This window comes from Microbacterium sp. 2216-1, assembly GCF_046507855.1.
Taxonomy (GTDB): Bacteria; Actinomycetota; Actinomycetes; order Actinomycetales; family Microbacteriaceae; genus Microbacterium; species Microbacterium esteraromaticum_C.
Genome location: NZ_JBKFTM010000002.1, coordinates 115,344 through 173,014 on the forward strand (window position 1 = coordinate 115,344; position 57,671 = coordinate 173,014).

The 57,671-nt window shown below is 67.6% G+C and carries 48 protein-coding genes (2 of these 48 cut by a window edge); 17 read left to right on the forward strand and 31 right to left on the reverse strand.

Annotated elements, in window-relative coordinates:
- Together ACLD0U_RS08450 and ACLD0U_RS08455 are read left to right on the forward strand one after the other, a co-directional pair.
- Positions 1–280, forward strand: the 3' portion of a protein-coding gene (locus ACLD0U_RS08450) for a Gfo/Idh/MocA family protein (RefSeq protein ID WP_410340350.1). It extends 923 nt beyond the left edge of the window; only the last 280 of its 1,203 coding nucleotides appear in the window; its start codon lies off the left edge, out of view; it ends in the stop codon at positions 278–280.
- Entirely contained in the window at positions 273–1,277 is a 1,005-nt protein-coding gene (locus ACLD0U_RS08455; protein ID WP_410340351.1) for a LacI family DNA-binding transcriptional regulator, read from the forward strand. Before ACLD0U_RS08450 ends, ACLD0U_RS08455 begins: the two co-directional genes overlap by 8 nt.
- A 22-nt stretch (positions 1,278–1,299) precedes the next feature.
- Here the strand turns inward: ACLD0U_RS08455 and ACLD0U_RS08460 are convergent, their stop codons facing one another.
- The 14 genes from ACLD0U_RS08460 to ACLD0U_RS08525 form a co-directional block, all read right to left on the reverse strand.
- Entirely contained in the window at positions 1,300–2,013 is a 714-nt protein-coding gene (locus ACLD0U_RS08460; RefSeq protein ID WP_410340352.1) for a DNA-3-methyladenine glycosylase, read from the reverse strand.
- On the reverse strand, positions 2,007–3,746 hold the full coding sequence (locus ACLD0U_RS08465; RefSeq protein WP_410340353.1) for a hypothetical protein: 1,740 nt from the start codon (positions 3,744–3,746) through the stop codon (positions 2,007–2,009). Before ACLD0U_RS08465 ends, ACLD0U_RS08460 begins: the two co-directional genes overlap by 7 nt.
- The gene (locus ACLD0U_RS08470; RefSeq protein ID WP_410340354.1) at positions 3,736–4,533 is read right to left on the reverse strand and encodes a TIGR03943 family putative permease subunit; all 798 of its coding nucleotides are present in this window, start codon (positions 4,531–4,533) and stop codon (positions 3,736–3,738) included. The genes ACLD0U_RS08465 and ACLD0U_RS08470 overlap by 11 nt, the downstream gene beginning before the upstream one ends.
- Positions 4,526–5,503: a permease gene (locus ACLD0U_RS08475; RefSeq protein ID WP_410340543.1), complete on the reverse strand. Its 978-nt coding sequence runs from the start codon at positions 5,501–5,503 to the stop codon at positions 4,526–4,528. The genes ACLD0U_RS08470 and ACLD0U_RS08475 overlap by 8 nt, the downstream gene beginning before the upstream one ends.
- 65 nt (positions 5,504–5,568) lie before the next feature.
- Entirely contained in the window at positions 5,569–5,979 is a 411-nt protein-coding gene (locus tag ACLD0U_RS08480) for a Fur family transcriptional regulator (RefSeq protein WP_179409665.1), read from the reverse strand.
- A gap of 38 nt (positions 5,980–6,017) precedes the next feature.
- Positions 6,018–7,427: a DivIVA domain-containing protein gene (locus tag ACLD0U_RS08485; protein ID WP_410340355.1), complete on the reverse strand. Its 1,410-nt coding sequence runs from the start codon at positions 7,425–7,427 to the stop codon at positions 6,018–6,020.
- A 45-nt stretch (positions 7,428–7,472) separates the two neighbouring features.
- Positions 7,473–8,336 (reverse strand): metal ABC transporter permease, encoded by an 864-nt coding sequence (locus ACLD0U_RS08490; protein WP_374222191.1) that lies wholly within the window; start codon positions 8,334–8,336, stop codon positions 7,473–7,475.
- Entirely contained in the window at positions 8,333–9,175 is an 843-nt protein-coding gene (locus ACLD0U_RS08495; protein WP_206822526.1) for a metal ABC transporter ATP-binding protein, read from the reverse strand. Before ACLD0U_RS08495 ends, ACLD0U_RS08490 begins: the two co-directional genes overlap by 4 nt.
- A complete protein-coding gene (locus ACLD0U_RS08500; RefSeq protein ID WP_410340356.1) occupies positions 9,172–10,197 on the reverse strand; it encodes a metal ABC transporter solute-binding protein, Zn/Mn family in 1,026 nt (341 codons plus the stop codon). The genes ACLD0U_RS08495 and ACLD0U_RS08500 overlap by 4 nt, the downstream gene beginning before the upstream one ends.
- A 141-nt stretch (positions 10,198–10,338) precedes the next feature.
- Positions 10,339–19,119 carry a metallophosphoesterase gene (locus ACLD0U_RS08505; RefSeq protein WP_410340357.1) on the reverse strand — a complete coding sequence of 2,927 codons (8,781 nt, stop codon included), beginning with the start codon at positions 19,117–19,119 and terminating at the stop codon, positions 10,339–10,341.
- Positions 19,120–19,383: 264 nt separating this feature from the next.
- Positions 19,384–20,718, reverse strand: coding sequence for a dihydrolipoamide acetyltransferase family protein (locus ACLD0U_RS08510; RefSeq protein ID WP_410340358.1), 1,335 nt, complete (start codon positions 20,716–20,718; stop codon positions 19,384–19,386).
- A 174-nt stretch (positions 20,719–20,892) separates the two neighbouring features.
- Complete coding sequence (locus tag ACLD0U_RS08515; RefSeq protein WP_179409648.1) at positions 20,893–21,873, reverse strand: alpha-ketoacid dehydrogenase subunit beta; 981 nt, start codon at positions 21,871–21,873, stop codon at positions 20,893–20,895.
- Complete coding sequence (locus ACLD0U_RS08520) at positions 21,873–23,000, reverse strand: thiamine pyrophosphate-dependent dehydrogenase E1 component subunit alpha (protein WP_206550938.1); 1,128 nt, start codon at positions 22,998–23,000, stop codon at positions 21,873–21,875. The genes ACLD0U_RS08515 and ACLD0U_RS08520 overlap by 1 nt, the downstream gene beginning before the upstream one ends.
- Before the next feature lie 93 nt (positions 23,001–23,093).
- Entirely contained in the window at positions 23,094–24,161 is a 1,068-nt protein-coding gene (locus ACLD0U_RS08525) for a histidinol-phosphate transaminase (protein ID WP_410340359.1), read from the reverse strand.
- A gap of 208 nt (positions 24,162–24,369) precedes the next feature.
- Here ACLD0U_RS08525 and ACLD0U_RS08530 point away from each other — a divergent pair, with 208 nt between their 5' ends.
- Positions 24,370–24,765 (forward strand): phage holin family protein, encoded by a 396-nt coding sequence (locus ACLD0U_RS08530; RefSeq protein WP_206550936.1) that lies wholly within the window; start codon positions 24,370–24,372, stop codon positions 24,763–24,765.
- An 18-nt stretch (positions 24,766–24,783) separates the two neighbouring features.
- On the opposite strand, the gene ACLD0U_RS08535 is transcribed toward ACLD0U_RS08530, so the two are convergent.
- Together ACLD0U_RS08535 and ACLD0U_RS08540 are read right to left on the reverse strand one after the other, a co-directional pair.
- Positions 24,784–26,103: a hypothetical protein gene (locus tag ACLD0U_RS08535; RefSeq protein ID WP_410340360.1), complete on the reverse strand. Its 1,320-nt coding sequence runs from the start codon at positions 26,101–26,103 to the stop codon at positions 24,784–24,786.
- Positions 26,103–26,369 carry a hypothetical protein gene (locus tag ACLD0U_RS08540; protein ID WP_206550934.1) on the reverse strand — a complete coding sequence of 89 codons (267 nt, stop codon included), beginning with the start codon at positions 26,367–26,369 and terminating at the stop codon, positions 26,103–26,105. The genes ACLD0U_RS08535 and ACLD0U_RS08540 overlap by 1 nt, the downstream gene beginning before the upstream one ends.
- A 114-nt stretch (positions 26,370–26,483) precedes the next feature.
- Here ACLD0U_RS08540 and ACLD0U_RS08545 point away from each other — a divergent pair, with 114 nt between their 5' ends.
- The 3 genes from ACLD0U_RS08545 (at position 26,484) to ACLD0U_RS08555 (ending at position 29,635) form a co-directional block, all read left to right on the forward strand.
- Positions 26,484–27,029, forward strand: coding sequence for a low molecular weight protein-tyrosine-phosphatase (locus ACLD0U_RS08545; protein WP_179409635.1), 546 nt, complete (start codon positions 26,484–26,486; stop codon positions 27,027–27,029).
- A 5-nt stretch (positions 27,030–27,034) separates the two neighbouring features.
- Positions 27,035–28,408, forward strand: coding sequence for an adenylosuccinate lyase (purB, locus tag ACLD0U_RS08550; RefSeq protein ID WP_410340544.1), 1,374 nt, complete (start codon positions 27,035–27,037; stop codon positions 28,406–28,408).
- A 162-nt stretch (positions 28,409–28,570) separates the two neighbouring features.
- Positions 28,571–29,635, forward strand: a complete 1,065-nt coding sequence (locus ACLD0U_RS08555; protein ID WP_410340361.1) for a PQQ-dependent sugar dehydrogenase — start codon at positions 28,571–28,573, stop codon at positions 29,633–29,635.
- A gap of 189 nt (positions 29,636–29,824) precedes the next feature.
- Here ACLD0U_RS08555 and ACLD0U_RS08560 read toward each other — a convergent pair whose 3' ends face one another.
- Both ACLD0U_RS08560 and ACLD0U_RS08565 read right to left on the reverse strand, forming a co-directional pair.
- Positions 29,825–30,220 (reverse strand): hypothetical protein, encoded by a 396-nt coding sequence (locus ACLD0U_RS08560; protein WP_241263506.1) that lies wholly within the window; start codon positions 30,218–30,220, stop codon positions 29,825–29,827.
- A complete protein-coding gene (locus tag ACLD0U_RS08565) occupies positions 30,217–30,849 on the reverse strand; it encodes an acyl-CoA synthetase (RefSeq protein ID WP_410340362.1) in 633 nt (210 codons plus the stop codon). The genes ACLD0U_RS08560 and ACLD0U_RS08565 overlap by 4 nt, the downstream gene beginning before the upstream one ends.
- Before the next feature lie 220 nt (positions 30,850–31,069).
- Here ACLD0U_RS08565 and ACLD0U_RS08570 point away from each other — a divergent pair, with 220 nt between their 5' ends.
- Positions 31,070–31,960 carry a hypothetical protein gene (locus ACLD0U_RS08570; RefSeq protein WP_410340363.1) on the forward strand — a complete coding sequence of 297 codons (891 nt, stop codon included), beginning with the start codon at positions 31,070–31,072 and terminating at the stop codon, positions 31,958–31,960.
- A gap of 25 nt (positions 31,961–31,985) precedes the next feature.
- Here ACLD0U_RS08570 and ACLD0U_RS08575 read toward each other — a convergent pair whose 3' ends face one another.
- Positions 31,986–32,387, reverse strand: coding sequence for a hypothetical protein (locus ACLD0U_RS08575; protein ID WP_274367915.1), 402 nt, complete (start codon positions 32,385–32,387; stop codon positions 31,986–31,988).
- A 180-nt stretch (positions 32,388–32,567) separates the two neighbouring features.
- Positions 32,568–34,082, reverse strand: coding sequence for an MATE family efflux transporter (locus ACLD0U_RS08580; RefSeq protein ID WP_410340364.1), 1,515 nt, complete (start codon positions 34,080–34,082; stop codon positions 32,568–32,570).
- A 195-nt stretch (positions 34,083–34,277) separates the two neighbouring features.
- Between ACLD0U_RS08580 and ACLD0U_RS08585 the strand changes: the two genes are divergently transcribed.
- A complete protein-coding gene (locus ACLD0U_RS08585; protein ID WP_224818184.1) occupies positions 34,278–35,078 on the forward strand; it encodes an alpha/beta fold hydrolase in 801 nt (266 codons plus the stop codon).
- A 7-nt stretch (positions 35,079–35,085) separates the two neighbouring features.
- On the opposite strand, the gene ACLD0U_RS08590 is transcribed toward ACLD0U_RS08585, so the two are convergent.
- Both ACLD0U_RS08590 and ACLD0U_RS08595 read right to left on the reverse strand, forming a co-directional pair.
- Positions 35,086–35,265 carry a hypothetical protein gene (locus ACLD0U_RS08590; RefSeq protein WP_206550928.1) on the reverse strand — a complete coding sequence of 60 codons (180 nt, stop codon included), beginning with the start codon at positions 35,263–35,265 and terminating at the stop codon, positions 35,086–35,088.
- 77 nt (positions 35,266–35,342) lie between these two features.
- Positions 35,343–35,918, reverse strand: coding sequence for an NADPH-dependent F420 reductase (locus tag ACLD0U_RS08595; RefSeq protein ID WP_410340365.1), 576 nt, complete (start codon positions 35,916–35,918; stop codon positions 35,343–35,345).
- Positions 35,919–36,008: 90 nt separating this feature from the next.
- Here ACLD0U_RS08595 and ACLD0U_RS08600 point away from each other — a divergent pair, with 90 nt between their 5' ends.
- Positions 36,009–36,503, forward strand: a complete 495-nt coding sequence (locus tag ACLD0U_RS08600; protein ID WP_410340366.1) for a MarR family winged helix-turn-helix transcriptional regulator — start codon at positions 36,009–36,011, stop codon at positions 36,501–36,503.
- 34 nt (positions 36,504–36,537) lie between these two features.
- On the opposite strand, the gene ACLD0U_RS08605 is transcribed toward ACLD0U_RS08600, so the two are convergent.
- Complete coding sequence (locus ACLD0U_RS08605; protein WP_410340367.1) at positions 36,538–37,464, reverse strand: VOC family protein; 927 nt, start codon at positions 37,462–37,464, stop codon at positions 36,538–36,540.
- 149 nt (positions 37,465–37,613) lie between these two features.
- Between ACLD0U_RS08605 and ACLD0U_RS08610 the strand changes: the two genes are divergently transcribed.
- The gene (locus tag ACLD0U_RS08610) at positions 37,614–38,015 is read left to right on the forward strand and encodes a cupredoxin domain-containing protein (RefSeq protein WP_410340368.1); all 402 of its coding nucleotides are present in this window, start codon (positions 37,614–37,616) and stop codon (positions 38,013–38,015) included.
- Between the two features lie 88 nt (positions 38,016–38,103).
- Here ACLD0U_RS08610 and adhP read toward each other — a convergent pair whose 3' ends face one another.
- Positions 38,104–39,171 carry an alcohol dehydrogenase AdhP gene (gene adhP / locus ACLD0U_RS08615; RefSeq protein WP_224818392.1) on the reverse strand — a complete coding sequence of 356 codons (1,068 nt, stop codon included), beginning with the start codon at positions 39,169–39,171 and terminating at the stop codon, positions 38,104–38,106.
- A gap of 147 nt (positions 39,172–39,318) precedes the next feature.
- Between adhP and ACLD0U_RS08620 the strand changes: the two genes are divergently transcribed.
- A complete protein-coding gene (locus tag ACLD0U_RS08620; RefSeq protein ID WP_410340369.1) occupies positions 39,319–40,218 on the forward strand; it encodes a J domain-containing protein in 900 nt (299 codons plus the stop codon).
- Between the two features lie 13 nt (positions 40,219–40,231).
- Here ACLD0U_RS08620 and ACLD0U_RS08625 read toward each other — a convergent pair whose 3' ends face one another.
- Complete coding sequence (locus ACLD0U_RS08625; protein ID WP_410340370.1) at positions 40,232–40,921, reverse strand: helix-turn-helix transcriptional regulator; 690 nt, start codon at positions 40,919–40,921, stop codon at positions 40,232–40,234.
- An 81-nt stretch (positions 40,922–41,002) separates the two neighbouring features.
- On the opposite strand from ACLD0U_RS08625, the gene ACLD0U_RS08630 reads away from it, so the two are divergent.
- The 3 genes from ACLD0U_RS08630 (at position 41,003) to ACLD0U_RS08640 (ending at position 43,408) form a co-directional block, all read left to right on the forward strand.
- A complete protein-coding gene (locus ACLD0U_RS08630) occupies positions 41,003–41,722 on the forward strand; it encodes an alpha/beta fold hydrolase (protein WP_410340371.1) in 720 nt (239 codons plus the stop codon).
- Between the two features lie 37 nt (positions 41,723–41,759).
- A complete protein-coding gene (locus ACLD0U_RS08635; RefSeq protein ID WP_410340372.1) occupies positions 41,760–42,839 on the forward strand; it encodes a GNAT family N-acetyltransferase in 1,080 nt (359 codons plus the stop codon).
- Between the two features lie 71 nt (positions 42,840–42,910).
- Positions 42,911–43,408, forward strand: a complete 498-nt coding sequence (locus ACLD0U_RS08640) for a DUF427 domain-containing protein (RefSeq protein ID WP_410340373.1) — start codon at positions 42,911–42,913, stop codon at positions 43,406–43,408.
- Between the two features lie 568 nt (positions 43,409–43,976).
- On the opposite strand, the gene ACLD0U_RS08645 is transcribed toward ACLD0U_RS08640, so the two are convergent.
- From ACLD0U_RS08645 to ACLD0U_RS08670, 6 genes are read right to left on the reverse strand one after another with little or no spacing between them, the layout of a single operon-like run.
- Positions 43,977–44,300: a hypothetical protein gene (locus tag ACLD0U_RS08645; RefSeq protein WP_410340374.1), complete on the reverse strand. Its 324-nt coding sequence runs from the start codon at positions 44,298–44,300 to the stop codon at positions 43,977–43,979.
- A 59-nt stretch (positions 44,301–44,359) separates the two neighbouring features.
- Entirely contained in the window at positions 44,360–45,457 is a 1,098-nt protein-coding gene (locus ACLD0U_RS08650) for a DNA cytosine methyltransferase (RefSeq protein ID WP_410340375.1), read from the reverse strand.
- 53 nt (positions 45,458–45,510) lie between these two features.
- Entirely contained in the window at positions 45,511–47,430 is a 1,920-nt protein-coding gene (gene drmB / locus ACLD0U_RS08655) for a DrmB family protein (RefSeq protein WP_410340376.1), read from the reverse strand.
- A complete protein-coding gene (locus tag ACLD0U_RS08660; RefSeq protein WP_410340377.1) occupies positions 47,327–50,518 on the reverse strand; it encodes a helicase-related protein in 3,192 nt (1,063 codons plus the stop codon). The genes drmB and ACLD0U_RS08660 overlap by 104 nt, the downstream gene beginning before the upstream one ends.
- Positions 50,515–52,131: an NERD domain-containing protein gene (locus ACLD0U_RS08665; RefSeq protein WP_410340378.1), complete on the reverse strand. Its 1,617-nt coding sequence runs from the start codon at positions 52,129–52,131 to the stop codon at positions 50,515–50,517. The genes ACLD0U_RS08660 and ACLD0U_RS08665 overlap by 4 nt, the downstream gene beginning before the upstream one ends.
- Positions 52,029–56,987: a sacsin N-terminal ATP-binding-like domain-containing protein gene (locus ACLD0U_RS08670; RefSeq protein WP_410340379.1), complete on the reverse strand. Its 4,959-nt coding sequence runs from the start codon at positions 56,985–56,987 to the stop codon at positions 52,029–52,031. The genes ACLD0U_RS08665 and ACLD0U_RS08670 overlap by 103 nt, the downstream gene beginning before the upstream one ends.
- Between ACLD0U_RS08670 and ACLD0U_RS08675 the strand changes: the two genes are divergently transcribed.
- From ACLD0U_RS08675 to ACLD0U_RS08685, 3 genes are all read left to right on the forward strand, one after another.
- Positions 56,923–57,330, forward strand: a complete 408-nt coding sequence (locus ACLD0U_RS08675; protein WP_410340380.1) for a very short patch repair endonuclease — start codon at positions 56,923–56,925, stop codon at positions 57,328–57,330. The two genes, ACLD0U_RS08670 and ACLD0U_RS08675, sit on opposite strands and share 65 nt — an antisense overlap.
- A 90-nt stretch (positions 57,331–57,420) precedes the next feature.
- Positions 57,421–57,654, forward strand: coding sequence for a DUF2188 domain-containing protein (locus ACLD0U_RS08680; protein WP_410340381.1), 234 nt, complete (start codon positions 57,421–57,423; stop codon positions 57,652–57,654).
- Between the two features lie 8 nt (positions 57,655–57,662).
- On the forward strand, positions 57,663–57,671 hold the 5' portion of the coding sequence (locus ACLD0U_RS08685) for a hypothetical protein (protein ID WP_410340382.1). Its footprint extends 513 nt past the window's final position; the window shows 9 of its 522 coding nt (coding positions 1–9); it begins with the start codon at positions 57,663–57,665; its stop codon lies off the right edge, out of view.

Consider the following 57,671-nt stretch of genomic DNA (forward strand, 5'->3'; position numbering starts at 1 on the left):
GCCGGCGCTGCGGGAAGCGTTCGTATCGGGCTACGCTGAGATCCATGAAGCGGATCGCGGTCGCATCCCGACCGAGCTGGGATCGCTGCCCAACGGGCACGAGGGAAGCCATCACTTCCTCGTCGACGACTTCGTGCGCGCTGTGAACGAGCAGACCCTGCCACCGGTCAATGCGTGGCAAGCGGCGCGCTTCACGCTTCCCGGTGTCATCGCGCACGAGTCCGCGCGACGCGGCGGTGAGCGGCTCATCATTCCCGACTTCGGCGATCCTCGTGTCTGACGATCCACGCCCCCGCCCGGTCACCCGCGCCGATGTCGCCCGCTATGCCGGCGTGAGCACCGCCGTCGTGAGCTACGTGCTCAACGACGGCCCGAAGGCGGTCGCTCCGCTGACCAAGGAGCGCGTGCTCGACGCGGTGCGCGTACTGGGCTACCGCCCCAACCTCGCGGCACGAGCGCTGTCGAAGGGGCAGGCCGACATGCTTGGTCTGCTCGTCTCCGACAACGGCAATCCGTTCTTCACGGCCCTCTGGCACGCTCTCGACCGGGCCAGCGCCGCACGCTCGCGTCAACTGCTGATCGTCAACAGCGATCGCACGCAGACCTCGACCTCCGATCAGATCCGCGATCTGGCGTCGCGGCAGATCAGCGGCCTGGTCATTGCGAACATCCTCACCGCCGGCGAACAGGCGTTGGTCGAGAACCTGGGCATTCCCAGCGTGATGATCGGTCAGTTCGGTGACATCGACGGCATGTCGGGCATCGGCGTCGACTTCGTCTCGGGTGCGCGTCAGGGCGTCGAGCATCTGATCGGCCATGGCTACCGCGACATCGCCTTCGTCGGCAGTGTGTCACGGCACGATGGCCGCGAACGGGGCTGGCGAGAAGCCCTCACGGCGGCGCAGCTCTCGCCCGGCCCGCTGCTGCACACGACGTTCTCGTACGAAGGCGGGTACGACGCCGGCCAGAAGCTGCTGCGCGACGGCGCGCTCCCGCGCGGAATCCTCGCGGCCTCGGACCAGATCGCGCTCGGCCTGCTGACCGCGATGCGCGAAGCCGGGGTGCGTGTTCCCGAGGACGTCGCGCTCGTCTCCTTCGACGGCACGAGCGCAGTCGACTACGTCTGGCCCCGCATGACGACCGTGGTGCAGCCCCTCGAGGCGATGGCCGACGCGGCGATCGCCGCACTTGTCGAGCCTGACACGACGCCGCGCTTCGTGGAGTTCGGTACCGAGCTGCGGGTGCGCGAATCCTGCGGATGCCCGACGGTTCGCTGACCGATCCGACGAGAGCCCTTGTTCACGGAGCGCCCGGCAGGCCCGCCGAGGCTTCGAAGGCGCCGCGCCCCCAGCGGAACGCCGACACCGTCGGGTCACCGGCAATCCAGAACCGCCACGGGTAGGCCCGGGTGCCACCCAGACCCGCCACGCCGACCCGCGGTCCGGAGGACACCTCGACCGGCGCCTCACCCCAGAACAGCGCGGCACTCGCACCGTTGAGCTCCGCGCCCGTCGCGAAGTCGATCCCGTCGTGCAGCGCGTGACGCAGCCCGACCGCCTGCCCGAGCCGGCCGGGTCCACGCGCCAGATCGCGCCGAGAGCCGGCGGTGCGCGGACCAGTAACACCGCGGCGCCGGGCGGCAGCATCCGCCCCCTCGATCACCTCACCCGCACGCAACAGCACACCGCCCGCGGTGCCCTCCGGCCCACAGACGACGTTGACGCACGAGTGGATGCCGTGGCTCAGGTACACGTAGAGGTGCCCTGGGGGACCCCACATGGTCGCGTTGCGCGCGGTCGGCCCCATCCGGGCGTGCGACCCGGGGTCGGGCACGGGGCCCGTCCCGAGGCCGTGGTACGCCTCGACCTCGGTGATGCGCAGGCGGATGCTGACGCCGTCGACCACGGTGTGCAGCCGCGCGCCCAGCAGGCGGGGCGCGACGTCGACCGGCAGCCCGACGAGGTCGTGCGGTCGTACCGCGCGTTCCGGGGCCGGCGTTGGCGTTCTCACCACTGCGGGGCGGAACGGCACCACGAGATGTCGAAACCGCTGAGCGTCGGCAACTGCTCATCGCCGCGCAGGTCGAGCAACTGCGTGTGCAGGGTCGTCGGCAGCGGCAACAGCATGTCGTCGTAGTCGTTGGTCGGCAGATCGGGCGCGACCACGACCGCGGCGTACTGGCCGCTCGGTGATGCGCAGACCTGCACGATGGCATCCGTTCCGCTGACCTCTGCGACGACGGTTGCGGCTCCATCGTCGTCGACCTTCACGACGGCCTGTCCGGTGGGCATGCCGCTCTCGTCGCGCTGCACGACGTAGCGCAGGGTTCCGCCGGGGAATGTCTCGATCGCCGTGGGAGGGCCGTAGTCGGGGTCGGATTCGGTCAACGGCACCTCGCTGCCGTCGGTGAGGTTGAGCTCGACGATGGAGGCATCGGCGCGTTCGACGATCGCGGTGTAGGTGGTGCGGGTCGTTCCCAGGATGCTGGCGGCGACGCCCAGCGATTGCACGCCCGCGTCGGAGGTGGGGTCTTCCAGGCTCAGCGCCCCGTTGAAATCGATGAACAGCAGCGACGACGAGTCGGGCACGAACTGCCATTCGGCGATGCTCGCGTCGGCGTCATCGATCTGCACGATGCGCGGCTCTCCGCTGCCGCTGAGCGGCTGGGTGACAAGCACGCTGGCGCGTCCGGATGTCTCGGTAAGCTCCAGATCCGAGTAGCTGTAGCCGACCAGGCCGCCGCGGTCCGAGATCTGCACGGACGACACGTACCCGTCGCCGGGCAACTCCAGATCGCGTTGATCGGAGCCGTCGCGGTTCATGGCGATCAGGCGCGAGCCCTCTTGCTCCTCGACGGCGACGACGAGAACGCCCGAGGCGGCCCGATAATCGTCGATGCGCGGGTGCGTGAACACGGGCGTCGCGTCACCGGCGATGTCGGTGGCGAAGATGGTGTCGTCATCGGCCGTGCGCTGCAGCAGGAACAGCTGCGAGGCGGGCGTCGTGAACGTCGTCTCGAGGTCGCTGGACGGACCGCCCCCGATGGCGGTGACGCCCGCCACCGCCACGCGGTACTGGGTGTCGTCATCGAGCGGCACGGCGAAGCGCACTCCGATGCTGCGCCCGTTCGCGTCGACGCTGAACGGTACGGCCGGTTCGACGGTCACCTGCTCGGGGTCGATCGGGTCGAGGCTCTGGTTGGCGGTGAGAATGACACGGCTGCCCGTCGACTCGATCGCCTGCATCGGGTCGACCTGCACCTGGCTGAGACGCGGTCCCTGCGTGACGCTGACGACGCCGAGCCCGGCGACGACGAGAGCGAGGATGCCCAGCACCGACCACAGCGCGAGAAGAAAGCGCCGGTTGCCGGGCGTCGTGGCGCCGCGATGCTCGTTCTCGTGCGCGGGCGCCGGCTCGAGCACGGGGTCGGGGATCGCCGGGATGCTGGGGACCGGACCAGACGGGAACGGAATCTGCGGCGCGGTGCTAGCGGTGATCGGCTCGGACTCGGACTCGGACTCGGTCGCGGGCGCGGGCGCGGGCGCGGGCGCGGGCGCGGGCGCGGGCGCGGCAGCATCCGCCACAGCAGGCTCGGCCACGGGCCGCTGGGCAGCATCCGATGGTGCTGGCGCGACAGCATCCGACGCACTCGACGCGTCTGGTGCGGTGGCGGCCTCCTCGGCGGCGCGCTGCGCGCGCAACTGCGCGCGGGTGAGCGGGACGCCGTCGGATCCGTCAGTACTCATACGGATCCTTCGGCTCATCGATCTTCGTGACCTCGGACGGTTCGATGCGCAGGGTGCCGTCAGCATCGGCGCGCACCGTGCCGCTCACCTCGATCCACTGACCGGTCTCGTACGTCTCGGTCAGGCCGGGGCCGCTGACGGGCACCGAGGCGGGCTGCGCATCGATCACGCAGTGCGAGATCACCATGCGCGTGAGATTCACATCGCCCTCGGAGTTCGGCGTGACGAATCCGACCAGGGTGACGGGGGACCCGTCGTAGTTCTCGGGGCGCGTCGACGTCGCGAACGCCGTCGACCACTCCCCCACGCCGAACGTCGTCGTGTCGGCGATGCCGAGCGTGACGTCGTCGGCGCCGGCGAACAGGGTCGGCGTCTCGCCGGCGCGCGAGACGGCCAGCGCGGCCGAGAGCGACGCCGGCGGCAGCACCAGCGCCGCGACGACGACAGCGGATGCAATCGCTCCGCCGCTCACCACGGCGACGGTCTGCATCGTGCGGCGGCGGGATGCCCGGGCATCCGAGGTTCCGGCCGGAGTCGTGTGGTCGTGGTCATGATCGCCCTCGGCGCCCAGCGGCAGCGTGCACGACCAGACCGCCAGCACCAGCGTCACCACGGCGGCAGCACTGGCGAACCAGACCGTCTCGGGGCTGATGTACAGCGTGAGCCGGCCGGTCACGGCCAGTCCGAGGGTGATCACCGACATCACGCTCGCCAGCCCCGCCCCCAACCACCGGGTGGCCAGGGCGTGCGCCGTCGAAGGGCGGTCGGTGTCGGTGTGCTCAGCCAAAGACGTTCACCCCGATGCCGATCGCGCAGGCGGCGAGGATCACCACGCCGACCACGCCCGCGATCACGCGGGTCGTGTAGGTGGTGCGCAGCAGCGCGATCATCTTCACATCGACCAGCGGGCCGACGATCAGGAACGCGATCAGCGCACCGGCCGAGAACGTCGAGGCGAACGACAGGGCGAAGAACGCGTCGACGTTCGAGCAGATCGCGACCGTCATCGCCAACGCCACCATCGCGAGGATCGACAGCACGGGGTTGGAACCGATCGCCAGCAGCACATCGCGCGGCACCAGCACCTGCACAGCGCCCGCCAGTGCCGAACCGATCACCAGCGCCGGCATGACCGCCCGCAACTCGACCAAGAACTGCACAAGACTGCGGCGCACGGGCGAACCGGGTTCGTGCGCGACCTGCTCGCATGTGTCGACGAATCGCGCGGTCAGCATCGCCTGCGGGTCGCGGTGGCGACTGAAGATCCAGCCGATCAGATTGGCGATCAAGTATCCGCCGACCAGACGCGCCACCAGGATGCCGTCGTCCCACCCGAACGCGGCGTGCGTGGTGAGGATGACGATCGGGTTGACGATCGGCGCGGCGATCAGGAACGTCAACGCCTCGGACGGGGCGAGACCCCGCATCATCAGGCCGCGGGCGAAGGGCACATTGCCGCACTCGCAGACCGGGATGAACATGCCCAGCAGCGACAGCACGGCCCGGCGTGCCCAGGCGTTGCGCGGCAGCCAGCGCTGCAGCACATCGGCCGGCATCCACACCTGCACGACGATCGAGAGCACGACGCCGAGCATCACCCACGGCAGCGCCTCGATCAGCACGCTGATGCTGAGCGTCAGTCCGTCCTGTGCACGATCCGGCAGCGCGGTCGGGAACAGTGCCGGCACGAACACGTCGATGAGCACGAGCGCCGCGACGATGGCCAGACCGATCGCGATGGCCTTGCCGGTGGGCACGCTGCGCCGGTGCGCATGCGTGTGCGCGTGACTGCGCGGCGTGCGCTCGGCAGTCGACGAGGGCGTCACGCGCCTTCCTTGCCGTCGATCCGATTCGCGCACGCCGCGCACAGTCCGAAGATGTCGACGACGTGCTCGGCGTCACGGAAGCCGTGCAGAGCAGCCGTGCGCTTGGCCCACTGCTCGACGTCCTTGGCCTCGATCTCGACCGTCAGCCCGCACGAGCGGCAGATCAGATGGTGATGGTGCTCTTGCGTCTCGCACGCACGGTACAGCGCTTCACCCTCGGGGCTCTGCAGCGAATCCGCCTCGCCCGAGGCCGCGAGCCCCGCCAGAGCGCGGTAGACCGTGGCGAGACCGATACCCGTGTTCGCCTGGCGCAACTCGGCGTGCAGAGTCTGCGCGCTGACGAATCCGCGCGCTTCCGCGAGCGCGTCGCGCACGCGCTCGCGCTGCCAGGTGTTCCGCTGAGCCATGATCCGAGTCTAGGCCGGGCCGGCTGACCGTTTCCGGGTCAGTCGGATGCCGTCAGCTCATCCTCCAGCGGCTCGTCACCGAGGAACTCGTCGGTAGCATCCGAGGCCTCTTCGCCGGCCACCTCGGCGACCGCGACGTCCTCGACGGGCATGTCATCGGCGTCATCGGTCGCGGCGACGGCCGCAGCTGAACCGGTGAGCACGCCCTCGGGGCGCAGCAGTTCGCGCACCTCGGCCATGAAGCTGTTCAGCTGCTGCTGCTGCCAGCGCAGCTGACGCGTGGCGTCTTCGGCGTCGCGCAGCGCGCCGGTGGCGTGACCAGTGACCGAGTCGACGATCTTCTGCGCCTTGGCACGAGCGCGCTCCAGCGTCTCGCGCGCCTTCACGTGAGCCTCGGCCTCGATCGCCTGCGCCTGCGAGCGCATCAGCTTCTCGTAGTCCTCGGCCTTGTTCGAGATGCGCTGCGCGTGCTCCAGCGAGGCCGCGACCTGCTCGTTGGCATCCGAGGTGATGCGCTCGGCGTGGGCGACGGCCTGGTTGTGCAGCACCAGGAACTCCTGCTGCGCGTCGTCCTGGCGGCGGGTCAGGGTCTCTTCGAACTCCAGCACGCGGGCGTTCATCTCGCGCACCTCGCGCTCGGCGTCCGAACGCATGTCCGACGTCTCGCGGGTGACCATCGCGCGCAGCGCGGCGGCGACCTTCTCGGCCTCGGTGCGGACCGTGGCGGCCTCCTGCTCGGCCTGCGACACCTTCTCTGCGGCGTGCGCAGCCTCGCGCTCGAGGCGGGCCTCGTGTGCGGTCAGCTCGGTGTCGATCTTGAGTCGCACCTGGTCGGCGTCCTGCTGCGCCTGCGCGGTGATGCGCGCGACGTCGGCGGCGAGCTCAGCGCGCTTCGCCTCGGTCTCTTCACGCGCCGCTTCGAGCAGGCGCTCGGCCTGCGAGGCCGCGTTGTGGATCAGCACGCTGGCCTGCTCTTCGGCCACACGCAGGACGGCTTCGAACTGCTGACGGCTCTGCGGCTCGTCGGAGCGGCCCTCGCCGTCTTCGCCGTCCGCGTCGCCCTCGGCGCGCGCTGCTGCGGTGAGTTCCTCGGTGAGCGCGGTGATCTGCTCGGCCGAAGCCTCGACCTGCGCGTTGGCCGCCTTGAGCTCCTCTTCGAGCCGGGCCGCGCGTTCGTCGCTCTCGGCGAGTGCACCGGCGATGGACTGCTCGCTATCGCCACGCAAGGTTTCCAGTTCGCCGCGGTGGCGGGCGTCGAGGCCCTCCAGATCGGACGTCAGGCGCTTGACCTGGTCGCGCAGAGTCGCGACGGCGGCGTCGACCTCTGCCTTGTCGTACCCGCGGAACGCCTGCGTGAACGCGGAGTGCTCGCCCTTCGGCGCTGTGGTCAGCAGCTGGTCGAAGAAGTCGCCGTTCTGCTGGCCATCGGAGTCATGCGTGTTGCTCAACGGAACTCGCCTTTCTGAAGATTTCGGCCCCTGATCTCAATGATCTCATCCGTTGGCTGTGCGTCGGGTGCGTCGGCGCACCCGCTGGGTGATCCAGCACCCGACGTAGATCAGGAACGAGATCGTGGTGATGTACGGACTCACCGGCAGAGTTCCGGCCAGAGCCAGCATGATGCCGCCGACGGCCGACACGAAGCCGAACAGGGCCGCCAGCAGCGGGACTGCCACCGGACCTGCGCTCAGGCGCATCGCCGCCGCCGCAGGGGTCACCAGCAGAGCCATCACCAGCAGGGCGCCGATGATGTGCACGCTCACCGCCACGATCAGCCCGAGCAGCACCATGAACGCCAGGTTCACCGCGCGCACCGGAACGCCACGCGCCGCCGCCGACTCGGGATCGAGCGAGTCAAAGCTCAGCGGGTTCCACATCAGCAGCAACCCCGCCAGCACGATGACGCTGATGCCGATCAGCCACCCCAGGTCGGGGGTCGACACCGAGACGATCTGACCGGTCAACAGGCCGAACCGGTTCGCGCTGCGTCCGTCGTAGAGCGAGAGGAAGAGGATGCCGAGGCCGAGACCGAACGGCATCAGCACCCCGACGATCGAGTTGCGGTCGCGGGCGCGCGATCCCAGCACACCGATGAGGATCGCCGCGACCAGGGCTCCGCCGATCGAGCCGGCGACCACGCTCCCGCCGAACAGCAGCGCGGCTGCGGCCCCCGCGAACGACAGTTCGCTGATGCCGTGCACGGCGAAGGCGAGGTTGCGCTGCATCACGAAGACGCCGATGAGGCCACCGACCAGGCCGAGCACCGCGCCGGCGATCAGTGAGTTCGACAGTAGCGCCAGCAGTTCGCCGTAGTCCTGGAACGAGAAGACGTCGCTCCAGTCGATCATCGCCCTCATGCGTGCGCCCCCGCACTGGATTCGTCGTCGCCGTGGTCGTGGTGCGGCTCGGCATCGGGTACGCCGACGACGACGAGCCGGTCGCCCGCACGCAGCACGAACACCGGCGTGCCGTAGAGCTCGGTGAGCACCCGTGTCTGCAGCACCTCGTCGGGGGTGCCCAGCACGAAGCGGCCACCGGCGATGTAGAGGATGCGGTCCACGCGCCCCAGGATCGGGTTGATGTCGTGAGTGACGAACATCACGGCGGCGTCGTTCTCGCGACGCTGCCGGTCGATGATGTCGGTCACGCCGCGCTGATTGGCGAGGTCGAGATTCGACAACGGCTCGTCGCACAGCAACAGCGCAGGACGGTCGGCGAGGGCCTGGCCCACGCGCAGCCGCTGCTGCTCACCACCCGAGAGCAGCCCGACCGGACGGTCGCCGTAGTGGTCGGCGCCGACGTCGCGCAGCAGCTGATCGACGCGTTCACGGTCGCCACGGCGCGGGAGCGGCAGCCCGAACCGGGTGCCGCGCACCCCGAGTGCGACGAGGTCGCGGGCGCGCATGCTGGTGTCGGGCGGTAGCGGGCGCTGCTGCGGAACGTAGCCGATGCGGGGGTTGCCGCGGTGCGCGACGCGTCCACCGACATGGATGGTACCGGCAGAGAGCGGCTGCAGCCCCAGGATGCTGCGCAGCAGCGTCGTCTTGCCCGAACCCGACGGCCCGAGTACGGCGATGAACTCGCCGGGGGCGACATCGAGGTCGAGCCCCGCCCACAACTCACGCGATCCGCGATGCAGGGCCGCGCCGCGGATCCGCAGGGCCGGTGCGGATGCGCCGTCAGCGCCGCCGCTCACTCGTCGAGGGCGGCGGCGAGGTCGGAGATCGCTGCACGCATCCACTCAGCGTACGTCTGATCGGCCTCGAGCAGTTCACTGAATGCGACCACCGGGATACCGGCATCCGTCGCGGCCTGCTCGACGCGATCGGTCTCGGCTCCACCGGTCTGCACGTTGGTGAGCACCGCACCGACAGTTCCGTCCTCGATCACCGCGAGCGCTTCGAGCAGTGTGGCCGGCGCGACGTCGTTGCCCTCTTCGACCGCGGAAGCGAACCCGTCGGGCGCGACGTCGTCGAGACCGGCGGCTGCGGCGAGCAGACCGGGCAGCGGCTCAGTGATGAACACGGTCGTGCCTTCGAGGCGCTCGTGCAGCTCGTCGAGTTCGGTTTCGATCGCCGACAGCTCACCGTTCAGTTCTTCGAGGGCAGCCGTGTAGTCGGCCTCTCCTTCGGGGTCGAGGGCGGTGAGGTCGGCAGCGATCTGCTCGGTGACGTGAGAGATCGTGTGCACGTCGAACCAGACGTGCTCATTGAAGCCCTCGATGTGCGAGTGACCGGCGTGGTCGTCGTGCTCGTCCTCGGCGTGGTCTTCTTCGCTGTGGTCTTCAGCGTGGTCGTGGTCGTCTTCGGCGTGCGCATCGTCGGCGTGGTCGTCCACGATGGCATCCGCGTAGTCGTGCGAGAACTCGGCGGCGGTGATCACGACAGCATCCGACCCCTCTGCCAGCTCCTGCATGAAGGCGTCGTAGCCGCCGCCGTTCTCGATCACGAGGTCGGCCTTCTGCACGGCCAGGCGGTCGCGGGCGGTCGCCTCGTACGAGTGGGGGTCCTTCGCCGCGGAGTCGATCAGGCTGGTGACCTCGACGCGATCGCCGCCGATGGATGCGGCGAGCTGACCGTAGACGTTGGTCGAGGCGACGACCTGCAGCAGCCCCTCTTCGCCGTCGGAGTCCGCCGTTCCGCCGGCGGTCGCCGAGCAGCCCGACAGGACCATGACGGATGCTGCGGCGAGCGCGAGGGCGGAGAGGGACTTCTTCATACCTCCATGGTAACTGCTAATGAGAACCATTATCAACTTGGTGCCCAGGGTCGGCCTCCGGCATCCGCGCTCCCGTCGCAGACAACGCCGCTTTCCGAGCGGGGAAGCGGCGTTTTCTGCGACCTGAACGGCGGGGGCGGTTCAGTCTGCTGAGGCCTGCGAGCCGCGGCGTCGTGCGGCCAGCAGGAAGCCCCCGAACAGCAGCACAAGTGCCAGCAGAACCACCAGCCCCACGGCCATGCTGGAACCGGTCAGCGGGAGGATGCCCGAGGCATCGCCGTCACCGTCGGCATCGCCAGCTCCGCCGTCCGTGCCTGTGTCGGGATCCGTTCCCGTGTCGGGATCCGTGCCCGTGTCGGGATCCGTGCCCGTGTCGGGATCCGTTCCCGTGTCGGGATCCGTGCCCGTGTCGGGATCCGTGCCCGTGTCGGGATCAGTACCCGTGTCGGGGTCGGTACCGGGGTCGACCTCCGCCGTGACGGTGAACGGAGACACTGCACTGCGCGTGACGTTCCCCGCAGCATCCGAGAGCTCGACGTACCACTCGTGCTCGACGTCAGCCGGCACCGTCAGACCGCCCGCGCCGGCCCGGGCGGCGGACTCGACCATCGACACGGTGAGCTGAGCGCTCTCGGTGCCCCACAGCGAGGTCGGCTCACCCACCGCGATCGGCGTCGAGGCAGAGACCGTCAGACCCCCGGCCACGAGAGAACGCCGCTGCTGCCCGCCGAAGTCGAGCTCCAGCACGAAGTTCTCGGAGTCATCACCGTGGAAACCAGGAACCACGTCTTCGGAGATCGGCGAGTGCCAACGCCCGTTCGACGTCCACGCATCAAGCCACGGTGAGTACGTGTTGACGTACAGGAGCCCATTCTCGGCGTCGACGCTGATGTTCTTCAAGAACTCGTGCCCACCCCACGGCCGGGTCTGGTAGTCGGTGAGGATTCCGTACGAACGCGTGCCGTGCGCGCTGTCACGCGCCGCGACATAACTGCCCGAGTTGTGACCCGCGAGCACGAGAGACACATTCGGATAGGGATCGACCAGCAGCTCGTTGATCCGTGGATTGCTGTACGGGTCAGCCGCGTCACGCGCGTGCATGTAGTCGTGCGTGACCAGCACCACGGTGTGATCCGGATGCCCCTCAATGACGGACTGCGCCCAGGCGATACCGGGATCGTCATCGGTGTTGGCCGACCAGTAGCTGAGCGACAGGAACAACAGCTCGGCCCCGTCGATACGAGCCGTGTAGAACGAGTTGTCGATGTCATGGCTGCCACCGAAGGTGAACGGCGTACCCTCCAGGCCGGCCTGCAGCCGGTCCATGGGGAAGTACTTGGGCAGCATCAGCCGGCCGTTGCGCTCCTCGGAGTAGTCGTGGTTGCCCCACGACACCATCAAGGGAATGCCGGCCTCCTCCAGCAACTCGGCCGACGGTTCGGCCGCACGCCACTGGTACTCGTCGTCCAGGTACTCACGGTTGACCCAGTCACCGGCGTGCACCACCAGCTCCGTCTTTCGTGCGGGGGCCGACGCGACGATGTGCTCGAACATGTCGGTCATCATCCACGGTGACGACTCGGTGTACAGCTGCGTGTCGGGCACGTGGTTGAACGCCCAGTCGAAGTCGGCGGCCTCAGGCACCTGCTCGTACACGCGGTCGGCGCCCCACGGCTCGGCAGTCAGACCGCGCCAGATCAGCACCGTAAGGGCCTGGTCTACTCCAATGGCGTTCTCGGACGCCTTCGCATCGATGTCGAGCTGCACGTCACCGCCATCCGGATCGGCGGACGAGTCCTTCAGCACCCACCGGTCCGCGGCATGGTCCCACACCCATGCCGAGATGCGCCGGTCATCCCCCGACCCCGACCACGTCAGGTGCAGATCGGCTGCGGCGGCCTGCTCCTCCGTCAGCGCGACGCGGTAGATCTGGAACGGATTCTCGTCATCGCCGACCGTCGTCGGCAGCAGGTCGGCCGAGGGTGCACCCGACTCGGGCGTCAGCGCGGCAGGTGTGCGATCAGTGGTCGATCCGGTGCGGACGGTCGTGTTCTCTTCGGTCACGTCAACGGAGCGGGCGATGAAGAACTGCGCGTCAACGGGCTCGTGTGCTTCGCCCTGCGCCGCGGCGTTCAGCGTCACTGATCCCGCGGCGGGGGTCTGTGAGGTCACCGGTGCGCTCGGCGCGACGCTGTCACTCACCTGAAGAACCACCTCGTCCGTCGCCGTGCGCTTACCCTGCGCCTGTGCGCGCACGGTGACCGCCTGCGTTCCGAGCGCGTACACCGACGGCCGGATCTCGAACTGACCGGCGTCGACGGACTCGCTGAACACCTCGCGGCCATCGACATCGACGCTCACGGTGGCCCTCTTCGTGAGGGTTCCCGTGATCGCTGTCGGTCCGGCCTCGATCTCCGTGCCCGCGACGGGGCTTCCGAGCGACACCACCAGCGGGTCAGACTCGCGCGACATGCGTTCGCCATAGCTGACCGCTTCGCCGAAGTAGTTCTCAAACCGGAACCGCTCGAACTCGGGCACGAACGGGAAGCCGGCGATCTGGATCTCGTCGATCACGCCTTGGAACGACGAGACCGACTGGCCGGCGTCGCTGTGGAAGTCGCCGACGGTCGTCAGCACTCCGAAGTCCGACTTCGTCGGTCGCTTCTCGGCCATCACCTCGCTCTGCTGCACGCCGTCGACGAACACCGCATAGGTCATGCCGTCGTAGTGCTGCGTCACCAGGTGCGGCTCACCGTCGGCAGGTACCTCGGCGCCGAATGCGGCACTGCCGAGCCGCGCCGAGACGGAGCCGTCCGACGCGCTGACCGCCTGCACGAAAGCCGCGTCATCGTCACCCACTCGGCTCTTGGTGACCACACCGCCGAGTCCGGACATCGCCTGGAGATCCTCCGGCGTGAACGAGTACACACCGCTGACCGAGATGTTCTCGAAACCACCACCGACATCGCCGGTGTAGTCCAGTCGCGACCGCTCGAACCGCGCGGCGCGCGTGCCTACTTCGGTGACCGCTGAAGAGAGCGCACCCGTCGACAGGATGCCCTTCGCGTTGCCCGACGAATCCATGCGCGACTGCCCCGCGTCGAGGTCGCCGGCGAAGTGCTCGACCAGCGCGTAGCCACCGCTCCAGACATCGGTCGGGTCGTTGGTCTCGGATCCCCCACCGAAGTAGGCCCACGTCACCGGTGCACTGTGCGCCCGCAGGTGCGGCAGTCTCACCCACACCGTCGAGGTCGCCCCTGGCTCCCAATGCTCCACCTCATACGAGAGCGGTGCCGCCTGCGCATCGGTGAAGGTGAGCTGATCGGCTGCGACGTCTGGCGTGTCTTCGATCGTCAGCCGCACGGGCACGTCGGTGAAATCGCGCGCCGTGGTGTTGCGCACCGTGATCGCCTGCCGGTGCAGTGCCCGCGTGTCTGCCCATGCCACCTGCGAACCGTCGGTGTTCAGCAGACCCTGCAGTTCGCGCAGCCGGCGCTCCGCGGCCTCCAAGCGCGCCATGTCGAGCGCAGCGCGCTGCGCGCCGGTGAGCGCGTCGACTGCGCGACGCACGTCAGCGATTCGTCCCGCATCCTCCTCGCTCACGTCGCGAGCATCCGGAAGTCCCGCGATCAACGCCGCGACCGGTTCGACCTCGCGGTCGATGCCGAACCCCTCCGCCAGACGCGATCGCCCCTCGGAGTCGATGTGGAACGTGTCGACGGACAGGCGGTTCTCACTCACCTTCACCGCGCTGAACGTCTGTGCGTTCAGTCCCTGACGTGGCGTTCCCAACCGGTCGAACAGCCCCAGGTACGCCTCGAGATCGAACAGCTCCGACTCACTCACCTGCGCGTACCGCTTAGCGCCCGCTTTGTTCGGGGTGAAGTACAGGGTGCCGTCGGGCGAGACGGCGTACTCGATGCGCACGCCATTGACGTTCTCGGTGATCACGGTCGTCTCGACCGGCTTCGCCCCGAGCGCGTCGCCCGGTGCGGACTGCAGTACCTTGCTGCGCGAGAAGTAGTGATCGTGTCCTTGCAGCACCAGGTCGATGTCGAGTTCGTCGACCACGGGAACCAGCTTCTGCCGCAGCGCGTGCACGTCAGCATCCGTGACGTGGCTCGCCGCGGTGTAGACACCCTTGTGCATCACGAGGATCAACCACTCCGCGCCGTTCTCACGGGCCTGACGAACGTCCTGCTTCATCCACTCCAGCTGGGCGTCGGAGATTCCCGCATCCGCGTCCTCGTTCGTGTTCAGAACGGTGAAGTGCGCCTTGTTGTACGAGTACGAGTAGTACGCGCCGGTCGTCGTGTCCTGCCCGTTGGGGTGCTCCAGCGAGAAGTGATCGACGAACGACCGCTGGGTGTCCTCGTGGTTTCCCGCGGCGGGCGCAATCGTGGTCGCCAGCAGGCTGTCCTGCGTCGTGTCGAGCAGATCGATCCAGTCCTGCTCGATGTGTCCGTCCTGCACCACGTCACCGTTGTGCACCACGAACTCGGCATCCGGCACGTGCGCGAGCGCGTTGCGCATAGTGACGGCCGACAGCTCGGCCTCCTGCATGGCCTTCGCCTGCGTGTCGGTGAGATTGATGAAGGTGAACTCGCCGTCGTCGCCGGTCGGGGTGACGAACGTTCCGGTACGACTCCAGAGTCCCGTCTGCGAGTCGCCGACACGGTAGTGGTACGTTTCGCCGGGCGTCAGCCCGGAGGCGACCGCCTGGTACACGGTCTCACCGTGGGCGTTCTCGCGGCTCTCGGCATCGACGGCGATGAGAGTGTCTGCGCCGAATTCGGGATCGGTGGTCAGTATCACCTGGGGAGCATCGGTCTGAGCCAACTGATACCAAGAGAACCCGCGCTGCGTTCGAGGGTCACCGGCGAAGGTCGTGGCGATGCGGTTGGGCATCTGCTCGGGCAGCAGGTGCTTGACGAAGACGCGCTGGTCGATGGTGTCCCAGCGCCACCCATCGAGGAAGTCCCAGACGAGCGTCTCGTAGGTCTGCTTGGTGATGAGCATGGCGAGAGAGGCGTCGCCGCCGTGCCGTCCGCCGACGCCGGGGCCGGAGACCGTCGCGCCGTTGACCGTGACGTCGGCAGCCGCGAGATTGCCCTCGACGTGGCCGTCGGTGCGACCGGCGATACGACCGGCGCTCTCGGACAGGGCCCCGGTTGCCGTCACGGCCCCACTCAACACGACGTTGCGCTCAATAGACGACCCGGTTGCGGTGTCGCCGACCACGAGTGCGGCGCTGCCGTCGACGGCGTCGACGGTTCCCGCGACGAGGTTCTCAGCGACGACCGCTCCCGAACCGGCCGAGCCGACCAGCGCGGCCCCCGTGCGTGCGGTGGTCTCGGCAGTGATGTCATTGGTCGTGATGCGTGCATGGGTAGCCGTACCTGCCAGGCCACCGGCCGCGACCGACCGAGGCGCGTCGATGCGCACTCCGGTCATGGTGGTGCTCTCGATCACAGCCGGGTGGTCGGCGTCGCCGCGCGCGTGCACGATCAGCCCCGCGACCGCTGCCTCGCTCGCCGAGCTCAGCGAAACATTGTGCAGCGTGAGTCCGCGCACGGTGCCGGAGAGCTCTCTGATGAACCCTGCCTCACCGGAGTCTGCCTGAGGCTGATACGCGATGTTCGAGATCTTGTGTCCGTGCCCCTCGAACGTGCCCTCGAACGTGTCGAGGCCGACGAACGGGGCATGACCGGTGAAATCGAGATCTCCTGTGAGAGTGACGTGGATGCTGCCACGCAGCGTGGCATCCCCGCGATTCGTCCCCTCTGCGAGGAACACGAGGTCTTCGACCCCGCGCACCTCGAACGGCGAGCGCTCGGTTCCGGCACCGAACAGGTACGAACGCTCGGGCACCGGATGCTGCAGGATGTCGTCCCAGCGCCAGGCGGTGTCGAAGTCCCACCCCAGCGACTCGTATGTTGCCTTCGCGTTCAGGTCGGCCAGGGGCACGGATGTGCCGTGCATGTTGCTCTCACCGGGTGACGGCGGCACCTCTCCGGCGACCCGGATGCTCTCGTTGGCAAGGTTGTTCTCCATCACGTAGCCGGGGCTGCGGTGAATAGCTGCCACGCGGCCGGGCGCCACGTCGATGCGACCACCGCGATAGGCGACCTCGCCGCCGATCAGCACGTTGCGGCTGAACGTCGACACGGGGCCCTCGGAGTATCCCCCTTGATAGGCCACGACCATGGCGCCGTAGGCGCGAGCGCCGCCGGACTCGACGTGCGCATCGACGAGGTTGTCATGCACTTCGACGCCGAAGCGCGCGTATCCGACGATCGCTGCGGGGTAGCGCGCGCTGTCGAAGGTTCCGGTGATCCAGTTGTTGGTGATGGTCACGCCGTTCTGGGCGTTCTCGACGATGCCGGCGACGTAGGGGTTGCCCGTCTGCAGGTTCGCGTTGACGACGGCGTTGCCGTCGAGCACGGTGCCGTCGCGGGCGTCGAGAGCGATGCCCGCCATGCGCACCGCCGCGGGGTCGCGTACCGACAGACCGTCGATCGTCAGGTTCTGCACCGTGGCTCCGATGAGCGTGCGGAACATCGCCAGCCCCTCTTCTGCCCCGGGCGCCCAGACGACGTTGTAGATCTTGTGGCCCGCGCCGTCGAAGGTGCCACGGAACTCGTCGATGCCCGTGAACCCTGCCCCGGCGAAGTCGATGTTCGCCGTCAAACGGAAGTGACGCTCTGCATAGATCTCGGTCTGCGTGTTGAGCGCGTTCTGGACCTTCCGCAGGTGCTCAGCGGTCGCGATCCGGTAGGGGTCCTTCGCGGTGCCCGCACCGTCAATACCCTCGAGGGGCACGGGCTCGGGTTCCGGCTCGGGGAGCGGAACGATCGGCGGGGTGGTGCTTCCGGACGCGGCCAGAATGGGGTGCGCTGACGCGTCGTCCCACCGCCAGCGCGACGCGAAGTCCCAGCCGAGCGTCTCGTAGCGCTGCTGTTCGGCGAGCTGCTCATACGTGCTGTCGGTACCGTGCATGTTCTGCTCGCCCGGGCCGCTGACCGTCTCGCCGCCGAGCGTCACGGCTTCATTGGCGAGGTTGTTCTCGATGACGAAGCCCGGCGTACGGGGCATCGCTACGACGCGGCCGAGCCTGACCGACGTCTCACCTCGGTCGAACGTGACCTTTCCCGAGTGCACGACGTTGCCGCTGATCACGGTGTCGCCGGCGTCTGCGGCCTTCGCTCCGGCGTACGAGAGCACCATGCCGCCGTGTGCACGGGTTCCCCGCGAGTGCACGATCGCCTCGACGAGATTGCGGGTGATCTGCACGTCGTTGTGGGCGTACCCGACGACGCCACCGGGGTAGCGGGCGCTGGCGAACGTGCCGTGTACGTGGTTGTCGCTGACGATCGAGCCCGACTTCGCGTCAGCGACGATTCCGGCGACGTACTGGTGCCCGGAGAGCAGATCGGCGTTGCGCACGGAGATGCCTTCAATGCGCGCGCCGTTCTGGGCGAGGATGGCGACACCAGCGACCCGCTGAGCCGCCGGGTTGTGTACGACGAGCCCATCGATGGCCAGGTCGCGCACCGTGGCGTCGTCGAGCACGCGGAAAAGGGCCCGCTCGTCGGTCGCACCGGATCCGTAGGTGATGCCGGTCAGAGTGTGTCCGGCCCCGTCGAAGACGCCCGCGAAGCGGTCGATCCCGGTGAAGGTTCCGCCGGCGTAGTCGATGTCGGCGACCATCCGCACGTGCGCAGCGGCGTGAGCGTCGGGGTCGGTGTTGATCGCCTCAGCGATGGTGTCGAGGTCTGCGGCCACTCGCAGTTCGAACGGCCGCGCCTCGGTGCCGTCGCCGGTGATGCCCGGGAGGGGCCCGGTCGGCAACGTCTCGAACGCCGCCGGGATCGGATGCCCCAGAACGGTGTCCCACTGCCACTGTTCGACAAGGTCCCATCCGAGCGACTCGTAGGCGGCGGGGGCGGCGAGCTGCGTCGCCGCTGTCGTGGTGCCGTCCTTGTTGAGCGTTCCCGGCCCTTCGGGCACCTGACCGTTGATCAGCACCGCATCGCTGGCGAGGTTGTTCTCGATCGTGAATCCCGCGTCGCGGGGGCGGGCGACGACGCGCCCCATCTCGATCGTGTCTCCGCCGCTGGTGAAACCGACCGAGCCCGAGAGGATGACGTTCTCGGAGATCCGCGTCGCCGGAGTCAGCTGAGCATTGGAGTTGCCGGCGTAGGCGAGCACCATTCCGCCGAACGCGCCGGTGCCGGTGCTGCGCACAGACGCCTGCACGAGGTTCTTCGTCAGCTCGACGCTCTTGCGGGCGTATCCGACGACGCCTGCCGGATACCGGGCGCTCGTGACCGAGACGTCCACCCGGTTGCCGCTGATCACGGTGTTGGTATCGGCCTTCGCTGCGATGCCGCCGGCATAGTCATGTGTCGTCACCAGCTGCGCACCGGTGACGGCGTTGCCCTCCAGCCGAGCGCCGTTGATCGCGTCGATGGCAATGCCCGCCACCCGCTCTCCTGAGGCGCTGTGCCCCGTTGCCCCGGCGACGCCCAGGCCTCGCACTGCCCCGCCGTTCAGCGAACGGATCAGCGCCCGTTCGTCGCTTCGCGCGCTCGCACCGTAGACGATGTCGGTGATGGTGTGGCCCGCCCCGTCGAGCACACCCGAGAAGGTGTCGAAGCCAACGAACTCGGCGGCGCCGTAGTCGATGTCGGCCGTCAGTCTCAGATTCGCGGTTGCGTAGGCGTCGGCATCCGCGTTGATGGCGGCGGCGAGCGCATCGAGATCCGCAGCGGAGTCGAGAAGGTACGGCGCGCCGGCAGAGCCGTCGCCGTCGATGTGACCGAGGGGGTCTGCGGCGGCTGCGGGAGCGATCGGTGCGAGCGCCAACGCGCCGATCGTCAGGGCGGCCGAGACGGCACGAAGCACAGAGGGTAACGACATGGTGATCCTGAACGGGTATCCGCTCCGATCCCGCGCGGGAGGGCACGCGGAATCAGGGCTAGCTGCGAGGGGTATGTCGTCAGCCAACCAGCGGCGTTTGTCTGGGAGGTGTCACCTCAGTGAACGGTGCGCGTCGCGAGCGTCAGCATCCGGCATCCGCCTTCCCGTCGCAGAAAACGCCGCTTTCCGAGTGGGAAAGCGGCGTTTTCTGCGACCTGAACTGCACCGACCGGCCAAACGCGCGACCGGGCCAGCCGACCGACGTCAGTCGACGAGCAGCGCGGGCTCCTCGAGCACGGCGGCCACGTCGGCGATGAAGCGGCTCATGCCGTCGCCATCGATCACACGGTGGTCGAACGACCCGGCGACCGTGGTCACCCAGCGCGGACGCACCTCGCCGTCGACGACCCACGGCTTCTGGGCGATCGTGCCCATGGCGACGATGCCGGCCTCGCCCGGGTTGATGATCGGGGTTCCGGCATCCATCCCGAATACGCCGATGTTGGTGATCGTGATGGTGCCGCCCTGCTGGTCGGCGGGGCTGGTCTTGCCCTCGCGAGCGGTCACGGTCAGCCGGTTCAGGGCGCGGGCGAGGTCTTTCAGCCCGAGATCCTGGGCGTCCTTGATGTTCGGCACCAGCAGACCGCGCGGCGTCGCCGCCGCGATGCCGAGGTTGACGTAGTGGCGCACGACGATCTCGGCACCGTTGTCGGTGTCGACCCACGCGGCGTTGACCATCGGGGTGCGCCGCGCGGCCCAGATCACGGCGCGCGCCATGATCAGCAGCGGCGACACCCGGATGTCGGTGAAGTCGGGCGACGCCTTCAGACGCTTGACGAGCTCCATCGTGCGGGTCGCGTCGATCTCTTTCCACACGGTCACGTGCGGTGCCGAGTAGGCGCTCTGCACCATCGCCGACGACGTCGCCTTGCGCACACCCTTGACAGGGATCGACTCGCTGCGATCGTCGTCCTGCGCAGCGGGTTGGATGCCGCGGGCCAGGCCCGCCGGGGCGCTCACCGGGGCCGGCAGCTTCTCCTCGCGCACATCTCCCCACTCGGGGGTCTCGATGTTGCGGAACACACTGGCCTGCTGCGCGTGTCCCACGACGTCATCGCGCGTGACTTCGCCGTCTGCACCGGTCGGGGTGACCTCGGTGAGGTCGACGTTCAGGTCACGGGCGAGCTTGCGGATCGGCGGCTTGGCGATCACGCCCACCGAGGCGCGCACGGGTCGCTCGGCCGGCTTGCGGCGACGCGAGACGGCGCCGCCTCCGGTGCCGTAGCCGACCAGCACCGATCCGCCGCCCTCCTCACCGGATTCTGCGGGCGCGGGCGCCGGGGTGGCCGGCGCGACAGCATCCGAGACGAACGAGATGATCGGCGCCCCCACCTCGACAGTGACGCCCTCGGCGACCAGCAGTTCACCGACGGTCCCCGCGTGCGGTGACGGCAGCTCGACCAGCGACTTGGCGGTCTCGATCTCACAGATCACGTCGTTGATCGCCACGGCGTCGCCCGGGGCGACCTTCCAGGCGACGAGCTCGGCCTCGGTGAGCCCCTCGCCGACGTCGGGCAGGGTGAAGGTCTGAGTACTCATGGGGGTGTCCTTTCGGCTACGCGGCGTCCACAACTCCGGAAAACCATGGTCCGGAACGGCAGTACGGGCGGATATGGCCGGAAACGGTGAGATTTTCCGGAGTTGTGCGCAGTAGGCGGGGAAGAGATCAGTGGGGAACGGGTCTGCAGGGGGCCAGCTCCGACAGGCGCCGGGTCAGTAGGCGAGCGAGCGGTCGACGGCTTCGAGGATGCGGTCGGCATCGGGCAGGTACGTGCCCTCGAGCTTGGCCGGCGGGAAGGGCGTGTCGAACCCCGAGACCCGCAGCACGGGCGCTTCGAGGGCGTAGAACGCCCGCTCCATGACGGTCGCGGCGATCTCGCTGCCGAGGCTGGTGAAACCGGGCGCCTCCTGCGCGTAGACCATGCGGCCGGTCGAGCGCACCGAGTCGAGGATCGGGCCGTAGTCGACCGGCGACAGCGAACGCACGTCGACGACCTCGCAGCTCGTGCCCTCACCCTCGGCGATGGCCGCCGCCTGCAGCAGCGTGGTCACCATCGCGCCGTGGCCGACAAGGGTCACGTCGCTGCCGCGGCGCACGACGCGCGACGCGTGCAGCGGGACGGCGGATGCTGACAGATCGACCTCGCCCTTGGGCCAGTACCGACTCTTGGGTTCGAGGAAGATCACCGGGTCGTTGGAGCGGATCGCCTCCTGGATCATCCAGTAGGCGTCATTCGGAGTCGACGGCGACACCACTCGCAGCCCCGGAGTGTGCGTGAAGTACGCCTCGGGGCTCTCCTGGTGGTGCTCGACGGCACCGATGTGCCCGCCGTACGGGATGCGGATCACGATCGGCATCGACAGAGCACCCTCGTGACGGTTGGTCATCTTCGCCAGCTGCGAGGTGATCTGGTCGAAGGCGGGGAACACGAAGCCGTCGAACTGGATCTCGCACACCGGTCGGAATCCGGCCATCGCCAGCCCGATCGCCGTGCCGACGATGCCCGACTCGGCGAGCGGGGTGTCGAGCACGCGCTGGGGTCCGAAGTCGCGGTGCAGGTGCTCGGTGATACGGAAGACGCCACCGAGTGGGCCGATGTCCTCTCCCATCAGCAGCACCCGGGGGTCGTCCTGCATGGCCTTGCGCAGACCGGCGTTGAGCGCCCGCGACATGGGCATCGACTCGATCGTCATCAGCGCGCTCCTTCTTCGAACGAGGCTTCGTAGCCGTCGAGCCACGCCTTCTGCTCTGCCATCACCGGGTGCGGGTCGCTGTACACGTGGTCGAACATCAGCTCGCGTCCCGGCGGGGTGAGCGTGACGGCACGGGAGCGCAGGTCTTCGGCGGCATCCGCCGCTTCGGTCTCGACGTCGTCGAACAGGGATGCCGCAGCTCCGCGCCCCTCCAGGAAGGCGCGCATGCGCGCGATGGGGTCGCGCTGCGCCCACTGCTGCTCCTCGTCGGAGCCGCGGTACTTGGTGGGGTCGTCGCTGGTGGTGTGCGCGCCCATCCGGTAGGTGACGGCCTCGATTGCGCGCGGGCCACCGCCGTTGCGCGCCGCGTCGAGCTGGGCGCGCGAGACGGCGTAGCTGGCGAGTACGTCGTTGCCGTCCACCCGCACCGACGGGATGCCGTAACCGGCGCCGCGGTTGACCAACGGCACCTTCGACTGGGTCTGCACGGGCACCGAGATGGCCCAGTGGTTGTTCTGCAGGAAGAACAGCACGGGGGCGTTGTAGCTGGCGGCGAAGACCATCGCCTCGTGCACATCGCCCTGGCTGGAGGCGCCGTCGCCGTAGTACACGACCACCGCTTCGTCGCGCTCCGGGTCGCCGGTGCCGGTCTTGCCGTCGAGCACCAGGCCCATGCCGAAACCGGCGGCGTGCAGCGTCTGCGATCCGAGCACCAGCGTGTAGATGCGGGTGTTGCCGTTCTTCGGGTCGAGCGGGTTCCATCCGCCGTGCGAGTTGCCCCGCATGACCGTGATGATGTCGAGCGGGTCGACCCCGCGGATGCGGGTGACCGCGTGCTCGCGGTACGACGGGAACAGGGTGTCTTGCCCACGCGCGGCATAGGCCGAGCCGACCTGGGCGGCCTCCTGCCCGCGACTCGGCGGCCACAGGGCGAGCTGCCCTTGCCGCTGCAGGTTGGTGGCCTGCGTATCGATGGCACGGATGACCACCATGTCGCGGTAGAACTGCTCAAGCTGAGCGTCGGAGAGCGCGTCGATGAACGGCAGGTACTGCTCGGCTTCGGCCGTCGGCGCGTAGCTTCCGTCCGTCTGCAGAACGCGAACGAGAGGTGTTTCGGTCGAGGTCACCGTTCCACGCTATCGATCCGGGCATGCCCGGCCGTGCATAACTCGGGCCCCCTACGAAGTGCCGGGAGCCGCGATTTTCGGCCTTCGGTGAGCTCAGCGCAGCGTTGCCGCGACCTGCAGCACCCGGTCGATCGATGCTTCCTCGCCGACCGAGATGCGGATGCCGTCGCCCGTGAACGGGCGGACGATGAGGTCGGCGGCGACGAACGCGGCGGCTGCGTCGTCGGTGCCCGCACCGGTCGGCAGCCACACGAAGTTCGCCTGCGAGTCGGGCACGTCCCAGCCCTGGGCGCGCAGCCCCGCGACCAGGCGCGTGCGACGCGCGACGATCTCGCTGACCCGCTCGCGCAGTTCGCCCTCGGCGTCGAGGCTGGCGATCGCGGCGCGCTCGGCGGCACTGGTCACCGACAGCGGGATGGCCGTGGTGCGTGCGGCGTCGAGCACGCGCGGGTGCCCGATCGCGTAGCCGACCCGCAGCCCCGCAAGACCGAACGCCTTCGAGAAGGTGCGCAGCACGACGACGTTCGGATGCCGCTCGAAAACGCGTTCGGCGAGCCCGTCAACCGCATCCGGGGCGGTGACGAACTCGGCGTAGGCCTCGTCGAGGATGATCAGCACGTCGCTCGGAACACGGTCGACGAACGCCGCGAACTCGGCGCTGGTGACGATCGGGCCGGTCGGGTTGTTGGGTGTGCAGACGATGATCGCGCGGGTGCGGTCGGTGACAGCATCCGCCATCGCGTCGAGATCGTGCCGCGCGCCGTCGGTGAGCGGCACCTGCACGCCGGTCGCGCCGGCGACCAGCGGGAGCCCCGGGTATGCCTCGAACGAACGCCAGGCGTAGATGACCTCATCGCCGACGGATGCTGTCGCCAGGATCAGCTGGTAGAGGATCGACACGCTGCCGGTGCCGATATGCACAGCATCCGATTCGACGCCGTACTTCTCGCCGAGGCGGGCGCGCAGCGCGCCGGCCGTGGCATCCGGGTACCGGTTGATCGGTGTGGTGTCCTGCAGCGCCGCGAGCACCGACGGGAGCGGTTCGAACGGATTCTCGTTGCTGGAGAGCTTGAACGCGTCGGGACCCGCCTGCTTGCCCTGACGGTACGGGGGCAGGGCGGCGATCTCGGGGCGGATGCGGGGCAGTGTCGACTCTGTCACGGGATCAGTCTAAGGAGCGTGGCGTGCCGGAGTCGCCCTCGGAGATCATCCGGATGATCAGAGCGATCATGAGTTCTTTCTCGCTTGGGTCGCTCATGGCGACCAGGAGCGTGATCGCCGCTGCAGTTGTCGCAAATCTTGCGACAACTGCCATGCCGTCCAGCCGCACCCACTGACAAGATGGGCGCCGGCGTGGCACCATCGAAAGATGGGATTCATCGTCCGCGTCGTCGTCAATGCCTTCGCCATCTGGGTGGTCAGCCTGATCACCGTGCTCGAGATCAGCATCCGCCCGTTCTCGCCCGGTGAGCCCCTGCAGGTCGCGCTGACGCTGCTCGCGGTGGGTGCGATCTTCGCCCTGGTCAACACGATCATCGGCACCGTGGTCAAGATCGTCGCGTTGCCGCTCTACATCCTGACCCTCGGCCTGATCTCGTTCATCATCAACGGGTTCCTGCTGTGGCTCACCGCCTGGATCACCAGCGGCTTCAGCTGGGGACTCGACGTCGGGTCGTTCTGGTGGGGTGTGGTCGCCGCCTTCCTGATCTCGATCATCAACGCGATCTTCGGGGCGATCCTGCGCCCGCAGAAGAAGCGCGACTGAGCACATCGGGCCGGCCGGTCACACGTCCGGCCGCTCCGCCAAGTACTCCGTCGTCTCGACCTCGACGGCCTGGCCCAGCTCTTCGAAGAACGACTCGTTCAGGTCGTCTACACGCGGATCACCCGAGGCGTCGACCTGAGCGGCGGTGTCGAGGTATGCCTCGAACCCGTGCGCGGCGATCGGCAGCATTCCTCCGACATCGGCGTGCGCGGTGAAACTACCGGTCGAACCCGTGCCACCCGAGCTGCCCCCGCCGGCCAGATTCGAGACGATATCGCCCTGATGACGCAGCTCGACGAGCGTCTGATCCGGCCCCAGTGACGGCTCAACCGGGTTGCCCGCCGTGATCACGACGTCGACCTTGTACACGCCCTCCATCGCAGTGACGCTCGCAATCCCGGCACCCTGCGAGTAGCCGACGAGGCCGACCGTGTCTCCCGGCTTAGCCCCGGCCTGCTCCAGCGCCTTCTGCAGGGCCACCTGCGAGGCCGCCTTGTCGCGGTCGACCCACATGTCCCAGTTCGACCCCATGTCCCAGGGATCCTCCGTCCACCAGGTCGAGGTGCGCGTGCCGTCCATGTAGGCCATGAAGCGCGTCTCGCCGTTCTCCATGGTGTACTTCTCGACGACGACCTGCCCCGTACCGTCATAAGGGATGCGCGACAACGAATCACGCACGCCGGTCGGCGGTTTCGTCGTCCCCGTCGACACCGGGGTCACGCGCACCGGCGGCGCCTCACCCGTCGGCTTCGAACCGTACGGCAGCAGCCCCTGACCGTGACGGGCGATCATCTGCGACACCACCAGCATCATTCCGCCGACCGTGCCCGCGCCCAAGGGGCCGAGCATCGGCCCCGAGCCCGGGCGCCACAAGAGCGCATCCAACGGCTGGTCGCCGGTACCGTCGAACCGCGTCTGTTGCCACGCCGCGACCAGCATGTCGGCACGCTTCTCGATATCGGGGTCGCCCGCGATCAACTGATCGATCCGCGCCTGCAGCGCCAGCGCCTCGTCGGGACGATGCACACTGAGCGCCGACTGTCGTGTGCGCAGCTCGACCAGCTCGAACGTATCCGCCATCATCTCTGTGCCATGCGCATGCGTGCGGGTCTGCTCTGCCAGCGTCATCAACCGCTGCGCGCAGGCATCGATCCCGCCCGTGCCGACCGCGGCGGCGAGCGCCGGCGCCTGCACGATCGTCGCCCGGGCCCGTCGCGCCAGATCCCCAGCATCCTCAAGGTGGCGGCCGACCCGCCCGAGACCGCGACCGATCTCACGCACCATCGACGAATCGATCGCGATCGCCCCACCCGATGTGATTTCCAGGTTGTCGCTCATCACCGCACCACCGCCCGCACGACACCCTGCTGCTCCCGCACGGCGATGGTCTCACCGCGGATCTGCTGGTGCATCTCGTCGAGAGCCTCACGAAGGCTGCGCGCGGCGAGCCCCTCGTTGTGCCACGACGATTCCGCCACCAGCTCCGTCCCCACGCCTTCCGCAGCGACCAGCTGGTCCTCGGCATCCTGCAGCAGGCGCAGGGCGTCAAACACCGCCCACAGGTCGAAACTGGCGGGTGCTTCGGCGGCAAGGAACGAGTACATGCCCACCAGAGTGGTCGGCTGCGGGCATCCGATCTGTCCTGATTCCCACGATCTGGGGACAACTCGCTCACCGCAGCCATTGGGGACAGCGCGGGTAGCGGGCAGAATGGAGCGATGACCGACTCGGATCCTTTCCGCGTCATCTTCGTGTGCACGGGCAACATCTGCCGCTCACCGATGGCCGAAGTGGTGCTTCGCGCACTCTCTGCACGGCATGGTCTCGGCTCTCGCGTCGTGTCCACCAGTGCGGGAACGGGCGACTGGCACGTGGGCGAACGCGCCGACGAACGCACCATCGAAGCGCTCACCCGCCGCGGGTTCGACGGCTCACTGCACCGCGCGCGACAGTTCGCCGCGACGACCTTCGCCGAGAACGACCTGATCGTCGCGCTCGACCGCACCCACGAACGCATCCTGCGGGCGTGGGCGCGCACCGAGGACGACGAGGGCAAGGTCACGCTGCTGCGCACGTTCGACCCGCACGCGTCGAGCATGGATGTACCCGACCCGTACTATGCGGGGCCCGAGATGTTCGACTCGGTGCTCGCTATGATTGAGACCGCGACCCGCGGACTCTTCAGCCAGCTCGAACCGGCTGTGCGGGCATCCCATACGTCGCCCCGTGCGATGCGGGGCCCCGAGCAGGAGGAACTCCGCTGACTTCTCTGCCCTCGCTTCCGACCCAGCCGCTGAGCCCCCTCGACGGCCGCTACCAGGCCGCCGTCTCGGGACTGGCCGACTACCTCTCGGAGGCGGGACTGAACCGCGCCCGCGTCGAGGTCGAGGTGGAGTGGCTGATCGCCCTCACCGACCGGTCGCTGTTCGAGACGTCGCCTTTGTCGGATGCTGACAAGCAGCGCCTCCGCGCGCTGTACCGCGACTTCGGGCAGGCCGAGATCGACTGGCTCGCCGCCAAGGAAGCCGTCACCCGCCACGATGTGAAGGCCGTCGAGTACCTGGTGCGCGACCGCCTGTCGTCGCTGGGCCTGGACTCGATCGCCGAGCTCACGCACTTCGCGTGCACGAGCGAGGACATCAACTCGGCCTCGTACGCCCTGACCGTCAAGCGCGCCATCGAGGGCGTGTGGCTGCCGGCACTCGACGCCGTGATCACCAAGCTGCGCGAACTCGCCGTCGAGCACGCGGATGCCGCGATGCTCTCGCGCACGCACGGTCAGCCCGCAACCCCGTCGACCATGGGCAAGGAGCTCGCGGTCTTCGCCTGGCGTCTGGAGCGCGTGCGCGGCCAGATCGCCGGCTCGGAGTACCTCGCGAAGTTCTCGGGCGCCACGGGCACCTGGTCGGCGCACCTGTCGGCCGAGCCGGACGTCGACTGGCCGCAGCTGTCGCGCGAGTACATCGAAGGCATGGGCATCGACTTCAACGAGCTCACCACCCAGATCGAGTCGCACGACTGGCAGGTCGAACTGTACGACCGCGTGCGGCACGCCGGTGGCATCCTGCACAATCTCGCGACCGACATCTGGACGTACATCTCACTCGGCTACTTCGCTCAGATCCCCGTGGCCGGAGCGACCGGCTCGTCGACCATGCCGCACAAGATCAACCCGATCCGCTTCGAGAACGCCGAGGCGAACCTCGAACTGTCGGCGGCGCTGCTCGGTTCGCTGTCGCAGACGCTGGTGACCAGCCGCCTGCAGCGCGACCTGACCGACTCGACCACGCAGCGCAACATCGGCGTGGCCCTCGGACACTCGCTGCTCGCGCTCGACAACCTGCGTCGCGGCCTGAACGAGATCTCGCTCTCGCGCGACGTGCTGCTCGACGACCTCGACCACAACTGGGAAGTGCTGGCCGAGGCGATCCAGACGGTCATCCGCGCCGAGGTGGTCGCCGGACGGTCGTCGATCACCGACCCGTACGCACTGCTCAAGGAGCTCACGCGCGGACACCGCGTCGGTGCGACCGAGCTGGCATCCTTCGTCGAAGGTCTCGAGATCGGCGACGCTGCCAAGCAGCGCCTGCTCGCACTCACTCCCGCGACGTACACCGGCCTCGCCGACCGCCTCGCCCGCTGAGCCTGGGCCCTTCTCTCCCTTCACGAGGGGTCAAGAAACGTCGCCTGAGCGCGCAAAACCCAGCGTTTCTTGACCCCTCGTGAAGGTGGCTTGCCCTCGTGAGGTGGCGCGCCCTCATGAGGTTCGTGCCCCTCGTGAGCGGGAGCACGTCATGCTGGAAGCATGGGTCGGAACGCGTGCGTCGCAATCGCCGGCATCCTGACGGGGATGCTGGTGCTCACCGCCTGCGCTGAACCGACGGCCGCGCCAAGCACGGCCGGCACCGAGGTGGTGACGCTCGCATCGGACCTGGATGCACCGTGGTCGGTGCTGCCACTCGTGGGCGGCGGCGCACTCATCTCACAGCGCGACGACGGCCGCGTACTCGAACTCACCGCCGACGGCGCGCAGCGCGAGGTCGGCACCGTCAGCGGCGTCGTGTCGGGCGGAGAATCGGGACTGCACGGCCTCGCGATGCACGAGTCCGATGGCATCCGATGGCTCTATGCGTACCACGGCGCGGCAGACGACAACCGCGTGGTGCGGATGCCCTTGACCGGCACCCCCGGTTCGTTCGGCTTCGACAGTTCCGGCATCGAGGTCGTGCTCGCGGGTATCCCGCGCGCCGCGACGCACAACGGCGGACGCATCGCGTTCGGGCCGGACGGGATGCTGTACATCGCAACTGGTGATGCCGGTCGACGCGCCGAGGCCAGGGATCCGGCGTCGCTCGCGGGCAAGATCCTGCGCGTGACGCCAGAAGGTGACCCGGCACCGGGGAACCCGTACGGCACGGCGGTCTACAGCCTTGGGCACCGCAACGTGCAAGGCCTGGCCTGGGACTCGCGCGGCGACCTGTGGGCGAGTGAGTTCGGACAGAACACGTGGGATGAGCTCAACCTCATCGAGGCCGGCGGCGATTACGGCTGGCCCGACCACGAGGGCGTCGCGGACGCGGCGGATGCCATCGACCCTGTCGCGGTGTGGGCGCCCAGCGAGGCGAGCCCGAGCGGTATCGCCATCATCGACGACGTCGCGTACGTGGCGGCCCTGCGCGGCGAGCGCGTGTGGTTGTTCGACACGGCAGGCGGCTCGGCCCCGTGGGCGGTGCACGCCGGCGAGTTCGGCCGCGTGCGTGACGTGGTGCCCGGCCCCGACGGCACGTTCTGGGTGCTCACCAACAACACCGATGGGCGGGGCGATCGCCGCGACGGCGACGACCGCCTGCTGCAGCTGCCTCTGCCCTAGCCTGCGGCACCCACGCCCGCGAGCGCGTGCCCCCACGAACGCGTACGCCCGCGAGCGCGCACGCACTTCACGAGGGGTCAAGAAACGTCGGGTGTGAGGGGCGAAACCCAGCGTTTATCGACCCCTCGTGAGGGAGAAGAACGCCAGAGGGCCGAGCGCCAGGGCGCCAGACGGGAAAGAGCGCGCGCGTCAGGCGCGGGGGGACTGACCGGAGGCGGTGTCGTCGTCCGTTGCGGCAGCATCCGCAACGGCAGCACCCGAACCCCCTGCAGCACCAGCGTCGTCATCCGAGAGCAGCACGGCGCGGTCAACGCGCTTGGTGACGTCGGCGGGGTCGACGGCGAGCATCAGCATGGCAAGGCCCAGGAGGGTGACGATGAACGAGATGCCACCGATGACCAATCCAAGACCGATCGGGGTGAGCCCCTCGTAGGTGCCCTTCGCGATCGCCGAATTGACGCGCGAGGTGAACGCACCGGTCGAGACGAGCGTTACGATCGTGGCGAAGATGCCACACACCAGGGCGATCCCCACCAGGTGCAGCGGACGCAGGATCTCGCGTCGCGTCGGCTTGGGGTCGGTCATGCGTGTCCTCCATGGTCTGCCAGGCGGTCTGCGCCGGCATCCGATTCGATGTCTTTCTTCGCGCTCGGCGAGACGCCGGCGATACCCAGGAACACGGCCACGATCGCCGCATACGCGCCGAACAGGCCCACTCCGATGACGATGCCGGTCAGAACCAGGTCGTTGCCGCCAACCGAGTAGTCCTGCACGAGGTCGATCGGCACGAGCAGCAGCAACAGCGCCAGTAGCAGTCCCATCGCGCCGACCGTGATCGCGTCGCGAGCGCCCTCGGTACCGCGATAGCGGATGCCCGCGATCAACTCGACGAGTCCGGTCAGGGCCGCCCACCCGATCAGGAGGACGAAGAACAGGGTGTCGGAACGCCAGACCGGCACGCTCGCGGCCATGCCGAACAGGAAGGTGAAGGCGCCCATCATCACCGCCGGCCAGCGTCGGCCGTTCGGATAGACGATGACCGCCGCGATGATGAAGATCGTCGCGGTGATGATCGCGAAGCCGCCGAAGACGGAGAGGCCGATGGCGGCCGAATGGTCGGCGGAGAAGGTGATCATGATGGCGGCGATGGCGGCCATCACGGCACGGCCCAACTGCACGTGGCGCGCAGTGAACGGGCGGGAAGGGGCAGGCATGACGATCCTCGAATCGGTGACCCGACCAGTCTACGCCGGGCGCCTGTGAAGGGGGTTCGGCAGCCTCCCCAGGCGATCGCCGAACCCCCTTACGGAGGGGGTATGCGCATCGGTTCGCCCCCAGACGCAGCCGACGCGGCACAAGTATGCCAATCTAGGCGCACCACCTTCACATACCGGGAGCCCTGCTGTGACGAGCGAGAGCACTTCGGGCGAGCGGATGACGGCTCCGTTCGCCACGGTCCTGCGAGAAGCGGTGGCTGCGCGCGGCGTGACGCTGACGGGCCTGCACCGGCGGCTGACGGATCGCGGCAATGCGGTGTCGGTGACCACCCTGAGCTACTGGCGTTCGGGGGCGCGACGACCCGAAGGCGCGCAATCGCTCGCTGCCGTGGCCGACCTCGAAAGCCTGTTGGGCCTCGACCCGGGCGCACTGATCGATCGGTTGGGCTCGACGCTGCGCACCGGGCCGCTCGGGCCGATGGCGTTCCCGTTCGATGAGGATTCTCTCGAACAGCGCGTGCGCGACACGTTCACGGCGATGGGCGCGATGTATCCCGATCCGACGCGAGAACTCAGCATCCACGCCGTTACCGACGTCGGCCCGGATCGGCGCGTGTCGCGTCGGGCGATGCGCATGATCGTGCAGAGCACGTCGGGCGAGGTTGCCGCGGTGCCGTTCGTCGAGATCACCCAGGGCACCCCGACGGTGAGTCCGTCCTTCAGCGCACTGGGCGGCGGACGCATCGCAACCACGCACACCGACCCGAGCCGCACAGTGCACGGTTTCCTGTTCGAGCTCGAGCGTCCGATCACCAGCCCCGAGTCGGCGGTGATCGAGTGGGCGGTCGACTATCCGCCGGATTTCCCCCAGGGCGACGGCACCGGGCACGGAGTGGCGATGCAATGCCGTGAACTGCTGCTGTGGACGCGGTTCCACCCGGATGCGATCCCGACCTGGATCGAGGAGGTCGAGTCCACTCCTGGCGGCGAGGACGTGACTGTGCGGATGCTACGGGGCGCGACGTCTCTGCACGCGCTGCGGCGCGGTTTCGGCCCAGGCGCCCTGACGCTGCAGTGGGGATGGGACGACACCGCAGAGATCGCGTAAGCGAGAGCCAGCAGGCGCGAACGCCTCAGGCCGCGGCGGGCTGCGTCTTGATCGACTGCGTCTTGATCGTGACCGTCTGCGACTTCGCAACCTGAGCGGACGCTGCGGTCGGAACGACGGATGCCGCCGGCTTCGCCGTGACGGGGCGCGGCAGTGTCAGCATCCGCACCATGCCGCCGACGACGAGAGCCGCGGCGAGCGCGCCGCCGGCGATGATCATCGGCGTCCACTGGCTGGCGAACGACGACGCGACGCTGAGCAGTGCCCCGACGAACCACACGCCGATCGCGCCGCCGGTCAGCCCCGCGGCGCCGCGCGCGACGGCGTAGAGCACGACGATGGCGCAGACGATGGCGAAGACGGCTCCGGCCCATCCGATCGGCACGAGAACCGACGTCAGTGTGTTCGCCACTGGAAGTGTTGACATTGCGACCCCCCGGTCATCGGTGCACGCCCCCCGCGCACCATCTGACATCAAGGTTACGCGCATAGATCGCGTTGTCACGCCCTCCTTGAGAACGATTCGGCATCATCCCAGAGGATGATGTGTGCACCACGGGTGACACGCCAGTGAATCGCCGCGCAGCGACGCCCGCCTGCCCGGCGGTCAGTCCTTGCGTCGGCGGCCGACGCGGGGCATCCGCACCTTCGTCAGGCGCGGTCGCGCGATCGGAACCGGCGCGGTGAACACCGCATCGACGGTGTGCGAGCCCTCGCTGGGGCCGACCACAGGGATCGGCGTCGTGATCGTGGTGATCGGGGTGGTGAGGGTCGGTTCGACAGGGTCGACGGTCATCTTCGCGAACTGGCGGTGGGCGGCGATGTACGCCGGGATCAGCAGCAGGATCGCACCCAGCCAAGCGAGCGGGTTGCTCAGGGCGACACCCGTGAACTCCCAAACCCCGCCCAGTGCCAGTGCGGCGACCACGCGCATGACCAGCTCGATCACACCGGTGATCGTGGGCACCAGCACGCGGCCGATGCCCTGCAGCACGCCACGCAGCACGAACAGCACGCCCAGCGTCGAGTAGCTGAGTCCGTTGATGATGAGCATGAGGTGCGCCATGTCGACGACGTCGTCTGCTCCCTCACCGACGAACAGGCGCACGACGGGCTCGCCGAAGGCGATCAGGAGCGCCCCGAGCACGACCGAGGCGGCGATCGCGATCCAGATCGCCTGGATCGTTCCCCGACGGATGCGGTCGGGGCGACGCGCTCCGAGGTTCTGTGCGGCGTACATCGAGGCGGCGAGTCCCAGCGATGCGAGGAACGCCACGGCGAGACTGTCGACGCGGGATGCCGCGGTGTACGCGGCGACGGCATCGGCGCCGAGTCGATTGAGCGCGACCTGCACGATCAGGGCGCCGATGGCGATGATCGAGGCCTGGAAGCCCATCGGCAGGCCCAGGCGCAGGTGCTGGGCGACGTCGGATCCGCTGACCTTCCAGTCGGGGCGGTGCACGTGCAACACGGGCAGACGCCGCCACATGAACAGCAGGCAGAGCACGACCGAGACGGCCTGCGCGACGACGGTGGCCCACGCGGCTCCGGCGACGCCCCAGCCCAGCGGGCCCACCATCAGGATCACCAGACCGACGTTGAGAGCGCACGAGATGGTGAGGAACACCAGCGGAGTGGTCGAGTCGCCGATCGATCGGATGATGGCGGCCAGGTAGTTGAAGAACATGATCGTGCTGCCACCCAGGAACGTGACCTGGGTGAACACGGTCGCCTCGGCGAGCAGCTCGGGCGGGGTCTGCATCAGCTCGAGGAACGGCCCGGCGATGATCGGGCCGCACACGGTGAGGATCAGGCTGGTGGCGGCCGTGAGCAGGGTGCCGGTGGCGACCGAGCGGCGCACTCCCCTGGCGTCTCCGGCACCGAACGCCTGGGCGGTCGGGATCGCGAAGCCACTGCCCAGCCCCCAGGCGAAGCCGATGACGAGAAAGATCAGGCTGCCGGTGGCGCCGACAGCGGCGAGGGAGTTCACGCCGAGCTGCCGTCCCACGACGATCGTGTCGACGAACTGGTACAGCTGCTGCACGACGTTGCCGATAAGCAGCGGCACAGAGAAGGCCAGGATGACGCGCCACGGGCGTCCGGTGATGAGGGTGGTTGCCATGAGAGCTCGAAAGGGGGAGAGAGCGGATGCCGGAGTGCGGCCAGAGAAGACGAATGGCACCGTGATCGAAGACGGCGCCATGCGGGTGATTCAGTGTATCGAATCGTTTCGGCGTTGGGGAGGGGTCGGGGAGATTCGATCATCTGATTGCGCCGATCCGCGCCCGGACTGTGGCGTGAGGAGCATCATGGAGGGGTGGCCATCCCCCTCGCAGATCTCATCCGCATGCCCGACCCGCAGCGCGTCGAGGTGGGTGAGGAGGGCGTCGCGTTGGCCACGTACTCGTGGGGCGACGCGGAGGCCCCCACGGTCGTGCTCGTGCACGGTTTCGCATCGAGCACGCGAGATACGTGGGTGCTCACCGGATGGGTGCGGATGCTGGAGCGCGAGGGTTACCGCGTGCTGGGCATCGACCTGCGCGGCCATGGCCGCAGCCAGAAGCCGCATGACTCCGCCGGGTACACGGTGCGCACGATGGCATCCGACGTCGAAGCCGTGCTCGACACGTTCCTGATCGACGAGGCGTACTACGTCGGCTACTCGCTGGGCGCGCGGATCGGCTGGGAGGTTCTGCAGGACCTCGGCGATCGGATCCCGCGGGCGGTACTGGGCGGCGTACCCGACGGCATCCCGCTGGAGCATCTCGACGTCGCGCAGGTGCGCCGGTACATCGCCGACGGCACACCGGTGACGGATGCCCGCACCGGACGCTATCTGGAGCTCACCGAGCGCGTTCCCGGCAACGACCTCGAAGCTCTGCTCGCACTTGCGTTGGGGCTGCGCGATTCGCGCTCGATCGACCCCGATCCGGCACACGCGCCGCAACAGCCGGTGCTGTTCGCGACCGGCGAGCAGGATGCGGTGATCGCGGGATCACGCAGTCTGGCGGCGGCGGCTCCGCAGAGTTCGTTCCTCGAAATCGCGGGACGCCATCACTTCAACGCGCCGGGCTCGCGGCAGTTCCGGCAGGCCGCGCTGGAGTTCCTGCGCGGGTGAGCGCCTATCAGTCTGCGCCGCTGCGGAAGAAGGCGCGCAGGGCGAAGTAGACGACGACAGCCACGACGGCGACGAGGGCGAGCTTCACGATCAGGCCCAGCACGGCGAACAGAATGTTCACCAGCCACCAGGCGATGACGACCGCGCCGATCACACCGAGGATGGTCCAGACCGTGTTCTTGTTCACGGCACCAGCCTAAACGCGTTCGTAGCGAGGGGTCCTGCACCGTACGGTGCAGGACCCCTCGCTCTGACGTCAGTCGGTCAGCGGTTAAGCGCGAAGCCGGCGTTCCAGCCGACCTTCTCGGACACGGCGAGGGTCAGCTGCACGAAGCCGAGCGCTTCGAGCTCGCGCGCGCGTGAGAGGGCACCGGCGTCGACCGCGTGCAGGCCGCCCGCTTCGATCGCCGAGGCCAGGGACTGCTTGGCGGCGGCATCGTCACCGGCGATGAGCACCGTGGTCGCGTGCGAGCCGACGGTTCCGGTGACCAGGGTCGCGGCGAAGTTGGTGTTGAACGCCTTCACCACGTGCGCTGACGGGATCTGCGCCTGCAGTTCGGCGGCGGCCGAGCTGTCGGAGGGCACGACGAGGGCGTCGAAGGTGCTGAAGTCGAGCGGGTTGGTGATGTCGACCACGGTCTTGCCGGCGAGCTGGTCGGCGTAGTCATCGGCGATCTGGGCCAGCGCCGGGTAGGGCACGGCGAGCACGACGATGTCGCCCTCGAGGTGGGCCGCCTTGTCGTCGCTGCCGACGTACTGGATCGACGCGCCGCCTCGTGCGAAGACGCCGCCGATGGCCTGGCCCATGTTGCCGTTGCCGAAGATCGTGATGGTGGTCATGATGTGCTCCTGTCGTAAGTAGTTGAATGTTCAACGTCTTGTCGTGGTCAACATCATTGAAGTGTCAACTATTCCCGGTACGATCGGGACATGGCCGAATCACGGACACCACGCGGGTTCACCGACGAGGAACGCCGCACCTGGGCACCCCTCACGGCAGTGCTGGAGCTGCTGCCGCATGAGGTCGATGCGCAACTGCTGCGCGACGAGGACCTCACGCACTTCGACTACGCGACGCTCTCGATGCTCGCCCTCGCCGAAGGGCGCGAGCTGCGCATGACCACCCTCGCGATGGGCGTCAATGCCACGCTCTCGCGGCTCTCTCACGCGGTCAGTCGCCTCGAGAAGCGCGAGTTCGTACGGCGCGCGCGCAGCACAGAAGACGCCAGGGCCACGCTGGTCAAGCTGACCGCCGACGGGCACCGCAAGGTGATCCGCGCAACCCCAGGTCACGTCGATACCGTGCGCGCACTGGTCTTCGACGCACTCTCCACCGAGCAGCGACGCCAGCTGCACGACATCACGATCGCACTCCTGACGCGACTCGACCCCGAACAGCGCATGCTCGCCAGCAGGATGGGCTGAGCCCACTCTCGCGCTGAACCGCGCCGGGGCCGGTTCAGCGCGAGAGTACCTCGTCGACGTCGGCACCCGGCAGTGCGACCGTGACGTTCGTGCCCCAGGGGTCATCGAGCGAGATCGATCGACCGTCGTCGGCGAACTGCAGACCCCGGCGGGCGAGCCGAGCGGCGAGCGCATCGAGGTCGTCGCGGTTGGGCACGGTGAGGGCGACCTCGCCGAGGCCGAGGCTCGCGGCGCGCGGGCCTGCGCCGGCACTGTTCCAGGTGTTCATCGCGACGTGGTGGTGGTAGCCGCCCGCGGCGGCGAACAGGGCGCCGGGGTAGGTGTCGACGGTGGTCTCGAACCCGAGTGCGTCGACGTAGAAGGCGCGGGCCGTCGGGATGTCGCCGACCTGTAGGTGCACGTGGCCGACTCGCCCTGCAGTGGTGCCGATACCGGCGAGCACGCTTTGGTCGAGGTGGCGCTGCAGGTACGCGTTCGGGTCGAGATACAGGGTCGACATCTGCAGGGTGCCGTGCTCGTACCGCCACTGCGAGCGGTCACGGTCGACGTAGAGCTCGATGCCGTTTCCCTCGGGGTCGGTGAAGTAGAAGGCCTCACTGACCAGGTGGTCACTCGATCCGACGAACTGACCGCGCTGATCCTGCGCTGCGCGCAGCACGGTCGCGGCGAGCGCGGGCGCATCGTCGAAGAGGAATGCCGTGTGGAACAGGCCGGCCTGGCGGGGATCGGCAGCGGGAAGACCCGGCGTGCCGATCAGGCGCACCATCGGGGTGGCGCCCCGCCCGAGCACGCGGTGCACCTCGGTGCCGCGGGAGCGCTCTTCGAGCGGTTCGAGCGCGAGCGCGTTGGCGTAGTACGAGGTCATCATCTCGAGGTCGCCGACGCGCAGCGTCACCGCGTCCATGGCGGTATGGGCGTTCAGGACCCGATCGGGTGCTGACGTGGTGCGCTGAGCGTTCATGGCTTCCTCCGGTGCAATGCGTTGGTTGAATGTACAACCAAACGCTGCACCGGTTCATTCCCGCCGCCCGATCCGATCGGACGATGAGGGTCGCGCCGCACCGATGGGCGAGGATGGATGCCGAGTGTTCGCCCGACCCTGGAGTGCCCGTGTCATCCATCCGCCGCCCGTTCGTGACGCCCACCGCACTGATCGCGGCGGTTCTGCTGCTGAGCGGATGCACCTCGGCGCAGAGCGTCGCCGGGCAGGCAGCATCCGACATCGAGGCGACCGGTGAGAGCACCGAGGTGACCGTGACGGTCGAGGGCATGCGATACATCCCCGACGTCGTCGAGGTGCCCGTCGGCGACGAGCTGATCATCACGTTCGAGAACACCGGCACCGACGTGCACGACCTCGTGCTGGCCAACGGCACCGGTACGGATCACCTGGGCCCGGGCGAGACCGAGGTGATCGAGGTCGGCGTGATCTCGGCCGATATGGATGCCTGGTGCTCGGTCGGCAATCACCGCGCGATGGGCATGGAGATGACGATCCGGGCGATCGACTGACATCGCCCTGAGCAGCGCCTCGCGAACAGCATCGGTGCGCCTCACCGCAGCGGAGGCGCACCGATGGGTCTGATCAGAGCCTCTCGGCTCAGTACTTCATGACGATGCGGCCGTCGATCTGGCCGCGCTCCATGCGCTCGAAGATGTCGTTGATGTCGTCGAGCGGCTCGACGGCGACCGTGGGGTGGATCTCTCCGCGGGCGAAGAAGTCGAGCGCCTCGGCCATGTCCTGCCGGGTGCCGACGATCGAGCCGCGGATGGTGATCGCGCGCAGCACGATGTCGAAGATGTCGGCGGGGAAGTCGCCCGGGGGCAGACCGTTGAACACGATCGTCGCGCCGCGGCGGGTGACGGCGAGCGCCTGGCCGAACGCCTTCGGGTGCACGGCGGTGACGAGCACACCGTGGGCTCCGCCGATGGCCTGCTGCACGGCCTCGCCGGGGTCGTCGGTGGCCGCGTTGACGGTCACCTCGGCGCCGTGCTTGCGGGCCAGGGCGAGCTTGCTCTCGTCGATGTCGACGGCGACGACGCGCATGCCCATCGAGCGGGCGTACTGCACGGCGATGTGGCCGAGCCCGCCGATTCCCGAGATGACGACCCACTCCCCCGGCTTGACACCGGTCATCTTCAGCCCCTTGTAGACGGTGACGCCGGCGCACAGGATGGGGGCGACCTCGACCGGGTCGACGCCATCGGGAATGCGTGCCGCGAAGCGCTCGTCGACGAGCATGTACTCGCCGAAGCTGCCGTCGACCGAGTAGCCACCGTTGTGCTGGCTCTCGCACAGGGTCTCCCAGCCGGTGCGGCAGTATTCGCACTCACCGCAGGCGCTCCACAGCCAGGCGTTGCCGACCTTCTGGCCGATCTCGAGCGAGGTGACGCCCTCGCCGAGCGCGACGACCTCGCCGTAGCCCTCGTGGCCGGGAATGAGGTCGGCCTTCGGGGCGACGGGCCAGTCGCCCCGGACGGCGTGCAGGTCGGTGTGGCACACGCCGCTGGTGATCAGGCGCACGAGGGCCTGGCCGGGGCCGGGGGTGGGAATCGAGACGTCCTGCACCGCGAGCGTGTGCTCGGGGGTGGTGACGGCGGCACGCATCGTGCCGGAAGGTACTGTGCCGCGGCCGGTACTCGAAGAGGTTTCGGTCAGAATGGTCATCGGTTTCACTTCCTTGTGCGGGGCGGACGGTCGCCGCCCTCGGGCATGAAGGTACGTGCGCCTCCGTTGCACCCGGTTGCGCTCGGTTGCACGGCCGCGAAACCCCTGCCGAATACCCTGAGAACGCCGACCGATACGAGGAGAACGATGTTCGACAGTCCCCTCTCGGCATCGGCCTACGAGGTTCTGGGGGTCGCGCCCGAGGCATCCGATGACGAGCTGCGCCGGGCTTTCCGGCTGCAGTTGCGTCGCACGCATCCGGATGCCGGCGGCGACGCCGCCGTCTTCATCCGCGTGCAGCGGGCGTGGGAGCTGGTGGGCACCCCGCAGAGCCGCGCCGCGTACGACCGCGGGCACGGTTTCGCGGGCGCGGAGCAGTGGAGCGGGTGGGGTGCGCCGCAGCGCACCGACACACGTCCGCGCGCGCAGGTGCACGGCGAGGCGGGCGGCTGGCTGCGCCGCCAGTACGTCGCGCGGGTGCAGGAGTGGGCGGATGCTGACATCGCCGCCCCGTACGATCCGGCGTTCGTGCGCACGATCCCCGTCGAGCTGCGGGCGCTGCTGGCGCACGCCCTCGCCGAGGAGGAGAGTGCGCGGATCCTCGCCGGTCTCGGCATGGGCTTCACCGTGTGGCACGACGTGGCCGCACCTCACGAAGCGGACGCCGACGGCAAGATCGACCACGTCGTGCTCGGACCGTCGGGGCTGTTCGGTGTGATGTCGGCCGATACCGGCGGGGATGTGCGGTTCCGGGGCGGAGAGGTTCTGGGAGCGGATGCCCCCGTGGGCGGTCTGGTCAAGGGCATCCGACTTCTCTCGCGCACCGCGCGCGTGCGCTTCAGCGCGGCACTGCTGGTCTTTCCCGACGACGACCTCGCCGAGCCGGTCGTGCCGATCCGCACCGAACGCAGCATGCTCGTCGCCGTCATGCGGCGCAGTGTGTTGCCGACGGTGCTGCGGACGGGCATCCGCGGCACGCGCGTGATCGGCGGCAACGAACTGTTCGACGTGCGCACCCGCCTGCAGCAGACCGTGCGGTTCGCGTGATGGCGGGCCGGTCTCAGGCCTGCACGGATCGTGCCGTCGGCGGAGGTTCGCCGATCTCGTCGACGGTGTGGTCACCGCACGGCGTCGCGGTCACGGTCGCGCGTTCGATGCGAGTGACGAGAAACCATCTCATCGCCTGCCGCAGGTGACACCACCCGATCAGATACCAGCGTCCGGACGTCGAGGCGAAGATCACCGGCTCGACATCGCGCGTGGTCGTCACACCGTCGCCGGACGTGTAACGCAGGCGCACGATCCGCTGCTCGGCCATCCCCTCTTCAAGCGCCGACCGGATCGCTCTCCCCGGGGCCTGGCCGCCGTCGACCCAGATGCGTCGCGCGAGCCCGTCGGCCTTCGCGCGCGTGGTGGGGTCGAGCACATCCATGATCTTTCGGACGCCTGCCGAGGCGAGGTCGGCGAAGGGCGCGTCGGCTGCGGCAGAGACGGCCGCGAGCAGCGCGACGGCCTGCGCGGGACTCAGGGTGATGGGCGGCAGGTTCGCCCGCGACGAGACACCGTAGCCGCCGCCCGGTCCTGGCCTCGACCAGATCGGCACACCGCTGTTCTCCAGAGCGTCGAGGTCTCGCTTGATCGTCCGCAACGAGACGCCGAACTCGTCAGCCAGCCGCTGCGCTGTGCATCCGCGCGCACCACGGCGTCGCAGCATCTCTGCGAGCGCGTGCAGACGTTCGGTTCTCTTCACCTCACCACCCTGCCAAAGTTTCTCAAACCTTGTCATAAACAGTGCCATGCCGTTGTCGCGCGCCCCTGCGACGCTGGTGGCATGACGCATCTCACCAGCACTCCCCCACTCCTGCTCGTTCCCGGCCACTGGCTGGGCGCCTGGGCCTGGGACGAGGTCGCCCGCCTGCTCAAAGCACAGGGCGTGCCGACGTCAGCCCTGACGCTGCCCGGGCTCGACGAGACCGACCCCGACCGGGCAGACCGCACGCTCGACGACCAGGCGGCGGCCATCGCACGCGTTGTCGCCGCTCAGTCCGAGCCCGTGGTGATCGTCGCGCACAGCGGAGCGAATGCGCCGGTGACCCTCGTGCTGGATCGCATGCCCGAGCGCGTGCGCCGCGTGGTGTGGGTCGACAGCGGCCCGGTGGCGCCCGGCAGCGCCTTCGCACCCGAGTACCCCGAAGGGGAAGGCGCGCTCGCGCTGCCGCCGTTCGATGTGCTCGCACAGCAGGCGAGCGTCGAGGGACTCGAGGCGGCAGCACTCGAGCGCTTTCGATCCCGTGCCGTCGCGCAGCCAGAGCCCGTGCTGCGGCAGGCCGTGGAGCTGACCGACGCGGCTCGATTCGCCGTGCCAACGACGCTAGTGTGCTGCTCGATCCCGAGCGCACAGGTGATCGAACTCGTCGCGGCAGGACACCCGATGCTCGCCGAGCTCGGCAACTACACGGACGTCGACTACCGCGATCTGCCGACCGGGCACTGGCCGATGTGGAGCCGTCCCGGCGACCTCGCGGAGGTGCTTGCCGGGGTCAGCCGCTAAGAGGTGAGAGGCTGGACTCTTCGGCGGAAGGGGCGACGTGAACGATCTGCAACCCGGCAAACGAGTGGTGGTGCGCTACGCACTGCACCCGGGCGACACGCACGCCACGTCTGACGCGCTGGGTGTGATCCGCGCCGTCGATGAGCAGAGCGTCGAGATCTCGACCAAGCAGGGCCCGGTGCGGGTGGAGCGGGCGCGAATCCTGGTCGTGCACGAGGTGCCGCCGGCGCCGACGCGCGCCGGGCGCACACACCGGGTCGTCTCGGCCGTCGACCTGCGTCGCATCTCGGCCGCGGCCTGGCTGCCCGCGGATTCGTCGTGGCTGCAGATCGACAACCTGCGCGATGAGGTGTCGGATTCCGATTCCGATCTCGGGCTGCTGTCGAAGGGGTGGCTGCTGCGCAGTTCGGATTCGGCCACGCAGCGGGCCAACAGCGCTCTGCCGGTCACCGATACGGGTCTGGGCTGGGAACAGAGCCTCGACGCGGTCGAGGCCTGGTACGCCACCCGTGAGAAGCCCGCGAGGGTGCAGATCTACTCGGCCGACCCGTCTACGGCACTGGCCCCCGAATGCGCCGGCCTGGCGCCGCTGCTCTCGGCACGCGGGTACGGCACCTCCGAATCGACACTGCTGCTGACCGGCGCCACGAAAGAGGCGGCCGGTGAGGTGGTGGCTCCGCGTGATGCTGCCGCGCCGGGACTGGTCATCGATGTGAGCGACCGGCCGACCGAGACGCACTTCGCGGTGTGGGCGAGCCAGCGCGACCCGGGTTCTGCGCAAGCGTTCCGTGCGCTCATAGAAGCCGACCAGCCATGCAGTGTCGTGACCGCATACGCCCCTCGGGCGGATGGCAGCCGGTCGCTGGTGGCGACCTGCCGCATCGTGGAGCGCAACAAATGGGGCGTGATGACGAACCTCGTCACCCACCCCGAGCTGCGCCGGCGCGGCGCCGGCCGGTCGGTGATCCGGGCAGCCGCCGCCATGCTGGCGCAGCGCGGGGTTCGCTCGTACCTCGTCGACGTCGAGTCGAGCAACACCGCATCGCTGGCGCTGTTCGAGTCGCTCGGCGCCAGCGTGCAGCACCGATCGTGGTACGCGACGCAGCGTCAAGGATGAGGGGTCGGGTTGGGGGCGGGCTCACCGAGGGCACACCCGAATAGGATCACAGCCGCGAGTACGCTCACGGTATGAGACGACCGGAGCCGGATCCCGTGGGCGTTGGCGAGGAGTCGGTATGGGCCTATCCGCGACCGCCCCGAGTTGAACGTGTGCTCGAGCGCGTCACGATCAGCCTCGGCGGTGTACTCATCGCAGACACCCTCGACGCCGTGCGTGTGCTCGAGACGAGCCACCCGCCCGTCTACTACCTACCTGCGGCGTCATTCGTCAGCGGCGCGCTCACACCTGTTCAGGGAACGTCACGCTGCGAGTTCAAGGGTGAAGCGGCCTACTTCGATGTCCACGGTGGGACTCGGAGCGTACACAGAGCCGCGTGGACATACCCGAACCCAACGCACGGATTCCGTGAGCTGAAGGGACGCGTCGCCGTGTACGCCGGTGACATGGATGCCTGCACCGTTGGCGGCGAGCGGGTCACCCCGCAACCGGGTCGCTTCTACGGTGGCTGGATCACCGCACGCGTTCGAGGGCCATTCAAGGGAGAACCGGGTTCGCTGGGCTGGTGAATCGCCACCGAACGACCCGACGTGGACGTCACGAGGGCGCGGGCCTGCGCTTTTGGCGAAACCTACACTTACGCATGTAGGTTCCCGGCCGAGATGGCAGATAGCGCCGGGGGTTCCACGGTAGTTGGCGGCGGCTTCGGTCTCAGAATTCCATGAGAAATGGCGGATTCCTACATGAGCGCAAGCCAAAAGAGGAACGCCGAGGGGCCGGGTCTTCTACTCGGATGCTCGTAGCTCAGAGACGGGGTCCGGCTTTTGACCGTGCTCCACGACCGGTTGAGTGATGCTCTTGGGCAGCTTCTCAGGTCGATCTTGCTCATCGGGGACGTTTGTCACTGATCTCCTCCATTTATCTCAATCGGCACCGTGGATTCTAGTTCTGGGTGTGCCAACCCGTAGATCGTCCCCACACCCGAAGCGAGCCACGCCAGCATCCGCGCGACGAATCCGCGGACCAACCAACTATGCCGTTCAGTCAACTGGGTGCGCGAGCGTTCGTGAGATGTAAGTCGGCTGCTGAGGATCGATCGACGGAGGGAGACAGTGGCCGCGTCCGCATACTCGCCGATCAAGGCGGCAGGTCGGGTTGCTCGGTGAGCCGAGAGCTCATCGCAGCGAGTCCACACCCCGCCGCGATCAGATAGAAAGCCAAGCAAACCGCACTGATCCAGAAGCTTCCAGAGGAGATGACGAGTTCAGTGCCTCCAAGAGCTCCGCTGACGCCCATGAGAATGGCAGCACGGGTATTTGAGTTGGAGAGACGACCTGCCATCGCCGCTTCTTGTCGCCCAAGCTGGTTCTCCAGCAGATCGAGCTGGCTGGACACCAGGTCGGCAAGTCCCTCGACTGGCTCGATCGTCGAAGGTACCCTCCCCTGCCGGAACCTGACCATGAGGTCACTGTAGCGAGGATGATGCAACGTGCGCTCGACACGAAGTCCGATTCCTCGGGTCAGAGAACGTCCGCGAGGAGACGGCCGATCGCGGCGCCCAGAGGAATCGGCACAGCGTTGCCGATCTGCCGCGCAATATCGGTACGCGAACCCACGAATCGATGCTCAGCAGCGAAGCCTTGTAACACCGCAGCCTCGTAGTGAGTGATCGCCCGATCCTCCTCCGGGTGAATGTACCGCCCCTTCTCGGGCTTGAAGAACTCAGTGCGAATCGTCACGGAGGGACGATCCCAGTGGAGGCGGCCCATGACATCGCCAGAGCCGGTCTTGTGTTTCGTCCAGCACGGCGCCATCAGGTCCGGATACGGCTCCAGATGGCGTCGATTGCCACCGGCCGGGATCACCGCGAACCGCTTCAGCGAGAGATCGGTGTATCTCCGGCTCCAGTGCAGATCTCGTGCCGAGAACACTCCCGCGTACTGCCTGCCACCGAACTGGGTCCGCCGGCGATCGAACAGTTCGTCCCGGTCCGGCACTCGAGGCAGACGACCCAGCGCATCCCTCACGGTCACGTAAGGCATCAGTCCGTCGACCTCAGGATTGGCCGAGTGCGTCGGCTCAGGGAACCCCGGAAAGCCGAGGTCTCGACGGTAACCGATGATCACCGTTCGTCGTCGAGCCTGAGGGGCACCGAAGTCGGCAGAGTTCAGCACTTCCGCCTGGAAGTCATACTCAGCGAGCATTCCGCGCTCGGAGGTTGCCTCCTTGAACTGTCGATACTGGGGCGACTTCTTGAACTCGGCGACATTCTCGACAACGAAGTATTTCGGCCGCGCACGCCGGATCGTCTCCGCGTACTCCTGCCAGAGCGAGTTGCGCTCGTCCTCGACGTCCTGCTTCCCAAGGCTCGAGAACCCCTGGCAGGGAGGGCCGCCTATGATCACGTCAGCGCGTGGCACATCCTCCTCGGCGAGCCACGTCTTGATGTCGCCTGCGTAGACGATGCCCTCACCGTAGGTCGCCTCATACGAGGCCGCGGCGGCACGATCCATCTCCACTGCGCCGACGGTTCGGAATCGGTCCGAGGCCGCATGAAGCCCCGCCGTGAGTCCACCCGCCCCGGCGAACAGGTCCAGCACGCTGATCTCACGGGTCACTTCGTCATCGTAATCAGCCTTCAGTCGTGCAGCCCGCCGGCGCGCCGGCGCACTCATGAACCTGTTCCCAGGGCGGCCCGTACGGCGGGGAGCACACCACTGAGCAGCCCCGTCACCTCGCTTCCGCCGAGTACGAGCTGCCGATCCAGGAGTCGGTTGCCCGTCTCACAGGAGGTCTCGCTCACGAGGGCGCAGCCGTGACAAGCCGAGAGATTCAACTGGGATGACCCTTGCCGATCGCTCTCGATGCACACCGGGTCGTTCGAACACACGTCGGCATCATCCAGCGCTGCGACGAGCAGAGGAATCAACAGGTTCGGGGCGCCGAGACGGACAAGACCACCCAGAGTACCCTGCGCGTCGCCCGCCGCAGCGTAGATGAGAATACCCGCCGTGTTGTCAGGGCGGTCAGTGCTCGCGTAGACCCGCTCCTGCAGGGCCGCCGATGAGTAACCGCTGGCGAAGGCGAGGCGACGGATCAGCAGGTGAGCGATGGTGTGCAGCGCGATGAAGCGAGGTTCCGGGACGTCGAGACGCGAGCGGGCCCACTCCAGCTGATCGCGACGGTCCATGAGGATGTGCGCACGGGCCTGCACGTCTGGAAGGGACTCCCACACCTGCAGCGCCTCCTCATCGAACTGCAGGAAGATACCCTCGCCGAACAGCTCCAGCGATGGATACACCGGGCGCTGTTTCGGGTCCCGCCCCAGGTCGGCGCTGATGAACGAGGCACTCGGGCTGTGCCTACGGAAGCCTTTGAGAGCGCGCACCTCACGGACGCGGTGCACCTGCCCGATCCCTGCAATCACACCGCGAAGCTCAGACGGCCCGGAAGTGATGGACGCGTCGGACCAACCGTCGACGACGAAGTCGCTGAGTTCCCGATCCTTGCCACCGGCGATCTTCTTCACGAATGCAGCCCACTCGCCGTCCTTGAGCACATGCATCGCGCCGTCGGACGAGTGCTCTTCTCCTCCGGCGACAGACAAGACCGTGTCGGCGCCGACGCCGACCTCCTCTGCGATCCATCCGGCGATCATCTCCGACTTCGGCCCACCGTTATCATCGACCAGGCGCTGGAAGTAGTCGTGAGCCCGGATCTTTGCGCTCAGCTCCTCCGACCGCGTCTTCTCTTCGGGGATGTCGAGCGCGGAGACGCGGTCGGCGATGTAGTTGCCGGTCGCTCCACGCTGGACCGCGACGAGGTCGTCGTTGCACGGCTCGACCACCGAGTCCTCCGGCTCCCAGGGTTGGCGGCCTTCGCATCGGACCCCATCTCGATGCAGCGCGCTGCCGCCCACGAGATCGGACAGGGGGCGCGAGCGCTCGCATCCATCACACACGACTCGAAGGGAGGCGAGGCCTTCACCGCTCGTGTTCGAACGCTCGAAGCGGAGCTCTTTGTACGCGCGGCAGACGCGGACCTCCTCGGTCACCCCCTCATCGTGCCCGCGGTGGGCCCACATGAACCAGGGCACGTCCTGGACGTGACTGCCCGTCTTGCAGACTGCGACGTACCGCATCGGAACGAGCACTCCGCCGCAGTCGCACCGATTGCGGAAACGCCCCTTGTCGATCGTCGTCAGCTTGGAGAGCTTGAGGCATCGCTCGCAGAAACGCCATGCCGGGAATCGCCAGTAGGGCAGGCTCGCGGTCTCCTGCCCGGCCCTCCCAGCATGCGAAGGGGCCTGACGGAGCACCGGGCGCGGGCGCCCGCCCTGCACGAGCTGGTCGACCAGTCGGTCGCAATGGATCTCCGGCGCAACCTTCCGGTCCCACCACGAGGTGTCAGGAGCGATGAGCGACTCCCCCCGGATGTCGACGATCGCACCGACGCCGAACGGGGACACCGTCTCCGATAGACGGAGATCATGACGGATCTTCTGCACGCCGTACCTCCCGCTGGGGTTCCTGCACCTCGACCGCGACATTCGGCTCGACGGAGCGCATCGAGTCGCCGACCAGCCATTCATCACCCGGCTGCCCGAAGCGCTTCACCAGCGCCCGATCTCCCGCCTGGCGGTGCTCGTATCGGAGCCGTTCGCCGGCGTCGCGGGCCTCGTGCGCCTTCCGATCCCATTCGCGGAGAAGCTGCCCGACCTGGTCGTCTACTGCGGTCGTCTCGTCCTCCTCGGACTCCCGGACCAGATCGAGGAAGCGCTCGATCAGCGCCTCCACCGTGGCTCGGAAGCGCTCATCGGAGAGATCGAACGCGCCTGCATCGCCTTCCCCGGCAAGCACCGGTACAGCGTGCCGAAGCAGCGCGATAAGTGCACCGGCGAGCGAGCGATCTCGGGATGACAGGGACCAAGGCGTGACGCTCGTCGGCTCGACGCTCCGGTACAGCGCGTCATGGTAGCCGCGGAACGTCTCGAAGTGGGACCGGTCGCGTGCGCGATTCGACCGGAACAGGGTCATCACGATGCCGTTCACCGATCCGCGACCGACTCTGCTAGTGGCCTGGATGTACTCCGCCGTCGTCTTGGGCTGTCCGACCATCAGCATCAGGGCGAGGCGCTGAACGTCGATTCCGACCGACAGCATGTTCGACGACAGCACCGCGTCCACGGCGTCGTCGGAGTCGTCCGCGCTGACTCGGAGCTGTCGCAGGTCTTTCGGCAGCTCTTCCGGTCCGCGACGACTCGTCAGCTCGAGCACCCGGTCCGCGCGTATTGTCCTCAGCCCGAGCCCGAGCCGGTCTGCCCGAGTTCCGAGTCGGCCGTTGATGTCGTCGAGGAGCAGGGCTCCCGTACGTCCCAGCTCCCGAAGGCTGTTGTGATACATCACGAATGTCCAGTAAGGGTCGATGCGGTCGCCGATGCGATCTGCGCCGACCAGGACCCCTGGCAGCTCGAGCAGCGGTGAGGCGGCGGCGACGAGAGCGGTAGCCTGGGACACGCTCTGCGGCATCATCCCGGCGTACAGTCGGCCCTCGCCGCTGGCCACCGGGCTGGCGAAGAAGGTGGTGTCGTCGTCGATCCCGGCCGGTGGATATAGCGCCACCTTCCGGCCGTACAGACCCTTCACCTGGGAGCCGGACGCGCGGATCGTCGCGGTCGAGGCGACGATCTTCGGCGCGGAGCCGGCACTGTTCAGCAGCAGCTGGATCACGGCGTCGAAGACTGCGACGGTCGTGCCGAGTGGGCCGGACAGCAGGTGCAGCTCGTCCTGGATGATGAGCGACGGCTTCCGATAGGGCGTGCCGATGCCGAGTAATCGCCCGGCGGAGTCCTTGAACTGGAGGCGAGCGAACTTATCGACCGTGGCCAGCAGGAAGGTCGGCGGCTCTTCGTAGAGCAGCTCGTCCACCACGTTCATCGGGAGATCGCGATGCGAGAACTCGCAGGCCGGCTCCACGCATCGGAAGACCACGTCATTGCCGACCTGGCGTGCTCCGTACAGCCGGCGCGTGTCGTCCTTCTTGACCGGGACCAGTTCGGTCAGACACCATGGGCACTCCGTGATCTGGAACTCGTTCGCATCCTGCGGGTGCTGCGCCTTGTAGAGCCGGTCGAGAGCGTACTTCGCGTCGGCGCGTGTGCCCGGCGTCGCCTCGTTCCCCACCCAGAGCCCGATCGAGAATCGGGCCATCCCCTTCACCCTCTGATCCGTTGCGCGGAGCAGCTCCATCGCGCAGATCAGGGACGCGGCACGCTGGAACTGCTGCGAGGTGAGCAGGCGCAGGGTGTAGCGCGTGATCACCGCTGTCCCGCCACCGGTCGGGCCGTGTTCGAGCCGGCGAAGGAAGATCACGATGGCGGCGAGCGCCAGATACGCCTCGGTCTTGCCGCCTCCGGTCGGGAACCAGATCAGATCGACCAGTGGCCGGTCAGGGTGGGCGTCGTCGACGGTCGATGCGAGCGACACCAGGAGGAATCCGAGCTGGAACGGACGCCACGCGGGCGCCGGGTCCTTCTCGCCGCGGCCGAGAGCGGCTTGGCGCATCTGGAGGCGCATCGCCGACATGGCGAGTGCGAACGCCGCTCGCGGCCCAGCCGACGTCGGGTCCGCGAGCAGGTCGATGCCCTGGCGCATCCTAGCCACCGTGATCCCCGCGCGATCGGCGATCGACTCGGCCTCCGCGCCGAGCTCTGATGCCTGCGCACGCTGATCCGCGACCCACTCGGAGAAGGAGTCGACGAACGATCCCAGCGCTTCCAGCACTGGTGCCGGCTCCGAGTCGATCGTCGCAAGGAACGCGAGATCGAGCGCGGGTCGAGCGCGGCCGTCGAGATCATCGCCGCCGGTCTGCTCGATCGCCGGTACGACGAAGTGGGGCACGGGGTCAAGCTTGATGCGAACGCAGTTCCCGCGCTCGTCCATCTCCCAGTCCGCGGCCATACCGTGCCCGACTGCGAACACCTTGCGACTCCGATACCTCAGACGCAGTTCTGCGGCCTCCGGGTCGACGTCGATCGCCCGCGACACGTCGTACTCGAGGATGCGAGCGCCCTCGGTGGGGTGCGCGGACAGAGCGACCTGGAACAGCATGAGCGGAATGTCGGTGCGCTCGTCGCCTGTCGTCCTTGTCCGAAGTCGGACATGAAGCGTGACGAGCCAGTTCGAAGCGCCGTATGGCCGCCAGCGGGTGCCGATCTCGAACGGAACGTCACCGGCATCCATCTGCCGCATCTGCGCCTTTCCTCGCGTGAGCTCGATGTTCCGGAACTCATGGCCGGTGCGCTGCCATCGCTGCGGACCGTCGTCCTCGATAAGCGCATAAGTGCCTGCGGAGAAGTCGCAGAGCACGGATTCGGAGTCGGTGACGAAGGAGATTGCCGCGGAGGACGGTCGCCAGTCCTCGGCGAGCGGGTTCGTCGCATCGTCCTCTTCGACATCGCCTTCTTCGACGTCAGCCATGACGAACTGCTCCGGATCGTTCTCTCCTGCAGGGACGCTTCCCGACGCCGCGACCTCATCGTCGGACGGGAAGAGCATGCCGACCGCGTATTGCAGCGAGGGACGATTATCGATGAGCACCTCGTCCTCACCCTGCTCGGGTCCGACGTAGGCCGCACGGAGATGGTCAAGCGCACGCGCCTGTGCTGGGGTGAGCGTCACGCCGTGACCTCCGCCCTGCGCACTTGCGACTGCAGGCGTCGACGGTCGGCGCCGGTGCAGACGACGTGGAGGGTCACACGCGCGCGCGTCGACGCGACGTAGAACGCCGCGAGTGCAGAGTCCGAGAACTCCATCGGCAGTTCGCAGACGATGACGTGCTCCGCCTCGAGCCCCTTCGCGACTCTCGGGCTGAGAACCCGGATCCCGTCTACGACTTCATCGAGCGATTCAACCGCGGTTGACGGAATGACCCAGATGTCGGCGGCCTTGACACCCTCCTTCTTGAAGGACTTCGCAATGCGCATCGCCCGAGTCCGCGACTCCCCCTCGGCCGCCGTCTCCCACTGGATGCGCTCACCGTTCACGATCCCAGGGTCGCCGACATCGGCACCCAGGTACTCCTGGACCATGTGGACGATCGCCCGAGTGTTGCGGACGTTCTTGCTCAGGTCGTACTCGATGCCTTCGGTACGGACGATCTCGAAGACGTCGTCATCGAAGCGGCCGTCGACGTGAGCCTGGTTGTTCTGGTCGAGGAACATCCTCCAGCGTCCCTGCCCTCGGCCGCCTATGACGACCTGATCGAGCACATCCATGGCACCGGGGTACATCAGATCCTGCGCTTCGTCGATGAGCAGGACGTCGAACTGCGAAGACGGGTCGATCGCATCGAACTCGCGCACCTCGATCGCTCGCCCGGTCAATCGCGGCTCGAAGAACGTCCGAAGACCGGGAGATCTGAAAGTCACCAGAACGGATCTCCCCGCCTCCGCCTCCTGTTTCGCCGCCTCTGCCAGCACTACGGACTTCCCGGTGCCTGCCCCGCCGAACACGAGAATGCGCGGATTCTTCGATAGACCGGCGAGAACTCTCGCCTGCTCTGCGGTAGCGATGTTCTGCTCGTCGATCACAGCGCCTCGCTGCGCGTCGATGATGGGCAGCCTCGAGAACTCGCCGAAGAGCCGCTCTCGGAGGTGGTCGATACGAGCCGCAGGCGCACCGCTCGGGGCAATCGGCGCCACACGGGCCACTGCGTCCAGCGCGGAGGTCAAGGCGTCGACGGTCATCGACTCTTTGGCCAACCAATGCGTGGCCTTCCATGCGACGTCCGTCGGTGGATGCCCGATGTCCGGCGTAACGGCGATCGCCTCCGAGGGATACCAGCCGAGCCCGTCCTCCTTGAGGATCTCCCTCAGAGCGAACATCGCGTCCCGGGCCTGGTCGATAGGCGAGGACTTCAACTTGTGGTTGTCGCCGTGCCTGTCGATGGTGTACCAAGCGCCATCGAACTTCTTCACGCCACCGCCCTTCACCTCGGCGATGATCGCGACGCCCTTCCAGAGGATGACGAAGTCGGCCTCGGCCATCTGCTTCCCAGGGGCGGTCCGCAGCTTGACTGAATGGAACGCGACGGCGTCGGCACTCGGAACGGCGTGGAGGAGTCGAGCGAGCTTGCGCTCAGCGTCGCTCTGCGCGGTGCGTTCGATGTCCTGAAGGTCTGGGCTGAGGATCACGACTGCTGCTCCTGCCACAGCTCTTCGTACTCGCGGAAGCCGAGGAGGTTGTTGATGTCCGCGTTGCCGAAGTTGTCGGCCATGTCGACGATCAGGCACTCGTCCTTGCCGCCGTTCCTCGGACCACGCAGGCCGCGACCGGCCATCTGGATGTAGGCGTTCGGGCTGAAGGTCGGGCGTGCGATGTAGAGCGCCGTGACGCCCGGTGCGTCGAAACCCTGCGTAAGGAGGTCGCAGTTGGCGAGCACCTGGATCTCGCCGTCTTTGAAGCGCTTGATCACGTCGCGCCGTTCTTGTCGGCCGGTCTGACCGCTCACCGAGGCGGCCTCGATGCCTCGGTACCGGAGCGTCGCGGCGAGGACCTGCGCGGAGAGCACGTTCGGTGTGAACACGAGAACCGAACGAGCTCGCTCGAGTTCCAAGTTCATAATGCTGTCGACCAGGATCCCCATTCGGGCGTGGTCGGCTGCGACTCGATCCAGCACTTGACCGCTGACGCGGTTCGTGCGCTTCGCCTCGCGGGCCTCGTCGTCCGAGAGCCGGACCACTGCGCCTTGAAGCACCGCGTGCTCCACTCGTGCCAGCACACCTCGCGCGACGAGCTCCTGATACGGATTCTCCTCGAACGCGGCGATCTTCCGCCGGCCGAAGCGCGCTGCCAGTTGATCCGTAGCCTGCACGGAAGTGCCCTTGAACGGTGTCGCGGAGAGACCTATCAGCGGCCGCTCGAATCGTCTTCCGTCCACTCCGAGCCACGAGAGGATTCGCGTGTATCGAGTGGACGTGCCGGCTACGTGACCCTCGTCGATGACGACGGCTGCTGGGCGGCTGAGCCAGTCGTACTCTGCGCTGCCGAGGAGCACTTCGAGCTTCGCGTCGGTCGCGACGATGATGCTGTGAGCGGTGTCGGGCTCTTGGACGTCATTGCTCTCCCAGAGCCGTCCGAGTGTCAGGGGCATGTCGACCCGCTGCTCCGTGCAGAGGCCGCGCCATACCTCACTGAAGGTCTGCACGGCCTGTTCGCAGAGCTCCTGGGATTGAGCGATCCAGAGGACCGGACCCTCCAATTTTCCATCGATGAAGAGCTGAAGGAGGGTCTGCGTCGCGACACGTGTCTTGCCGGCTCCTGTGGGCAGCTCGACCATGGCTTTGGCGCGACGGTCCGCGTCATCGACCTCCAGCAGGGTAGAACGGAGCTCCGTGCTGATGCGCGACTGGTAGTCGTGCAGCTCCGGCAGCACGGTTGCGCCTGGTACGACGAACTCCGCGGCCTGGCGCTGCGTCCGCTGCCCAGCGAACTCGGATCCGAAACCCATCTTTCGCAGCCAGGTGATGGTCGCCGCACCACCGGCCCACTGTGTCGGAACGTCGGGGAAGCCCTCCCGCCGGAAGAGATCGGTCAGCTCCCGCATGGTGTCTCTTCCATAGACGGACAGACAGAGCTCCGCAGCCGACGTGTTCTTGGACACGAGACCCTGCGCCTCCAACCCCTGCCAGAGTCCCTTCGGGAGCTTCTCTCGCAGATCGTCAGCACCGAAATAGACCTCAAGTCGATCTGCGTTCGTCGTCGCCGACAGCGCCTCCTGCCGGATCAGTTCCAGGTGTTGAGCGAGGCCGACCTCGAGCACTCGCTCGATCTCCGCGTTGTTGAGGCCGAGGTCGAATGCTTCGCTGACGAGTCGCAACGAATCCCTCTCCGGGATGCCGGCCGCCACGACGAAGTCCACGCCGTCTCGGTATGAGTCGAGCGACTGGGTCTCCACGCCGTCCTCGGTTGTGACCCATTTCGCGATGGACTCAGCGCGGGAGAACGTCGCACTTCCCAGGTCCTCCTTGCTGGGCCGCCCTCGGAGTCCGGTGAAGACGTCGAGCAGCCTCTCCGGGTCCTGCTGGCCATCGATTCGCATAGAAAAGGCGAACGAGTCCTCGAATCGCTTGCATCCGACTTCATCGACGAGCCGCTCGGCGTCAAGGTCGCTGGCCCGCAAGTAGGGGCGTTGGTGCTGCGCCAGGTAATCGCGTTGCTCGTCGTCCACGGCGATGTATACGGTCCCTGTCGCACGTGATTCGATCACGCGTCCGACACGAGCAGGCACACGTGGGGGATGCCCGTCAGGGTATGCCAGAGGAGCGGATTCGAGGATGAAGCGGACCAGAACCGAGTCCGTGAGCTGGGGCGGTAACAGTTCGGTCGCGAGCGCGTCCCGGAGGACTTCAGGCGCGATCGTCGACACGTCTTGCGGCAGCTGGAGCGTGTCGACGATAATGCGTGGTCCCTCGTAGAGCGGCAACAGATCCCGGTACTCGACGAGCGAGGGAGCGACGACGTGGGAGATCGGTCGGAAGCCGCGGGACGTCCGAAGCAATCCCGCTCGTTCGACTGCCCATCGAACCGGCGATTTTGCGCGGTATGAGACTCCGGTGGCGGTGTCCTCGCAGTCCCAGGGAGCGTCGCCGAACTCCAGCAGACCGCGCGTCCAGTTCTCGCGGATCTGGTCAGCTGCGCCTGAGGCCTGGAGGATCATCAGGACCGAGAACGGGCCGGCAGAGCTGCCCTGGCTCGGATAGAGCGATATCTGCTCGATCGGGCGTTCACCAGGCGTGAGTCTGCTGTTCAGGTCCGCGACGATCCAATCCCGATAGTCGCCGGCGGCTGCCTCGTCCTCGAAGTCGTAGTCGCGCTGCGGCGAGTTCACCACTCCGATTTCGTGGGCGAGCGCGGGAACGCACCTCTGTCGATCAAGGAGGACTCCACCGTCGGCGCCGGGCAGGTCCCCGTCCAGATCGAGAACCTGCTGGGGCCAGTGCCAGGCGCCGTCCCGCGTCGGCACCAACACCCGCGCGGTCGGGGTTGCGCGAACAGCGCTCGCTGCGTCACGAGTGCTGACGCCGAGTGCGGCGTCCCAGAACTTCGCCTGCTGCTCGGCACCGTCGTCGGTCGTCAATTTCGCAAGGCGGGCGTTGAGGATGGCGATGGGATCGAGGTCGCGGAACCCGACGGAGCGGAGGATCCGCTCCATGTCCGGGTACTCGAGGAACTCGGGAACGACGAACACCGCGCCCTCGATCTCCAGGTCGTCGGCTTTCGAGAGGAAGGCGAGCGTTCTGTCTGCGAGTGCGCGTAGCCCGTCGGTCGTCGGGATGACGCGGGCCTTGTCCGCTTCTTCGGCCCCACGATTTGCCATGACGACTTTGACTGCGTTGGCCGCTGATTCGACATCGTCTCCCTCTGCCCATTCGCGGAGCCAGGACTGGATGCCGCGCTTGGGTACGAGTTCGAGCGCGCGCTTCATATCGCGGCTGTCCTCGTCGAACCGGTCCGGGCTCACGCTCACCGCGAACAGCTGCCGGAGTCGCGCGACCCGTTGGGTGGAGCTGTAGCTGCGCCAGTGCGGCACATCGTTCCGGGTGTTCGGCGAAGCGATCCACGCCTCGTGGGCGATCTCGGGGATCTTCCATTCGCATGTCAGATCGAGGGGCCTGAGCTCCTGCGGACGTCGTAGCACACCACTACCGTCGGGTATCAGTGCCGCCGCGACGGCCAGCGGCGGCACGAGCGCGCACAGGACTTCGTCGCCGAAGTAGATGGCTTCTCGACCTCGAGCCGGGAGATAGTCGAGGTGTGCAGCAGGATCCTGTTCGTTGCTGACGCGTGGGAGCAACTCGACGAACATCTCAGCCAGCGTTGCGAGAATCTCACGGTTGTACCCGTTCCTCAGCAGCGTAGTTCGGTCATCGTTGACGCTCCACGGCGCGTTGAAGAATGCGGTGGCAGATGTACGATCCTGCAGCGGGAAGTAGCTCCAGAACTGGCCCACTTGAGTGCCAGTGTCCCCAGCCTCCGGGTTGGCACGGCGAGGCCTGACGGGCATCGCGATGCTGACCTTGATCTCGTTGCGGGAGACCGCCTCGCCGACTTCTCGTCGAGCCGCCGGGCTGGGTGCGTGCATCCGCTCGTCGACGAGCCATTCGTCACCGGTCGAATCAGGACGTTCGATCTTGAATCGGCCGTTCCCGAGATCCTTCGACACGTGGCTGGTCGCGAACCCTCGATCCCCGAGGACCGTAAGCCTGACCTCCCGTACGGCACTGACGAACAGGAGGAACTCGGACGTGAAGGTTTCCATCTCTCGACGAATCCTCGCGGTGTCGTCCACATCCGGGAGACGGACAATGGTGGTCGCCCACTCGGCGAGACTCCTTGCGATCGGGTCCTCGGCGAAGACGCGATCCGCGTCGAGCAGGGTGGCGGTGCGGAGCGCCGGGAGCCGCCGGTCAGCGGATCCGATGCTCTTGATCGCTGACTGCGCCTTGGCGGAGTTGAACTCGAACGACACCGAACGACTCAGAACCTGTGGCGAGTCCGTGACCGCCAGCACGGACTTGAACCCGAGTCCGAAACGACCGATCTCATCTCCTCGCTTGCCGCTGAGATGAGCGTGCGTGATGGCGACGAGACCGTTCTTCGAGAACGGCCGACCGGAGTTGGCGCAGTACAGGACATTCGAAGCGGGATCCAGCACGATCTCCACCCGCCCAGGGCCCGTTTCCGGGCCACTGCCGGCCATGGCGTCAGCGGCGTTCTGAACGAGCTCCAGGAGCGTCCGGTTCGCGTATCCGCCCGTCCGAATGGACTCTTCGTGATTGGCATGCTCAGTGATCAATGTGGGCTTGGCTGCGTAAGCGGCGATCGCGCTCTCGAACTGCTCGTCAATCTCGCGTACCAGCGCTCCATCAGGTGTCCACGCATCAATCGTTCCCGACATCCCCTGCTCCCGGTTGCTCCGTGATCCGTCTTCACTAACGTAGCGGTGGCCGCAGACTTTCAGCGGTGAGGCGACTACCGTGCCCTGTATGTCATGGGCGAGCAGCGAGGGGTCGAGGCGGTCGATGCTTGCGAACCGGAGGCGCGACACGTCGCCCGAGCTTGTCGTACGACGCCGCATCCACGCCATGGGTCTGCGCTATCGCGTCGACTTCGCCCCCATCGGCGGGCGACGTCGAGCCGACATCGTATTCACGAAGCAGAGGGTGGCGATCTTCATCGATGGATGCTTCTGGCACGGGTGCCCGCAGCACGCGACCCTGCCCAAGCGAAACGCGGACTACTGGATACCGAAGCTACAGCGGAACATGCAACGGGACCGCGAAACCGACGAGGCTCTGCGCGAGGCGAGTTGGATTGTTCTCCGCTTCTGGGAGCACGAGGATCCAGCTGTGATTGCTCACGCGATCGCTCATGCCGTGTGCAGCAGTACGGCGGCTGGTGCGGACAGTGGTCGTGCAGACCAAGGCTGAAGCAGGTCTCAAGTCGGAAGCGGATTCAACGTCGGCGGCCCCTCGTATCGTGGATGCACACAGACCACGCGACATCGTTAGGGGACGCAGGTGGCTGACTACGACGTGCAGTACGACAAGGACAAGGGCGACTGGGGAGCGAAGCGCGCCGGCGCCGGCAAGGCAGCGGGCCGCTACGACACTCAGGCGGAAGCTCATGACGCTGCAGTCGGCTTCGCAAGCCGCAGCGGTGGTGGAGAGGTACGCGACCACCGCAAAGACAACAACCAGATTCGAAACACAGACACGATCGGCAAGAAGGACCCGTTCCCTCCGAAGGGCTGAAGATGCGCATGTCGAAC

Coding starts and splice junctions, on each gene's coding strand:
- ACLD0U_RS08465 (WP_410340353.1), bottom strand. CDS start 3,746: ATGAGTACTGACGGATCCGACGGCGTCCCGCTCACCCGCGCGCAGTTG.
- ACLD0U_RS08500 (WP_410340356.1), bottom strand. CDS start 10,197: ATGAAGAAGTCCCTCTCCGCCCTCGCGCTCGCCGCAGCATCCGTCATG.
- ACLD0U_RS08540 (WP_206550934.1), bottom strand. CDS start 26,369: ATGTACTCGTTCCTTGCCGCCGAAGCACCCGCCAGTTTCGACCTGTGG.
- ACLD0U_RS08490 (WP_374222191.1), bottom strand. CDS start 8,336: ATGAGGGCGATGATCGACTGGAGCGACGTCTTCTCGTTCCAGGACTAC.
- ACLD0U_RS08630 (WP_410340371.1), top strand. CDS start 41,003: ATGACGCATCTCACCAGCACTCCCCCACTCCTGCTCGTTCCCGGCCAC.
- ACLD0U_RS08480 (WP_179409665.1), bottom strand. CDS start 5,979: ATGGCTCAGCGGAACACCTGGCAGCGCGAGCGCGTGCGCGACGCGCTC.
- ACLD0U_RS08580 (WP_410340364.1), bottom strand. CDS start 34,082: ATGGCAACCACCCTCATCACCGGACGCCCGTGGCGCGTCATCCTGGCC.
- ACLD0U_RS08515 (WP_179409648.1), bottom strand. CDS start 21,873: ATGACGATCGAGTCGATGCCCATGTCGCGGGCGCTCAACGCCGGTCTG.
- ACLD0U_RS08595 (WP_410340365.1), bottom strand. CDS start 35,918: ATGACCACCATCACGATCTTCGGCAACGGCAACATGGGCCAGGCCATC.
- drmB (WP_410340376.1), bottom strand. CDS start 47,430: ATGAATGGCTGGTCGGCGACTCGATGCGCTCCGTCGAGCCGAATGTCG.
- adhP (WP_224818392.1), bottom strand. CDS start 39,171: ATGACCATTCTGACCGAAACCTCTTCGAGTACCGGCCGCGGCACAGTA.
- ACLD0U_RS08645 (WP_410340374.1), bottom strand. CDS start 44,300: ATGGTCAGGTTCCGGCAGGGGAGGGTACCTTCGACGATCGAGCCAGTC.
- ACLD0U_RS08605 (WP_410340367.1), bottom strand. CDS start 37,464: ATGAACGCTCAGCGCACCACGTCAGCACCCGATCGGGTCCTGAACGCC.
- ACLD0U_RS08675 (WP_410340380.1), top strand. CDS start 56,923: ATGCTTGCGAACCGGAGGCGCGACACGTCGCCCGAGCTTGTCGTACGA.
- ACLD0U_RS08505 (WP_410340357.1), bottom strand. CDS start 19,119: ATGTCGTTACCCTCTGTGCTTCGTGCCGTCTCGGCCGCCCTGACGATC.
- ACLD0U_RS08575 (WP_274367915.1), bottom strand. CDS start 32,387: ATGTCAACACTTCCAGTGGCGAACACACTGACGTCGGTTCTCGTGCCG.
- ACLD0U_RS08535 (WP_410340360.1), bottom strand. CDS start 26,103: ATGAGCGACAACCTGGAAATCACATCGGGTGGGGCGATCGCGATCGAT.
- ACLD0U_RS08600 (WP_410340366.1), top strand. CDS start 36,009: ATGGCCGAATCACGGACACCACGCGGGTTCACCGACGAGGAACGCCGC.
- ACLD0U_RS08545 (WP_179409635.1), top strand. CDS start 26,484: ATGACCGACTCGGATCCTTTCCGCGTCATCTTCGTGTGCACGGGCAAC.
- ACLD0U_RS08670 (WP_410340379.1), bottom strand. CDS start 56,987: ATGGCGTGGATGCGGCGTCGTACGACAAGCTCGGGCGACGTGTCGCGC.
- ACLD0U_RS08570 (WP_410340363.1), top strand. CDS start 31,070: ATGACGGCTCCGTTCGCCACGGTCCTGCGAGAAGCGGTGGCTGCGCGC.
- ACLD0U_RS08560 (WP_241263506.1), bottom strand. CDS start 30,220: ATGACCGACCCCAAGCCGACGCGACGCGAGATCCTGCGTCCGCTGCAC.
- ACLD0U_RS08510 (WP_410340358.1), bottom strand. CDS start 20,718: ATGAGTACTCAGACCTTCACCCTGCCCGACGTCGGCGAGGGGCTCACC.
- ACLD0U_RS08620 (WP_410340369.1), top strand. CDS start 39,319: ATGTTCGACAGTCCCCTCTCGGCATCGGCCTACGAGGTTCTGGGGGTC.
- ACLD0U_RS08640 (WP_410340373.1), top strand. CDS start 42,911: ATGAGACGACCGGAGCCGGATCCCGTGGGCGTTGGCGAGGAGTCGGTA.
- ACLD0U_RS08555 (WP_410340361.1), top strand. CDS start 28,571: ATGGGTCGGAACGCGTGCGTCGCAATCGCCGGCATCCTGACGGGGATG.
- ACLD0U_RS08530 (WP_206550936.1), top strand. CDS start 24,370: ATGGGATTCATCGTCCGCGTCGTCGTCAATGCCTTCGCCATCTGGGTG.
- ACLD0U_RS08565 (WP_410340362.1), bottom strand. CDS start 30,849: ATGCCTGCCCCTTCCCGCCCGTTCACTGCGCGCCACGTGCAGTTGGGC.